Annotated in this window: 62 protein-coding genes (2 of these 62 running past the window's edge); 34 read left to right on the top strand and 28 right to left on the bottom strand. The window is 73.3% G+C overall.

Features of this window, described 5'->3' with window-relative positions:
- Both ABTY40_RS16280 and ABTY40_RS16275 read left to right on the top strand, forming a co-directional pair.
- Window positions 1-61, top strand: partial view of an isoprenylcysteine carboxyl methyltransferase family protein gene (locus ABTY40_RS16280; RefSeq protein ID WP_352060089.1) — the end only. 476 nt of this gene lie to the left of the window's left edge; only the last 61 of its 537 coding nucleotides appear in the window; its start codon lies off the left edge, out of view; it ends in the stop codon at window positions 59-61.
- 71 nt (window positions 62-132) lie between these two features.
- On the top strand, window positions 133-1,689 hold the full coding sequence (locus ABTY40_RS16275) for an FAD-dependent monooxygenase (protein WP_352060088.1): 1,557 nt from the start codon (window positions 133-135) through the stop codon (window positions 1,687-1,689).
- A gap of 132 nt (window positions 1,690-1,821) precedes the next feature.
- On the opposite strand, the gene ABTY40_RS16270 is transcribed toward ABTY40_RS16275, so the two are convergent.
- Together ABTY40_RS16270 and ABTY40_RS16265 are read right to left on the bottom strand one after the other, a co-directional pair.
- A complete protein-coding gene (locus ABTY40_RS16270) occupies window positions 1,822-2,412 on the bottom strand; it encodes a DUF2165 domain-containing protein (protein ID WP_352060087.1) in 591 nt (196 codons plus the stop codon).
- A gap of 213 nt (window positions 2,413-2,625) precedes the next feature.
- Window positions 2,626-3,558 carry an NADP-dependent oxidoreductase gene (locus ABTY40_RS16265; protein ID WP_352060140.1) on the bottom strand — a complete coding sequence of 311 codons (933 nt, stop codon included), beginning with the start codon at window positions 3,556-3,558 and terminating at the stop codon, window positions 2,626-2,628.
- An 89-nt stretch (window positions 3,559-3,647) separates the two neighbouring features.
- Between ABTY40_RS16265 and ABTY40_RS16260 the strand changes: the two genes are divergently transcribed.
- The 3 genes from ABTY40_RS16260 (at window position 3,648) to ABTY40_RS16250 (ending at window position 5,849) form a co-directional block, all read left to right on the top strand.
- A complete protein-coding gene (locus ABTY40_RS16260) occupies window positions 3,648-4,601 on the top strand; it encodes a GlxA family transcriptional regulator (RefSeq protein WP_352060086.1) in 954 nt (317 codons plus the stop codon).
- Window positions 4,602-4,854: 253 nt separating this feature from the next.
- A complete protein-coding gene (locus ABTY40_RS16255; protein WP_345278131.1) occupies window positions 4,855-5,064 on the top strand; it encodes a hypothetical protein in 210 nt (69 codons plus the stop codon).
- Window positions 5,065-5,231: 167 nt separating this feature from the next.
- The gene (locus ABTY40_RS16250) at window positions 5,232-5,849 is read left to right on the top strand and encodes a restriction endonuclease (RefSeq protein WP_352060139.1); all 618 of its coding nucleotides are present in this window, start codon (window positions 5,232-5,234) and stop codon (window positions 5,847-5,849) included.
- A 72-nt stretch (window positions 5,850-5,921) separates the two neighbouring features.
- Here ABTY40_RS16250 and ABTY40_RS16245 read toward each other — a convergent pair whose 3' ends face one another.
- Window positions 5,922-6,992, bottom strand: coding sequence for an RICIN domain-containing protein (locus tag ABTY40_RS16245; protein ID WP_352060085.1), 1,071 nt, complete (start codon window positions 6,990-6,992; stop codon window positions 5,922-5,924).
- A gap of 117 nt (window positions 6,993-7,109) precedes the next feature.
- Window positions 7,110-8,081, bottom strand: coding sequence for a pyridoxal-phosphate dependent enzyme (locus ABTY40_RS16240; RefSeq protein WP_352060084.1), 972 nt, complete (start codon window positions 8,079-8,081; stop codon window positions 7,110-7,112).
- Between the two features lie 684 nt (window positions 8,082-8,765).
- Between ABTY40_RS16240 and ABTY40_RS16235 the strand changes: the two genes are divergently transcribed.
- The 3 genes from ABTY40_RS16235 to ABTY40_RS16225 all read left to right on the top strand — a co-directional run bounded on the left by ABTY40_RS16235 (window position 8,766) and on the right by ABTY40_RS16225 (window position 10,759).
- Window positions 8,766-9,617, top strand: a complete 852-nt coding sequence (locus tag ABTY40_RS16235) for an alpha/beta fold hydrolase (protein WP_352060083.1) — start codon at window positions 8,766-8,768, stop codon at window positions 9,615-9,617.
- Entirely contained in the window at window positions 9,614-10,129 is a 516-nt protein-coding gene (locus tag ABTY40_RS16230) for a hypothetical protein (protein WP_352060082.1), read from the top strand. Before ABTY40_RS16235 ends, ABTY40_RS16230 begins: the two co-directional genes overlap by 4 nt.
- 408 nt (window positions 10,130-10,537) lie before the next feature.
- Window positions 10,538-10,759, top strand: coding sequence for a hypothetical protein (locus ABTY40_RS16225; protein ID WP_352060081.1), 222 nt, complete (start codon window positions 10,538-10,540; stop codon window positions 10,757-10,759).
- Window positions 10,760-10,978: 219 nt separating this feature from the next.
- Here the strand turns inward: ABTY40_RS16225 and ABTY40_RS16220 are convergent, their stop codons facing one another.
- Window positions 10,979-11,527, bottom strand: coding sequence for a DinB family protein (locus ABTY40_RS16220; protein WP_352060080.1), 549 nt, complete (start codon window positions 11,525-11,527; stop codon window positions 10,979-10,981).
- Window positions 11,528-11,758: 231 nt separating this feature from the next.
- Here ABTY40_RS16220 and ABTY40_RS16215 point away from each other — a divergent pair, with 231 nt between their 5' ends.
- The gene (locus ABTY40_RS16215; RefSeq protein WP_352060079.1) at window positions 11,759-11,977 is read left to right on the top strand and encodes a hypothetical protein; all 219 of its coding nucleotides are present in this window, start codon (window positions 11,759-11,761) and stop codon (window positions 11,975-11,977) included.
- 280 nt (window positions 11,978-12,257) lie between these two features.
- Here ABTY40_RS16215 and ABTY40_RS16210 read toward each other — a convergent pair whose 3' ends face one another.
- On the bottom strand, window positions 12,258-12,461 hold the full coding sequence (locus ABTY40_RS16210; protein WP_309053003.1) for a cold-shock protein: 204 nt from the start codon (window positions 12,459-12,461) through the stop codon (window positions 12,258-12,260).
- Window positions 12,462-12,619: 158 nt separating this feature from the next.
- Window positions 12,620-13,162, bottom strand: a complete 543-nt coding sequence (locus tag ABTY40_RS16205; protein ID WP_352060078.1) for a DUF5994 family protein — start codon at window positions 13,160-13,162, stop codon at window positions 12,620-12,622.
- Window positions 13,163-13,412: 250 nt separating this feature from the next.
- On the opposite strand from ABTY40_RS16205, the gene ABTY40_RS16200 reads away from it, so the two are divergent.
- Together ABTY40_RS16200 and ABTY40_RS16195 are read left to right on the top strand one after the other, a co-directional pair.
- Window positions 13,413-13,679 carry a hypothetical protein gene (locus ABTY40_RS16200; protein ID WP_352060077.1) on the top strand — a complete coding sequence of 89 codons (267 nt, stop codon included), beginning with the start codon at window positions 13,413-13,415 and terminating at the stop codon, window positions 13,677-13,679.
- 287 nt (window positions 13,680-13,966) lie between these two features.
- Window positions 13,967-14,431, top strand: coding sequence for a winged helix DNA-binding protein (locus ABTY40_RS16195; RefSeq protein WP_345278103.1), 465 nt, complete (start codon window positions 13,967-13,969; stop codon window positions 14,429-14,431).
- A 72-nt stretch (window positions 14,432-14,503) separates the two neighbouring features.
- On the opposite strand, the gene ABTY40_RS16190 is transcribed toward ABTY40_RS16195, so the two are convergent.
- Both ABTY40_RS16190 and ABTY40_RS16185 read right to left on the bottom strand, forming a co-directional pair.
- A complete protein-coding gene (locus ABTY40_RS16190) occupies window positions 14,504-15,304 on the bottom strand; it encodes an inositol monophosphatase family protein (protein WP_352060076.1) in 801 nt (266 codons plus the stop codon).
- 82 nt (window positions 15,305-15,386) lie between these two features.
- A complete protein-coding gene (locus ABTY40_RS16185; RefSeq protein ID WP_352060075.1) occupies window positions 15,387-16,415 on the bottom strand; it encodes an NADP-dependent oxidoreductase in 1,029 nt (342 codons plus the stop codon).
- Between the two features lie 100 nt (window positions 16,416-16,515).
- Between ABTY40_RS16185 and ABTY40_RS16180 the strand changes: the two genes are divergently transcribed.
- A complete protein-coding gene (locus tag ABTY40_RS16180) occupies window positions 16,516-17,433 on the top strand; it encodes a LysR family transcriptional regulator (RefSeq protein ID WP_352060074.1) in 918 nt (305 codons plus the stop codon).
- A 149-nt stretch (window positions 17,434-17,582) separates the two neighbouring features.
- Window positions 17,583-17,774: a hypothetical protein gene (locus tag ABTY40_RS16175; protein ID WP_352060073.1), complete on the top strand. Its 192-nt coding sequence runs from the start codon at window positions 17,583-17,585 to the stop codon at window positions 17,772-17,774.
- A 305-nt stretch (window positions 17,775-18,079) separates the two neighbouring features.
- On the opposite strand, the gene ABTY40_RS16170 is transcribed toward ABTY40_RS16175, so the two are convergent.
- The gene (locus tag ABTY40_RS16170) at window positions 18,080-19,837 is read right to left on the bottom strand and encodes an immunity 49 family protein (protein WP_352060072.1); all 1,758 of its coding nucleotides are present in this window, start codon (window positions 19,835-19,837) and stop codon (window positions 18,080-18,082) included.
- A gap of 318 nt (window positions 19,838-20,155) precedes the next feature.
- Here ABTY40_RS16170 and ABTY40_RS16165 point away from each other — a divergent pair, with 318 nt between their 5' ends.
- Entirely contained in the window at window positions 20,156-20,281 is a 126-nt protein-coding gene (locus ABTY40_RS16165) for a hypothetical protein (RefSeq protein WP_352060071.1), read from the top strand.
- A gap of 264 nt (window positions 20,282-20,545) precedes the next feature.
- Here ABTY40_RS16165 and ABTY40_RS16160 read toward each other — a convergent pair whose 3' ends face one another.
- From ABTY40_RS16160 to ABTY40_RS16140, 5 genes are all read right to left on the bottom strand, one after another.
- The gene (locus ABTY40_RS16160) at window positions 20,546-20,773 is read right to left on the bottom strand and encodes a hypothetical protein (protein WP_352060070.1); all 228 of its coding nucleotides are present in this window, start codon (window positions 20,771-20,773) and stop codon (window positions 20,546-20,548) included.
- A 145-nt stretch (window positions 20,774-20,918) separates the two neighbouring features.
- A complete protein-coding gene (locus tag ABTY40_RS16155; protein WP_352060069.1) occupies window positions 20,919-21,257 on the bottom strand; it encodes an STAS domain-containing protein in 339 nt (112 codons plus the stop codon).
- Window positions 21,254-22,549, bottom strand: coding sequence for a PP2C family protein-serine/threonine phosphatase (locus ABTY40_RS16150; RefSeq protein WP_352060068.1), 1,296 nt, complete (start codon window positions 22,547-22,549; stop codon window positions 21,254-21,256). Before ABTY40_RS16150 ends, ABTY40_RS16155 begins: the two co-directional genes overlap by 4 nt.
- Complete coding sequence (locus ABTY40_RS16145) at window positions 22,549-23,352, bottom strand: alpha/beta fold hydrolase (RefSeq protein ID WP_352060067.1); 804 nt, start codon at window positions 23,350-23,352, stop codon at window positions 22,549-22,551. The genes ABTY40_RS16150 and ABTY40_RS16145 overlap by 1 nt, the downstream gene beginning before the upstream one ends.
- 352 nt (window positions 23,353-23,704) lie before the next feature.
- Complete coding sequence (locus ABTY40_RS16140; protein ID WP_352060066.1) at window positions 23,705-24,109, bottom strand: winged helix-turn-helix transcriptional regulator; 405 nt, start codon at window positions 24,107-24,109, stop codon at window positions 23,705-23,707.
- 91 nt (window positions 24,110-24,200) lie between these two features.
- On the opposite strand from ABTY40_RS16140, the gene ABTY40_RS16135 reads away from it, so the two are divergent.
- Entirely contained in the window at window positions 24,201-25,028 is an 828-nt protein-coding gene (locus ABTY40_RS16135) for an NAD(P)H-binding protein (protein WP_352060065.1), read from the top strand.
- A 170-nt stretch (window positions 25,029-25,198) separates the two neighbouring features.
- On the opposite strand, the gene ABTY40_RS16130 is transcribed toward ABTY40_RS16135, so the two are convergent.
- Window positions 25,199-25,495: a hypothetical protein gene (locus tag ABTY40_RS16130; RefSeq protein ID WP_352060064.1), complete on the bottom strand. Its 297-nt coding sequence runs from the start codon at window positions 25,493-25,495 to the stop codon at window positions 25,199-25,201.
- Window positions 25,496-25,986: 491 nt separating this feature from the next.
- On the opposite strand from ABTY40_RS16130, the gene ABTY40_RS16125 reads away from it, so the two are divergent.
- Complete coding sequence (locus tag ABTY40_RS16125) at window positions 25,987-26,727, top strand: class I SAM-dependent DNA methyltransferase (protein WP_352060063.1); 741 nt, start codon at window positions 25,987-25,989, stop codon at window positions 26,725-26,727.
- 245 nt (window positions 26,728-26,972) lie between these two features.
- Here ABTY40_RS16125 and ABTY40_RS16120 read toward each other — a convergent pair whose 3' ends face one another.
- The 3 genes from ABTY40_RS16120 to ABTY40_RS16105 form a co-directional block, all read right to left on the bottom strand.
- Window positions 26,973-27,398 (bottom strand): hypothetical protein, encoded by a 426-nt coding sequence (locus tag ABTY40_RS16120; RefSeq protein ID WP_502990592.1) that lies wholly within the window; start codon window positions 27,396-27,398, stop codon window positions 26,973-26,975.
- A gap of 261 nt (window positions 27,399-27,659) precedes the next feature.
- A complete protein-coding gene (locus tag ABTY40_RS16110; protein ID WP_352060062.1) occupies window positions 27,660-28,592 on the bottom strand; it encodes a PaaX family transcriptional regulator C-terminal domain-containing protein in 933 nt (310 codons plus the stop codon).
- On the bottom strand, window positions 28,589-29,200 hold the full coding sequence (locus ABTY40_RS16105) for a GNAT family N-acetyltransferase (protein ID WP_352060061.1): 612 nt from the start codon (window positions 29,198-29,200) through the stop codon (window positions 28,589-28,591). Before ABTY40_RS16105 ends, ABTY40_RS16110 begins: the two co-directional genes overlap by 4 nt.
- Before the next feature lie 173 nt (window positions 29,201-29,373).
- Here ABTY40_RS16105 and ABTY40_RS16100 point away from each other — a divergent pair, with 173 nt between their 5' ends.
- Window positions 29,374-30,435 (top strand): alpha/beta hydrolase family protein, encoded by a 1,062-nt coding sequence (locus tag ABTY40_RS16100; protein ID WP_352060060.1) that lies wholly within the window; start codon window positions 29,374-29,376, stop codon window positions 30,433-30,435.
- Window positions 30,436-30,489: 54 nt separating this feature from the next.
- On the opposite strand, the gene ABTY40_RS16095 is transcribed toward ABTY40_RS16100, so the two are convergent.
- From ABTY40_RS16095 to ABTY40_RS16080, 4 genes are all read right to left on the bottom strand, one after another.
- On the bottom strand, window positions 30,490-30,984 hold the full coding sequence (locus ABTY40_RS16095) for a MarR family winged helix-turn-helix transcriptional regulator (RefSeq protein ID WP_352060059.1): 495 nt from the start codon (window positions 30,982-30,984) through the stop codon (window positions 30,490-30,492).
- Window positions 30,985-31,172: 188 nt separating this feature from the next.
- Window positions 31,173-31,580, bottom strand: a complete 408-nt coding sequence (locus tag ABTY40_RS16090) for a DUF3662 domain-containing protein (protein ID WP_352060058.1) — start codon at window positions 31,578-31,580, stop codon at window positions 31,173-31,175.
- 30 nt (window positions 31,581-31,610) lie between these two features.
- On the bottom strand, window positions 31,611-31,757 hold the full coding sequence (locus tag ABTY40_RS16085; protein ID WP_345278067.1) for a hypothetical protein: 147 nt from the start codon (window positions 31,755-31,757) through the stop codon (window positions 31,611-31,613).
- Window positions 31,758-31,975: 218 nt separating this feature from the next.
- On the bottom strand, window positions 31,976-32,164 hold the full coding sequence (locus ABTY40_RS16080; RefSeq protein WP_352060057.1) for a hypothetical protein: 189 nt from the start codon (window positions 32,162-32,164) through the stop codon (window positions 31,976-31,978).
- 156 nt (window positions 32,165-32,320) lie between these two features.
- Here ABTY40_RS16080 and ABTY40_RS16075 point away from each other — a divergent pair, with 156 nt between their 5' ends.
- Window positions 32,321-32,854 (top strand): DUF7822 domain-containing protein, encoded by a 534-nt coding sequence (locus ABTY40_RS16075; protein WP_352060056.1) that lies wholly within the window; start codon window positions 32,321-32,323, stop codon window positions 32,852-32,854.
- 152 nt (window positions 32,855-33,006) lie between these two features.
- Here ABTY40_RS16075 and ABTY40_RS16070 read toward each other — a convergent pair whose 3' ends face one another.
- A complete protein-coding gene (locus ABTY40_RS16070) occupies window positions 33,007-33,408 on the bottom strand; it encodes a hypothetical protein (RefSeq protein ID WP_352060055.1) in 402 nt (133 codons plus the stop codon).
- A gap of 205 nt (window positions 33,409-33,613) precedes the next feature.
- Between ABTY40_RS16070 and ABTY40_RS16065 the strand changes: the two genes are divergently transcribed.
- Both ABTY40_RS16065 and ABTY40_RS16060 read left to right on the top strand, forming a co-directional pair.
- Entirely contained in the window at window positions 33,614-34,618 is a 1,005-nt protein-coding gene (locus ABTY40_RS16065; RefSeq protein WP_352060054.1) for a helix-turn-helix domain-containing protein, read from the top strand.
- Between the two features lie 120 nt (window positions 34,619-34,738).
- Entirely contained in the window at window positions 34,739-35,413 is a 675-nt protein-coding gene (locus tag ABTY40_RS16060) for an adenosylcobinamide amidohydrolase (protein WP_502990591.1), read from the top strand.
- A 123-nt stretch (window positions 35,414-35,536) separates the two neighbouring features.
- Here ABTY40_RS16060 and ABTY40_RS16055 read toward each other — a convergent pair whose 3' ends face one another.
- Window positions 35,537-36,391, bottom strand: coding sequence for an alpha/beta fold hydrolase (locus ABTY40_RS16055; RefSeq protein WP_352060052.1), 855 nt, complete (start codon window positions 36,389-36,391; stop codon window positions 35,537-35,539).
- A gap of 471 nt (window positions 36,392-36,862) precedes the next feature.
- Here ABTY40_RS16055 and ABTY40_RS16050 point away from each other — a divergent pair, with 471 nt between their 5' ends.
- The 3 genes from ABTY40_RS16050 (at window position 36,863) to ABTY40_RS16040 (ending at window position 39,766) form a co-directional block, all read left to right on the top strand.
- A complete protein-coding gene (locus ABTY40_RS16050) occupies window positions 36,863-37,105 on the top strand; it encodes a DUF3072 domain-containing protein (protein WP_352060051.1) in 243 nt (80 codons plus the stop codon).
- Window positions 37,089-38,966: a RecQ family ATP-dependent DNA helicase gene (locus tag ABTY40_RS16045; protein WP_352060050.1), complete on the top strand. Its 1,878-nt coding sequence runs from the start codon at window positions 37,089-37,091 to the stop codon at window positions 38,964-38,966. Before ABTY40_RS16050 ends, ABTY40_RS16045 begins: the two co-directional genes overlap by 17 nt.
- Before the next feature lie 101 nt (window positions 38,967-39,067).
- On the top strand, window positions 39,068-39,766 hold the full coding sequence (locus ABTY40_RS16040; RefSeq protein ID WP_352060049.1) for an ankyrin repeat domain-containing protein: 699 nt from the start codon (window positions 39,068-39,070) through the stop codon (window positions 39,764-39,766).
- Between the two features lie 70 nt (window positions 39,767-39,836).
- On the opposite strand, the gene ABTY40_RS16035 is transcribed toward ABTY40_RS16040, so the two are convergent.
- A complete protein-coding gene (locus tag ABTY40_RS16035; protein ID WP_352060048.1) occupies window positions 39,837-41,294 on the bottom strand; it encodes a serine/threonine-protein kinase in 1,458 nt (485 codons plus the stop codon).
- Window positions 41,295-41,905: 611 nt separating this feature from the next.
- Between ABTY40_RS16035 and ABTY40_RS16030 the strand changes: the two genes are divergently transcribed.
- From ABTY40_RS16030 to ABTY40_RS16020, 3 genes are read left to right on the top strand one after another with little or no spacing between them, the layout of a single operon-like run.
- Window positions 41,906-43,333 (top strand): uracil-xanthine permease family protein, encoded by a 1,428-nt coding sequence (locus ABTY40_RS16030; RefSeq protein ID WP_352060047.1) that lies wholly within the window; start codon window positions 41,906-41,908, stop codon window positions 43,331-43,333.
- On the top strand, window positions 43,330-44,784 hold the full coding sequence (locus ABTY40_RS16025; protein WP_352060046.1) for an amidohydrolase family protein: 1,455 nt from the start codon (window positions 43,330-43,332) through the stop codon (window positions 44,782-44,784). Before ABTY40_RS16030 ends, ABTY40_RS16025 begins: the two co-directional genes overlap by 4 nt.
- A complete protein-coding gene (locus ABTY40_RS16020) occupies window positions 44,781-45,491 on the top strand; it encodes a sulfite exporter TauE/SafE family protein (protein ID WP_352060045.1) in 711 nt (236 codons plus the stop codon). The genes ABTY40_RS16025 and ABTY40_RS16020 overlap by 4 nt, the downstream gene beginning before the upstream one ends.
- Here the strand turns inward: ABTY40_RS16020 and ABTY40_RS16015 are convergent.
- On the bottom strand, window positions 45,475-46,515 hold the full coding sequence (locus ABTY40_RS16015; protein WP_352060044.1) for a LacI family DNA-binding transcriptional regulator: 1,041 nt from the start codon (window positions 46,513-46,515) through the stop codon (window positions 45,475-45,477). The two genes, ABTY40_RS16020 and ABTY40_RS16015, sit on opposite strands and share 17 nt — an antisense overlap.
- Before the next feature lie 386 nt (window positions 46,516-46,901).
- On the opposite strand from ABTY40_RS16015, the gene ABTY40_RS16010 reads away from it, so the two are divergent.
- The 3 genes from ABTY40_RS16010 to ABTY40_RS16000 all read left to right on the top strand — a co-directional run bounded on the left by ABTY40_RS16010 (window position 46,902) and on the right by ABTY40_RS16000 (window position 48,218).
- Entirely contained in the window at window positions 46,902-47,312 is a 411-nt protein-coding gene (locus ABTY40_RS16010; RefSeq protein ID WP_352060043.1) for a DUF1622 domain-containing protein, read from the top strand.
- A complete protein-coding gene (locus ABTY40_RS16005) occupies window positions 47,309-47,587 on the top strand; it encodes a hypothetical protein (protein WP_352060042.1) in 279 nt (92 codons plus the stop codon). Before ABTY40_RS16010 ends, ABTY40_RS16005 begins: the two co-directional genes overlap by 4 nt.
- A 91-nt stretch (window positions 47,588-47,678) precedes the next feature.
- A complete protein-coding gene (locus ABTY40_RS16000; protein WP_352060041.1) occupies window positions 47,679-48,218 on the top strand; it encodes a 2'-5' RNA ligase family protein in 540 nt (179 codons plus the stop codon).
- Between the two features lie 80 nt (window positions 48,219-48,298).
- On the opposite strand, the gene ABTY40_RS15995 is transcribed toward ABTY40_RS16000, so the two are convergent.
- Entirely contained in the window at window positions 48,299-48,820 is a 522-nt protein-coding gene (locus tag ABTY40_RS15995) for a hypothetical protein (RefSeq protein ID WP_352060040.1), read from the bottom strand.
- A 169-nt stretch (window positions 48,821-48,989) separates the two neighbouring features.
- Here ABTY40_RS15995 and ABTY40_RS15990 point away from each other — a divergent pair, with 169 nt between their 5' ends.
- From ABTY40_RS15990 to ABTY40_RS15970, 5 genes are all read left to right on the top strand, one after another.
- Window positions 48,990-49,442: an excalibur calcium-binding protein gene (locus tag ABTY40_RS15990; RefSeq protein WP_352060039.1), complete on the top strand. Its 453-nt coding sequence runs from the start codon at window positions 48,990-48,992 to the stop codon at window positions 49,440-49,442.
- A gap of 514 nt (window positions 49,443-49,956) precedes the next feature.
- Window positions 49,957-50,697 (top strand): DUF4232 domain-containing protein, encoded by a 741-nt coding sequence (locus tag ABTY40_RS15985; protein WP_352060038.1) that lies wholly within the window; start codon window positions 49,957-49,959, stop codon window positions 50,695-50,697.
- 227 nt (window positions 50,698-50,924) lie between these two features.
- Window positions 50,925-51,209, top strand: a complete 285-nt coding sequence (locus ABTY40_RS15980) for a hypothetical protein (protein WP_345278032.1) — start codon at window positions 50,925-50,927, stop codon at window positions 51,207-51,209.
- 313 nt (window positions 51,210-51,522) lie between these two features.
- A complete protein-coding gene (locus ABTY40_RS15975; protein ID WP_352060037.1) occupies window positions 51,523-52,275 on the top strand; it encodes an ABC transporter ATP-binding protein in 753 nt (250 codons plus the stop codon).
- A gap of 5 nt (window positions 52,276-52,280) precedes the next feature.
- A protein-coding gene (locus ABTY40_RS15970; RefSeq protein ID WP_352060036.1) for an FtsX-like permease family protein crosses the window boundary here: on the top strand, window positions 52,281-53,527 show its 5' portion. The gene runs 121 nt beyond the window's last position; the window shows 1,247 of its 1,368 coding nt (coding positions 1-1,247); it begins with the start codon at window positions 52,281-52,283; its stop codon lies beyond the right edge, outside the window.

Below are 53,527 nucleotides of genomic sequence, written 5' to 3'. Positions count from 1 at the left end.
CACTCCCTTCCTTCTCTTCTGGGCCCGCGCGGAGGACCGGGTCCTGCGTCTCGCCCCTTGACGGAGAAGCACCCACTGTGGCTGTTCAGGGCGGTGAAAGAGGCTTTTTGACCCTCCGTCATAGTGGGCGCCATGGACTATGACGTAGTGGTGGCCGGAGGCGGCCCGGTCGGACTGATGCTGGCCTGCGAGCTCCGGCTCGGGGGCGCGCGGGTTGCCGTCCTGGAGCGCCTCACCGACGTGAACCCGGTGATCAAGGGCGGGGCGATCACCCTGCCGAGCGCCGAGGCTCTCTACCGCCGGGGCATGCTGCCCGCGCTGGCCGAGGCGCAGCGGCAGGCGATGGATCGCTTCCGGGCGTTCATGCGCGAGCGGAACGGCGGGGACGGAGGCGGGGCCGGGGGCCAAGGGCTCGGCTACGTCGGGCATTTCGCCGGGATCATGTTGCGCGCCGACCTGGTCGACCGTACGGCGCCGGGCCTCGGCGACGCCGGGCCGGCCGCCGGGATCGCTCTCGTGACGCAGCAGGAGATCGAGCGGCTCCTCGGCGAGCGGGCGGACGAGCTCGGCGTCGACGTGCGCCGGGGAGTGGAGCTGACCGGCTTCGACGTGGACGAGGAGGCCGTCACCGTGCGGACCGGCCACGGGACCGTACGCGCCGGCTGGCTCGTGGGCTGCGACGGCGGCCGCAGCGCGGTCCGCAAGCTCGCGGGCTTCGATTTTCCCGGCACGGACCCGGAGATCACCTGCCACCAGGCGGTCGTGGAGATGACCGGTGCCGAGGCCCTGACGGTCGGCTGGACCGCCACCGACACCGGGGTGTACGCCTACGGGCCGATGCCGGGCCGCATCGTGACCGTGGAGTTCGACGGCCCGCCGGCGGACCGGGAGGCGCCGATCACCGCCGAGGACCTCCAGGCGCGGCTGCGCCGCGTCTCCGGCGTGGACGTCACGGTCACCGCGGTGCGGACCGCGACCCGCTTCACCGACCACGCCCGCCAGGTCACCGCGTACCGCAAGGGCCGGGTGCTGCTGGCCGGAGACGCGGCGCACGTGCACTCCGCCTTCGGGAGCCAGGGGCTGAGCCTGGGGATCGGGGACGCGATGAACCTCGGCTGGAAACTCGCCGCGGTGGTCGGCGGCCGGGTGCCGGAGTCGCTGCTGGACACGTACACCTCCGAGCGGCACCCCGTCGGCGCGCGGGTCGTGGACTGGACCCGGTCGCAGGTCGCGGCCATGCGCCCGGACCCGTGGTCCCGGGCCCTGCGGGAGATCGTCAGCGATCTGGCGGGGACGGTGGCGGGCACCACGTACCTCACCGCGCAGCTCAACAGCGCCGGTGTGCGCTACGAGCTGCCGGGCGATCACCCGCTGACCGGCCGCAGCACCCCGGACCTCGTCTTCACCGGCGGCGACCGCCTCGCGGACCGCCTTCACACCGGCCGGGCGCTCCTGCTCGACCTCACCGGCGACCCGGAGCTCCGGGCCCTCGGCGCGGGGTACGCCGACCGCGTCGACACCCTGACGACCGGCTGTCCGTCCCACCCGGAACTGGCGGCGGTCCTCGTCCGCCCGGACGGCTTCACGGCCTGGGCGGCCGACGCGGGGGCGCGGACGCCGACGGCCGGGCTGGCGGAGGCGCTGGCGGAGTGGTTCGGAATACCGGGGAACGCGGTGACCCCAGGCTGATCCACCACTCCGGCCAGGGGTCTTTCTTCCGGATCGTGCCGGGCACACACGGGCCCCGGGCGCGGCGCCCGGCTCCGGCCGCCCGCCCCGGGGCCCGGGGGTCCACCGGCACCGACTCCGCGGGGGCGCGCGTCAGGTCCGGTCGGCATCCGCCCGGCGGACGGCGGGCAGGTGCACCACGAGGAGGGTGAAGGCGGCCAGCGCGACGTTGCGGGCCGCGGCGTCCAGGCCGTTCCAGTCGGAGGACTGCCACATGGCGAACCATTCGCCGCCGATCGCGATGAAGCCCATCCCGAAGAGCAGCAGCACCATCACCAGGCCCACCGTGCCGGCCGCGCGGGCGCGCTCGTACGCGCCGTTACGCAGGCCCGCGATCCAGAACCAGGTGGCGGTGAGGAGGACCGCCGCGGCCAGGGTCTCCCAGATGATGATGGCGACGTAGGCGGCGTTCTGGAGGGCGGGGGACTCGACCGCGCGCCACATCAGGTCGGGGTCCTTGAACGTGGTGTCCATGCTCAGGACGTGCTGGACGAACTGCTGGTTGGTCCCGAAGTCGGTGATGTTCCCGAAGGCGACCAGGGTCATGTAGAGCGCGACGGTCGCCGTCAGCGCGGTCGCCGCGACGGCCGGCGCGCCCAGGCGGAGGAGCCGGTTCTGCCGGGTGCCCGGGGCCGTTGCCGGGGAAGGGGTGTCGGTGCCGGTCGGCGGGTGAGCCTGTGTCATGGGTGTGTCCTCCCTCGGTCCCGCGGGTGCTTGGGGCCGCGGGTCGTACCGTCCCCTTCCCCAGTCAGGGGGCCTTCCAGCCGTCCGCGCACGCAGCCGTGTCTCCGGGCCACGCCATCACCTGGTGCACCGTCGCCCCCGGCCGGGGCTGCCGGGGGCTCGCTGTCACGCTCGGCTCGCTCCCGACCCGGGCGTGGCAGTGTCGGCGGGGGGTCAGGAGACGGTGAGGACGATCTTGCCGGTGGTGCGGTCGGTCTCGCCGAGCGCGTGGGCCTTGGCCGCTTCCGCGAGCGGGAAGACCGCCTCGACGTGGGCGCGCAGCGAGCCGGCCGCGACCAGGTCGGCGATGGCGTTCATGCCGGTGTGGTCGGCCTCGACGAGGAGGGTTTCGACGCGGACCCCTCGGGCGGCGGCCTTCGCGGTCTCGTCGGGGTCGGTGCCCGGAAGGATCGACACGAGGATGCCGCCCGGCCGCAGGACATCGAGCGAGCGGGTGCGGGTGTCCCCGGACAGGGGATCGAGCACCACGTCGACGTCGTGGACGGCGTCACGGAAGTCGGTGACGCGGTAGTCGATGACGTCGTCCGCGCCCAGGGAGCGGACGAAGTCGTGCTTGGGGGCGCTGGCGGTGCCGATGACGTACGCGCCACGGGACTTGGCGATCTGTACGGCGAGGTGGCCGACCCCGCCGGCGGCCGCGTGGATCAGGACGCGCTGTCCGGCTCGGACCCCGGCGGTGTCGACGAGCGCCTGGTACGCGGTCAGGGCGGCGAGCGGCAGGGCGCCGGCCTGGACGTGGTCGATGCCGGCCGGCTTGCGGGCGAAGGCGCGGGCGGGCCCGGTCACGTACTCGGCGTGGGAGCCGACGCCGTGCGGGTAGGGCAGCATCCCGAAGACCTCGTCGCCGGGCTTGAACAGGGTGACGCCGAAGCCGACGGCCTCGACGACGCCGGACACGTCCCAGCCGAGGACGAGCGGCAGGCGGTCGATGAAAAGGCCGGCGGCGCGGTGCTTCCAGTCGGTCGGGTTCACCCCGGCGGCGCGGACGGCGACGAGGATCTGGCTCGGACCGGGGGTGGGCCTCGGCACGAGGACCTCCTTCAGCACCTCGGGGGTGCCGTGGGTGTCCTGGCTGATGGCGCGCATGGTGGCGTGGTTCGTCATGCGTCACAGCCTCGCCCGGGACCCGGGGGTCGTACCATGGCATGAATGCCAACTTCCGACGGGATCGTGCCATGACTGTCCATCGTGTCGTCGTCCTCGCCACGGACGGGGTCTACCCCTTCGAACTCGGCATCCCCAGCCGGGTGTTCGGGGCGCTCCCGGACCGTTACGAGGTGCTGACCTGCTCCGCGGACGGTGGTCCCGTCGCCACCAACTCCGACTTCTCGGTCACGGTGGAACACGGCCCCGAGGCGCTCGCGACGGCGGACACGGTGCTGCTGCCGCCCTTCGACGTGTCCCGCCTGTCGCGCGAGCTGCCGCCGCGGGTGGGCGAGGCGCTCGCGGCCGCGCGCCCCGGGGCCCGGATCGTGTCGATCTGTACGGGTGCCTTCACGCTGGCGGCCGCGGGGCTGCTCGACGGCCGGCCCGCCACCACCCACTGGGCCCTCGCCGACACCTTCCGGTCCTGGTACCCGCAGGTGGCGCTGGACCCCGATGTGTTGTTCGTGGACGACGGGGACGTGCTGACCTCGGCCGGCGCCGCCTCCGGCGTCGACGTCTGCCTGCATCTCGTACGGCGGGACCACGGCACCGCCGTCGCCAATCACGTGGCCAGGATGTGCGTCGTGCCGCCGTGGCGGGACGGCGGCCAGGCCCAGTACATCGAGTACCCGGTGCCCCCGGTCTCGGCCAACAGCACCTCGGCGACCCGTCAGTGGGCGCTGGAGAACCTGCACGAGCCCCTGACGCTCGCGGAACTCGCCGGGCACGCCCGCATGAGCCTGCGCACCTTCGCACGCCGGTTCAACGAGGAGGTCGGCACGAGCCCCGGCCGCTGGCTGATCCATCAGCGCGTCGCCCGGGCCCGGCATCTCCTGGAGACCACCGATCTCGGCGTGGACGACATCGCCGGACAGGTCGGGTTCGCCACCGGGACCTCGCTGCGCGAGCACCTGCACGCCGCGATCGGCGTCTCGCCGGTGGTGTACCGCCGTACTTTCCGGGGCGCCGCCACGGCGGGCTGAGACCCCGGCGGGCGACGCCGCCTTCCTCCTCGCACGGCCGCCGCGGAAGTGCGGTCGGCTGCTTCCACAGCCCTCCCCACCTGGGGGAACGGGTGTCCGGTCGGTAATCGGACAGCGTCCGCCGGGGTTCTCGCCAACGTTCGGCGACCGGCTGCGGGCCGGCCGCGCCCTCGGCTGCACTGGTCGACGGCCGCTGCGGGCCGGGCGGCCGGAACAGCGTGCGGAGCACGAGGACGGGCGGGAGGGATGTCACATGATGACGATCAACGTGGGAGTGCTGCTCGCGGTCGTCGTGGTGATGCGGTTACGCCGCAGGACGCAGGCCAGGAGCCGCGCCGAGGAACGCAACACGGCCTTGTTCGTCCTGGCCCTGGGCATCGTGATCGCCCCGACCCCGCTGGGCCAGGGCATCTTCGACGTCATCGGGCAGCTGGTGAACGGCATCTCGCGGGCCGGTACGTGAGCCCGCGCCCGCGGCGGGGTACGCGCCGCTCCCCTGCCCCACGCCGGCCCCGTACGTCCCCCGCCTCCCGGCGCCTGCCCGCGCCGAGGCGTCGCGCGGCTCCCCTCCGCCGGAAACGGGCCGCCGTCCGCCGGAAGCGGGCCGCCCTCGGGGAGCGGGCCGGTCTCCTGTTCCTGGTGCTCGCCGTGGCGGGGAGCCTGGTCGTCGGCGCACTGCGATGGCTGGCCGCGCACCCCTGGGTCCCGGTCGCGCTGCTGCTGTGCGCCGCGGCGGCCGGCGGGGTGTGGCTGCGCCGGCGCCGGGAGGCAGCCCGCCGGAACCGGGTGCGGGAGCGGGGTCTGCGCTACGCGCTGCCGCAGATCGACGCCCTGCACCACCGGCAGTTCGAGGAAGCCGTACGCGATCTGATGCGCCGTGACGGCTGCCCCCGGGCGATCCGCGTCGGTGGCGCCGGCGACAACGGCGCCGATGTGAAGGCCACGGACCCCTTCGGCCGCCTGTGGGTGATCCAGTGCAAGCACCGCAAGGCCGGGCCGGCCGGCTCCGCTGTCGGGACCCCGGACCTGCACGTCCTCAACGGCACCGGCAGGCCCGTCCACAACGGCGACGTCGTCGTCCTGGTCACCAACGGCCGCTTCACGGACCGAGCCGTCGCCTTCGCCCGTTCCCAGCGGCTCCACCTGGTCGACCGCCACCTGCTCGCCCAGTGGGCCGCCGGGTCCGCTCCGCTGTGGGAACTCCTCGGCGTGGTCCCCTCACCCCGCCGTCGCGGTCCCGGATCCTGAGCCCCGCCGGTCACCACGCCGGCCGACGGCACTCCGCGCGCCCCGACGGAGGTGCCGGCCAGGACGGGACGGTCAGCGGGAGATGGTCCACCGCTGGCCTTCGGAGCCGTCGCAGGTCCACACGCCGAGTTTCTTGTAGTCCTCGTGGTAGGTCAGGCAGTCCTGGTCACTGATCCTGATCTGGTGCGCGCCGCCGCCGACGGGGATGACCTCCCACTTCTGCGTCGAGCTTCCCTTCCAGGTGTTGATCTGGGCGTAGTAGGTGCTCATGTTCGCGGTGAGGACCGGGCCGTGGCCGTTCGCGATCTCGTAGCGTCCGTCACCCGCGTCCTTGAACGTCCACGTTCCGTTGGTGGTACCCAGCTTGCCCGCGACCACGGACGAACCGGAGGAGGTGTTCGTCGCGACGGCTCCGAGGCTGTTGACGGTCCTCAACTGCACGGGGACGCCGACCGGCGGGTGCTCGGCGCCGGTGGTGGGCGCCTCGGGTCCGCTGAAGGAGCGGAAGGCCGGAGGCGTGCCGGGGTGGGCGGGCACGCCGGGGATCGGGAGGGTGTCGCCCGGGCCCGGGGTCTCGCCCTTGGGGACGCCGGGGTCCGCGGGGGGCTCCATCGTGGGGCGGAAGTCGATGGTGGAGCCGTTGCGGTCCCACAGGCCGTAGAAGCCCCAGTTGATCCAGCCGCCGTCACCGTGGTTGGTGAAGCTGCCGCCTCCGGAGAAGATCCAGATGCGGTAGGTCTGGTCCTCACGCGAGGTCTCGTCGTGGTACTCGACGTCGCCCTGGAACGCCACGTCGCGGAGGTTCTGCGTGTAGTGGTTGACGAACCACGGGTCTCCGAAGGCGTTCTTGCCCTTGATGTCGAAGATCATGATGTTGTAGTGGCCGCCGGTGTGGTTCGTCAGCATCTCGAGCAGACCCTTGACGAAGTTCTCCCGGGCGACCTTCTTGAGTTCACCGCTCTCCTTGGCCGCCAGGATGCACCACGTCAGCGTGCCGGTCCCGAACGAACCCGGAGCGACCGTGTCCGCCGCGTTGCAGTTGTCCGCGGCACCGTCCGCATGGGCGGGCTGGGCCGGTCCTCCGACCAGCAACGCGCTCACGCACGCGGTGGCCGCGACAACCGTGGCCTTGTACTTCTTCACTTGCGGACTCCTCAGGGCAGGACGCGAACGATCGGCAGCTCCCACCTTCAACCCCGCCCCTAACGTCCTGCTGATGATCCACTCACGTCCCCTACGGCCTCGCGCGCGGGCCGGTCGTCACGGGTACGTGTGCAGGACCCGGCCGATACGGTCTGCCGCTTCGGCGTGGCCGAACAGTCCCGGCAGGCCGCCGCTGTGGAGCAGGACCGTTCGCTCGCCGGGCCGGATGTCCCCGTCGCGGACCGCCGCGAGCAGTCCGGCCGCGGCGCGTCCGGTGTAGACCGGGTCCAGGACGATGCCCTCCGCGCGTGCCACGACGGTGAGGGCGTCCAGGACGGGCTCGTGCAGGATGCCGTAGGCCTCGCCCACCTGGTCGTCCCGCACGCGCAGCTGCCCGGCCGCCAGGTCGCGGCCGGTGAGTTCCGAGGCGAAGGCCGCGGCGACGGACGCGGGGTCGGGCAGCGCGCCCACGTCGACGCCGAGGACCCGATCGGCGCCCAGGGCGGCGATCAGGCCGGCCATCGTGCCGCCGGATCCCAGTGCGGTCACGACGTGCCGGACGCCGGGCTGCTGGGCGAGGATCTCCTCACCCGCCTCGCGGTATCCGCGGGCGCCCAGCACGCCGGAACCGCCGAACGGCACCAGGTACGGTACGGCGCCCTTCTCCCGCAGTGCGGCACACGTCCTCTCGGCCTGCCCGGCCAGCCCGGCGGGTGCGGCGTCACCGGCCCACACGACGCGGGCGCCGAGCACGGCGTCCAGGAGGAGGTTCCCGCCGGGCCGGTCGGGGCGGCCGGCACCGGGCATGACCAGCACCACGTCCAAACCGGCCCGGGCGCCCGCGGCGGCGGTCAGCCGCGCGTGGTTGCTCTGCGGGCCGCCCGTCGTGACCAGGGTGTCGGCACCGCACCGCAGCGCGTCCGCGACCAGCCACTCCAGCTTGCGGACCTTGTTGCCTCCGCCGCCGAGCCCGGTCAGGTCGTCCCGCTTGATCCACAGATCGTCCGGGGCCAGACCGATCGCCCGGGCCAGCCGGGGAGCCGCCTCCATCGGCGTGGGCCACGCCGACAGCGTCACCTTCTCCACCACGAACCCCTTCCTCCGCGTCACGGCGGCGCGCTGTACGACACCGGCGCGCCGGGCGCTCACCGTCTCACACCGGCCCGCGGGGCGAAGGGTGTGGTGCGAAGGCACGGGATCGGGGGTGCGCGGGGCGCGTCTCATGGTTTTCGCCAGGGGCCGCGCCGGGCGGGTCCCGGTACGTTCGCGCCGTCCATGCGTGGTGGGAGGGGAGTGCGCGTGAAAGCTCTGGCATCCGTACTGGTCGCGGCGGTCCTGTGGGTGACCGTGCCGTCGGCGCGGATCCGGGCGGGCACCGGGGCGCACCCGGTGTCGCTCGGCGCCGCCCGGATGCTGCTGGGCGGGTTCGTGCTCATGGTCCTCATCCGAGGGCCTCGACTACGTCACCACCCGCCGGATCACCGAAGATCTCGCCCTCACCCCCGTGGAGGCCGCCGGACTCCACCGGTCCCTGCGGCCGGAGGGGCCACCGCGCCACGTGCCCCCTCTGTGGCGCCTGGCGGGCACGTGAGAGACCCGTCCCGGTACGCCTCCCCGCGGGCTGACGGCGATGCCTGAGCCGAGGCGCCGCGACTGAGGTCCCGGCCCCGCGCCGCCGGCCGTCACCCGGGCGGGTGCCTCGCGCGCACCGTTTCCCAGGATTCCCCCCGGGGCAGCCGCGCCTGTGTGCCGTACAGCCGAAAGGGACCCGACGTGACCGAGCAGACACCCGACACCCCCCCGCGTGGCATCCCCCGGTACGACGGGGCGGGGCGGGGACACCAGGGGGCCCGCGCCGGTCTCTTCACCCGCTCCTTCGGCCCCCGGCCCGAGGCGGGCGGGAGGGCCGTGGTCCTGGTGCACGGGCTCGGCCTGTCGGGACGGTACTTCGTTCCCCTGGCCCGCCGGCTGGCGGCGAAGGGCGCCACCGTGCTCGTACCCGACCTGCCGGGCAACGCCTGGTCACGGGCCGCCGCACGCCGGATGCCCGACGTGGAGCAGGCCGCCGACGCCCTGGCCCGCTGGCACCGGCGCCTCGCCCCGGGGCCGAGTCTGCTGGTGGCCAACTCGGTCGGTTGCCAGGTGGCAGCGGCGCTCGCCGTCCGCCATCCCCGGCTGGTCCGGCGGCTCGTCCTGGTCGGCCCCGCACTCGAACCGGGGGTGCCCGTCCTGCGCCACGGCGGCCGGCTCCTCGCGGACGCGCCCCGGGAACCGCTCTCGCTCCTCGGGACCGCCGCGGCGGACTACCTCCTCACCGGACCGATCCGCTTCGGCGCCTCCCTGCGTCACGCCCTGCGGGACGCGGCCGGGGCATTCGAGGGGCACTTGGCCCGGATCGACGTGCCGACGCTCGTGGTCCGCGGCACCGGTGACACCATCGCCTCCCACGCCTGGATCCGGCGCGTGGCCCGGCTGCTCCCCGACGGGCACGCTGCCGACGTCCCGGGCGCCGCGCACGCGGCGCACTACAGCGCGCCGGAGACGGTGGCCCGGCTGATCGAGGAATTCGCCGACGAGGACGCGCGAGAAACCGACGAGGCAGGAGAGGCGGGAGACAACGCATGACGCCGTCACACACTCCACGGTCGCCCGGCCGCCCGCCCTCCACGTCCAAGCCCACGGACCACCCGTCGCCGTGGCTGCGCCTCCTGCCGGGTATCTCCTCGGAGCGCCGCGGCTTCGTCCTGGCCTGGTGGGGCTTCGCCCTCACCTTCGGCGGAATGCGCCTGCTCACCTGGCTGATCCACATCGACGTGGCCGGCATCGGCGACGTACAGGCCGGCGGCGTGCACCTCCACCACTACGTGTGGGGCATCCTGCTGCTCGCCGTGGTGGGGGCGGCGGGCCTCGTGGAACGCTCGGCACGCGCGCGTGCCTGGATGGGGCTCGCGTACGGCGTCGGCATGGCCCTGGTCCTCGACGAGGCGGCGCTGCTGATCAGCCTGGAGGACGTCTACTGGGACACCGAGGGCTGGGTGAGCATCGCCCTGGCCCTGGCGGTGATCGCCGTGCTGGGAGGGGTGCTGGCGTGGACGCGCGCACGGCGGGCCCCGGGGCGGGGCCGGGGCGGCGGCTGAGACGGTCCGGCCTCGCTCGTCCAGGGTGCGCCGTCCGCCGGCGGGGGAACGGCGTGCGGCCCGCACCCTGCCCGGTACGAGCCGCACAACCGGTCGGCGGGTCCACGGTACGGGGGATGCCGCGGACCCGCCGGCCAGAGCGGTCCCATGCGCCCTGCGTTCCGTGTGCCCCCGAACCACGGGCGCATGCGCGCCTTCTCGCCCCTGGTGTGGTGGCGCGACGACCGCCTGAGGAATGGCTCGCACGCGGGGCGGGTGCCCAGGCCTCATGCCCCGGGCGGGCCGCTCCGGACGGCTCCCCTCCCGGCGTGAGGCTCCGACCGGCGGGGCGTGAAGCGCACGAGACCGGGTACCGGCACGCGTACGAAAGAGCTCGTCGCACCAGGAAACGCGAGGAAGAAGGAACCCATGTCGCAGCACCGCGCCACCGAGGGGAACGCCGACCACCCGAGGACCGCCGCCGAGGAGGTCCTGAAGGAATTCGAGGAGGCCGAGACGGACGTACGCCCGGACGCGCGCCCCGACGAGGACGGGGAGGCCGCCGACGCCCTCACGCCCAGCCGGAGCGCACAGGAGGACGCCCAGCGGCGTGCGGGCGACCGCGGGGACGAGTCGGGCGGCGAGGTCTAGGGTCTTTCTTTCGGATCAGGCCGGATCAGGGAGCGGCGCCTGGTGCCGTGGATCGCAAGGCGTGAGGAGGGAGTCCATGCGGAGCATCGGCGACCGACGACAACGCTGGGGGCACCTCCCGTGCCCGAAGGGCTACGGGGGAGAGGCGCGGTGCTGGGGGCACCTCTCAGGCGAAGCTCTGGGGGAGGCGCGAGCCCGGCAAGATCCGGAAGACAGGCCCTAGCCCGGGTCCTCACCCGTGAGCCCGTCGATGGATTCGCGGATGAGGTCGGCGTGACCGGCGTGGCGGGCGTACTCCTCGATGAGGTCGAGAAGGATGCGACGGAGGTTGGGACGTTCTCCGCTGCGCGTGGTGTACGCGCCGAGCTGGTCCAGCCCGCCCGTCCTGAGGGCTTCGTCGACGATGGCTCGGGAGCGGGCGACCGACTCCCGCCACAGGGTGAGCAGTTGCTCGGGGGTGTCCGCGGCGGCGGACCGGTGGTCCCAGTCGGGAGTGCTCTCCCAGTCGACGGCGTCCCAGGGCGCTTTGACGGGGGAGCCGAGCCACAGCCGGGCGAAGTGGCTGTCCTCCACGTGGGCCAGATGCTTGAGGAGGCCGCCGAGCGTGAGGGTGGACGTGCCGAGCGTGGCGCGGAGGCCGGAGGCGTCCAGGCCGGAGCACTTCCAGGCCAGCGTGGCCCGCTGTCGTTCGAGGGCGCCCAGGACGGCTGCCGCCTCGGTGCCGGCAAGAGGAGGTTCCGGCCATGTCTCGGCCGCTGTCTCAGTCATGATCGCAAACCTTAGCGAACACAATTGACATTGCGGCGGGGTACGGGGCCGCCCGGGGCGGAAGCGCCGCGGTTGCCGTGGGTGCCGGGGAGCCACCCGGGTGGTTCGACGCTGTGGCGGTCACGCGCTGGAAAGACACTCCGGTATCCGCACTGTCGCATCGTGAAGGTGAGACCGCCCATGCCCTACGGCTCCTCCCCCGCCCCTCCCCCCGTCGGTAGGCCGGGCCCCATGCGGGAATTCGCCGCGTGTTCGGCCGACTTTCTGCTGTGCCGGGACATGGCGGCCGCCTGCAGTGACAGCTGGTTCGTGCGGGTGGCTGATGCCGATCACCTGGAGCGCACGGACGAAACGGCGGACCTCGCCTGCCGGTTCTTCGCCGGCCGGCCCCTGGACGATCTGCCGTACTCACGTGGTGCCGAGCGCGCGAGCTCCCCCGCCCCGCCCTGACCCGGCCGGGCTCGGGAAAGGGCGGGGCGCACGGCAGAGCTCGGCCGGCGGGGTGCGTTGAAGGCCTCGTGTCCTTCGCTCCTCCGCAGACCGTCCGCGCTCCGCGCAAGGCACGGCCGGCCCGACGCCTCTCCCCCACCGCGCCGGGCTCGCCCGGTCCCGCACGCGATCAGGGGCGCGCAGCGGGCGCGGGAACCCGCCGCCGCGCTGCACGCCGCCCTCGGGAAAGGCCTCGGCCCTCACACCGGGAAACGGAGGCCTGCCGATCCGTGGCGGAGGGTCAGGCCGGGGTGACGTTCTCGGCCTGCGGGCCCTTCGGCCCCTGGGTGATGTCGAACTGCACCTTCTGGCCCTCGTTGAGCTCCCGATAGCCGGTGCTGGCGATGGCCGAGTAGTGCACGAACACGTCCGGGCCGCCGCCGTCCTGCTCGATGAATCCGAAACCCTTCTCCGCGTTGAACCACTTCACCGTGCCGGTCGCCATGCCGTACTCCCTCATTCCATGAACAAGCCGCGCGGCACCGCGCCACGCGACCGTAGGTTGGCATCATCGCCCGCCTGCCCGGCCCGGAGAAGGAGAAACGCTCATGGGCCGGCGTGTCGCCTGCTCCCGCCCGGAGGCGCGGGTTCTCCCGGGGAGGGTCACGACGGCGCCCCGGACTCGTTCGGGCCCTTCCCCTTCTCCTCGTCGGGCGCCGTCCCCGGTGTTCCGGCGGGCCCGGGGAATGCGGCGAGGAGGATCTCGGCGGCCTGCGTGACGTTGTCGGCGTCGACGGCGCGGGCCATGGCCGCGCGGGCCGCCTCCGGCGCCGTACCGGGTGGGACGACCATGAGGGCGAAATGGTCGCTGTCGCCACGGGTGATCAGGACGGTGTCGTCGCCGACGGCGAAGGAGTCGAGGTGCACGACCCTGCCGTCGATGACGAGGCGGGGTGGGATGCCGTTCCAGGCGGAGGTGTCCAGGCCGACCCGGGTGATGGGGCCGAGGTGCGCGGCCAGGGCGGTGACCAGTGGCGGGAGCTCCCGCTCGACCTCACGCGTACGCGGCCACCACGCGCCGTCGAGGAGGCTCTGCCGGGTATGGGTCGTCACGAGCCGGAGCAGCGCGGAACCGGGCCCGACGGCCTCGTGGACCGCGTCGGGCAGGAGTCGCGGCGGCGTAGGGGGAACGCCGGGACCGGTCATGATCGATTCCACCCGTCCAGGGGACGCCCGCGCCGCCGCCCTACCGGTGACGCGGCTCGGGCCGACCCGGCAGGCGGGGTGACGGCCCCGTCCCTTCACGGTACTCCGGAAGACCGCGGCTACGCGTCGTCCCACCGCTCCGGAGCGTCCGGCACCCGGCTCGGCGGACGTACGGTGGACGTACCGGGGCGTGGCCGCCCCGCGGGCCGCCCCTGCCGGCGCGTCCCTGGTGTGAAAGGACGGTGCCGCCGTGGACCGCAACGAACCGGAAGCTCTGCCGCCACCGGGACACGCCGAAGTCCGCATCGTGGCCGCCACGCCGGACGCCGCGCGCCTGGTGGCCGACGTCCTCCGCCACTGCTTCTCCGGCGCGGAGCAGCGCAGCTACCCCACCCCGGGCGGAGGCACCCGCCTCCACCTGACCGTCGACACCGCCCACACCGCCGAACCGGCCCTGTCCTGGCTGGCCGCCAGCAGGCCCCCGAGCGGCGCCGGCCCCCACTCCGAGGAACCCTGACCGGCCCGGGACCACCCTCCAGGGCTGGGCGCCGGGGAGACGGAAGGCGGAGCCTCCGACCGGCGCCGCCCCCGCCCCGTGGCCGGAGCCCGCGTGATCACCCTGCCACGGACCGCGCGGAGGCGGAGGTGACGCCCGCGCTCCGTCCTGTCGTCCTCCGGACGGGCGCGCATCGGCCGGTCCCCGGTCCACCGCGCCGGCGCCCCCGCGAGTCGGTGAACCGCCTTGACCTCAACCGAGCTTGAGCTTCTACGGTGACCGCATTCCGCTGATCACGAGGAGGGCACGTGAGCGTGACGCTCAAGGAGTACGCGCAGGACGAAGTGGCCGCTCAGCCCATCGGGGCATGGACCGGCATGGCGTGCCGGCTGGTCGTCGGAGCCCTCCGCGAACAGTTGGCGGTGGAGAACCTCACGCAGCCGCATTGGTGGACGCTCAACCACGTCGCCGGAGCGCCGGGGAAGTGGACCCGCGCGGCGCTGATCGAGCGGTTGGCGAAGTGGGACGATCTCGGGACCGACTTCCACGGTGTCTTCGACGACCTTGCCGACCGTGGCTGGCTGGTGGAGGAGTCAGGGCTCATGACGTTGACCGAGGCGGGAGAGAACGGGCGCGTCCGGGCCAAGGAGCGCAACCTGCGCGTGCATCAGCGGGTGCACGACGGCATCGACACGGCCGACTTCGTGACCACGATCAACGTCCTGCGTCGCGTGGTCGCCAATCTGGGCGGTGACGGCGACCTGCCCGGCTGACGGCGCGCCGCGGGCCGGCCGAGCCTTCCCGTCGCAGCCCGGCCGGCCCGCGAAGACCCCTCGGTCACAGCACTAGCTTCGGCCGGACATCATCGACATCAGGAGCCCGTGCGTCTCGGCGTCGGCGGCGACCACCAGTCCGCGGCCCGACGCGCCGATCGGGGCACCGTCGATCCCCGTGACGGTGCAGCCGGCCGCCCGGCACAAGGCGATTCCGGCCGCGAAGTGCACGCTCCCGGAGAGGTCGCCGCCGTCGGTGACGTACGCGGCGCGCCTGCCGGCGGCCACCCAGGCCAAGGCCAGGGTCGTGGACACGACACGCGGCCGGAAATGCTCCACGAAGTCGGGGCGCGCCAGCAGATCGACGGCGCGGAACCCTGGCGCGCCGGGGAACGGCGGGTCCAGGTTGACGTCCACGAGGCGGGTGGCGGCCGTGGGGGTCAGGAGGATGTCGCCGCCCCCGTCACTCCGTACCCGGGCCGTATCTCCGTCGGTGAAGAACACCTCCCCGCTGAACGGGTCGGCCACGGCCGCGGCCCCGTCCCGCAGTGCCACGTTGACGGCCACCAGCATGGTGCCGACGGCGTAGTTCAGCGTGCCGCACAGGGGGTCCACCAGCCACTGGCGCGCCGTTTCGGCGGCACCCTGCTGCCCGCCCTCCTCTCCGAGCACCGCGTCATCGGGCCGCGCGGCGCGCAGGACGCGGAGGATCGCCTTCTCGGCCTCCACATCGGCGGTGGTGGCGAAGTCACCGGCGCCCTTGTCGATGCGGTCGAGGCGACGGCCGTACATGCTGCGGACCACGTCCGCGCCGGCCCGCACGCCGGCTATCGCGACCGCGGCGTCGTCAGAACGCGCGTATGAGTTGATCATGCGCGCAGCCTACCGAGGCGCCGGCCACCGCCCCGGTGGACCTGAAGGGCCTCGGATGGCCTGGTGATGACTTTCCGTCAGGTCAGGCCGCGAGCGCCGCCGGGGTCCGGGTGTGGTCGCGCACGATGATCTTGCCGGTGTTCCGGCCGCGCAGCATCCCCAGGAAGGCGTCCACAATGCGCTCGAACCCGTCGACCACCGTCTCGTCGAGGGAGAGCCGGCCGCTCCGCAGATGCGGGACGGCGAACTCGTACAGTTCTTCCTGCAGGTCGCGGTAGTTGCTGACGAGGAATCCCTCCATCCGGATGCTCTTCTCCACGATGTCGGCGTAGTTGAAGCGCGGGGGCGGTGCGTCGGGGGTGTTGTACTGGCTGATCGTGCCGATGCGGACGACGCGCCCGAACTCGCGGAGTGCGTTCACCGCCGCGGCGAGCTGTTCGCCGCCGACGTTGTCGACGAACACGTCGATGCCGTCGGGTGCGGCCTCGCGGAGCAGGGTGCCGGCGGACCCGTCGTGGTAGTTGAAGGCGGCGTCGTAGCCGACCTCCCGCACGAGGTGGTCGACCTTGGCCGCCGAGCCCGCGCTGCCCACGAGTCGCCCGGCGCCGAGCAGCCGGGCGAACCGCCCGGTGGCCGTGCCGACCCCGCCCGCCGCGGCCGACACGAAGAGGTCCTCGCCCTCCTGGAGCCTGGCGACGCGGGTCAGCCCCACGTACGCGGTCAGGCCCGTACCCCCCAGAACGCTCAGGTAGGCGGTGAGGGGCACTCCGTCGAAGTGGGGAAGGCGCCGGGTCTCCTCGGGCGTGACGACCGAGTGGGTGCGCCAGCCCCGGCGGTGGAAAACGATCTCGCCCTCGGTCAGCCGGGGCGTCCGGGAGGCGATGACCCGCCCGAGGGTACGGCCCTCCAGCGGTGTGTGCAGCGCGAAGCCGCCGGGCACGTCGTCCATCATCTCGCGGTGGTAGGGGTCGACGGACCAGTACAGGTTCTCCACCAGCGCGCTGCCGGCCGCCGGGGTGGGGAGGGCCGACTCGACGAAGGTGAACTGCTCGGCAGTGGGGAAGCCGTCGGGGCGGGAGGTCTGGTGCACGGTGAGCGCGGTCTCGTTCATGACCGGACCGTAGGACGGGAATGGGCCGGGTCGGCAGCCGGTTGGGGTCATGCGACGTCCCGATCCATGAGCAGTTCTCATATGCAGAGGTGAGCGCCCTGTGGCCCGCACGACCGATTCCGATCTCGCCCCGCAGGAACTCCGTGTCCTGGTGGCGGTGGCGGACACCGGGGGTTTCTCCGCTGCGGCCCAGGCACTGGGACTGACCCAGTCCGCGGTCTCCCACTCGGTTCGGGGCAGCGAGCGCAAGATCGGCGCCGTCCTCTTCGACCGGGGGCGCCGCGGGGCCCGCCCGACCGGCGCCGGGGAGAAGGCCGTGGCGCATGCCCGCCGCATCCTGCGTCTGCTGGAGCTCCTGACCGCAGAGGCGCGTGCCGGGTCCCGGTCCGCGGACGCGGAGGGGCCGCTGCGGATCGCGGCCTTCCGCAGTGCGGCTCTCCACCTGCTGCCGCCCGTCCTCGACCGGTTGCGGGCCCGGCATCCCGGGATCGAGCCGCGGGTGCGGATCGTCCGCGAGGTGGGGCGCGGCACCGCGGGGGAAGTGGCCGACGGGCGGGCCGACATCGCCCTCGCGACGCTGGGCGGCTCGGCGCCGCTTCCGCCGGGGCTGGTCGCGAGTGAACTGTTCGAGGAGCCGTACGCCCTGGTCCACGCGCGGGGGCACGCCGCCCCGCGTTCGCTTCCGCTGGTCGACTGGGCCGAGAACTGCGGTTCGTACACCCGCGACTGGTGGGCCGCGCAGGACTGGATCCCGGCGGCGTCCGTGGAGGCCGAGGACGACGGGGCCGTGCTGTCCCTGGTGAGCGGAGGTCACGGGATGGCGATCATGCCAGCCCTCTCCCTGGTCGGAGCACCGGAGTCGGTCGGGGTCGCCGATCTCGGTCCACGTCGCCCGACGCGCCAGGTCGGTTACGTCACCACCTCCGAACTGGCCGGTTCGGCCGTCGTGCGCGCCATGGTGAGGGAACTGCGGGCCTCGGTCCCCCGGGTGATGAGCCGTCTGGAACCCGGCGCGTGACCGCGTCACGTCCGGGGCGCGGTGAGACCGGTCGGGTTCGGACAGCGGCCCGTCGACAACGCGTGACTGCCCCGCGAGGCCTTGACCTCGGCACCGTCGTAGCGGCAGTACGAGCCCGGCTGGAATCCACTCATCCAGCGCGTGAGGCCTTGCGGTCCACGGCCGGGGCCATCGAGAACGCTGAGCCGGAACTGGCCTTGGACGACTTGTGCCATATCATCCGATTCTTCGGCGTACGTATTACCCAGGAGGAATACAGCACCTTGCAGGCCGTGGCCCGCGAATTCTCGATGACCGAACTCCTGGAGGAGGCACACCTCGACCCGTTCGTCGGCATGTGAGAGGGCGTAGGGCGTGAAGGCACGGCACAGCGGTACGGACGGAGCCGCCGGCGAGCGTATCGCCGCACCCGCCGCGCGGCCGGCCTGGACGCCGTCAAGGACGCCGCGCACAACACGAGCGTGTCCGTGGAGTCGCGCCTGGCCCGCGACTCCCCCAGAGCTTCGCCTGGGAGGTGCCCCTATGCGCACGCACCCTCGCCGCGTCGTCGGGATGACCCACGTACGCCCCGTACGAGGGCGACCCTCCGCCTTGCGAGGGCACGCACCGGACGCCGCTCCCTGATCCGGCCTGATCCGAAAGAACCCTAGAAGGGTTCGGCGGCGCGCAGAAGACTCTGCGGGAGGTAGGGAGACTCGACGCGGATGTTCCAGCCGCGGCGGCGGGCGTGGCAGGCCAGAGCGAGGATGTCGAGGTTCACGGAGGCGTCCGGATCGTCGGCGCGGTCGGCGATCCGGTAGTAGTCGCGGTGGGCTTCGAGCGCGTCGGCCAGAGCGAGGTTGAAGCTCTCCTCGTCGCCGTCCACGAGCTGCGAGAGCAGTACGGCCGGCGGCATGGCGAAGCCCCAGTCCTTGGCCTTCTCCGCCTGCTGCAGGGCGCGCTGCGCGGACTGTTCGGGGTCGGTTCCCTCGAGATAGGCGTGGAGGGCTTCGCGGTACGCGGCGAAGGCGGAGCCGTCGGGGCGGGCGAAGGCGGGGCCGGTGAGGACCAGCGGGGCGAGGTCCTCCGGTGCACCGGTGATCAGGGCGAAGGCAGTGGCCTTCTGCCAGTTGTGGGCGTCGGCCTCTTCACCCCGCTCGGCCCGGCAGCGCAGCGTGCGACCGTCGATGGTCACCTCGACCTCGGTGCCCGGCTCGGCCAGGGCGGTGCGGAACAGCGCCGCCCCCATCTGGGACGCGAGCCGCAGAGGCGTGAGCCGAGCCTCCGTGATGCCACCCGGGTCACCCGCGCGCCACTTGAAGAGGCGCTCCTGATCGTCCATGACCCAGCTGAGCCGCGAGACGGCGAGGGGCTTTCCGTCGACCGGCGTGAGCACCTCACGGAGGTCCTCCTCGTACATGGCCTCCGTCTCCGGGTGCACGTTCCGCTCGCAGGCCGGCCGCTCCACCACCAGTGGGCCCGCGGCGAGCGCGGCGACCGCGTCCGGCCGCCGGTTGCGGCCGAACCCCTCGACCCGCGGGCCTCGGGTCTCGAAGCCGGTGACCAGGGCGTGCGGGAGGTAGTCGGTGTGCACGGCAGGCGCCCAGCCCAGGGTCCGGTACGCGAACGCGGCGAGGGCGAGGGGGACGAGCGGGAGGAGGCTCCTCGGAGCGGCCGTGGGGCCGTGCAGGGCGGCGTGCCCGGCCAGGAGGTCGGCCAGCGCGGCATCGAAGGCCTCCCGGTCCTCGTCGGCCAGGGCGCGCAGTGTGCGCAGCGCCCCGCTGTACGGCCGGTCCAGGAGCGGCTCGCCGGTCTCCTCGGCGCGGACGCGGACGCGGTCCAGGGCGGCGTCGACGGCGGTGAGCCTGGCCCGGGCGCTCGGCGGGTACTCGTCGTCGTCGCCCGTGTCGTTCAGGAACACGGCCGTGAGTCCTGTGGCGAGTTCGCCGGCGGGCGTGCCCCTGGTCTTCTCGGCGAACTTCTGCCGGGCGAAGTGGAAGGCCTCGCCGTGCCACGTCGCCTTGTCCCTGAGGACCGCCAGGCAGAGCGCGTCGATCCATTCCCCGGGCGTGACGCTCTCCGCGGGGGCGTCTTCGCCGGGGTCGTAGCTCATGCCGAAGTTCACGTAGTCCAGGAAGACGTGGAAGCTGCAGTGCGGGTGGTAGGCGGCGTAGGCGACCGCGCCGGCGGCGGCCTCGGAGGCGTCCTTGAGAACGGCCTTGGCCTCCGCGGTGTCGAGGTCGGGTGATTCGACGGAGAGGGCACCCAGGTGATCGAGGAACTCCTCGGTGATCGCCCACCACTCGTAGGTGGCCATCCGGCCGGCCCTCGACATGGACCGCACCTGGCCTCCGATCCGGTTCGTGAAGTCCTCGCGCGCCGCGCGCACGACTCCCTCGCCCAGCTGGTGACGCTCTCTTCGCACTGCTCTGCTCCTTGATCGAATCGCTGGACAGCCTAGGGGGTGTCTTGTCGATCAGGCCGGGTCAGGGAGCGGCGCCTGGTGCCGTGGATCGCAAGGCGGAGGAGGGAGTCCATGCGGTGGGGGTACCTCCCGTGCCCGGAGGGCTACGGGGGAATCGGCGACCGACGACAACGCGGCGCGGCGCGGTGCCAGACGCCGCGAGCCCGGCAAGATCGGCAAGACACCCCCTCGGGGGTGGGTCCGACAGGCAGACGGCTGCTGCGTGCTTCGGGGCTCGGCGCTACGCGGGCCTCCGGCGAGGGGTGATCGCGTCACCGGATGGGGAACACCGGTGCGGAGACGATCAGTGCCATGACGGCGGCGGCGATCCAGGGCCGCGCCTGCCGGCCCGGGAGCAGGCACGAGACGGCACTGAAGCAGGCGCCCGAGGCCGGCGCCGCGTGACGGCCGGCGGCCCTATCGGTGAGGGGGATCACGCCGACGTGGGCGACGACGAATTCGGCGGACAGGGCGACCGTGAACCACCCTCAGCCGTCAGGGAGGGCGTGGCCCTGACCGGTGCGCTCCGGTCCCGGGGCGACGGCGCCGGCGACCGCCCGGAAGTACCCGCTGGAAGCGCCACGCCTGGGGCGACGCGCCATGCCGGTCGTCCTGCCGGGATCGTACGAGCGGGCGGTGGGGCCCGGCCGTGGCGTCGCCCGCCGGCGGTCAGGCGTCCTTCCGGCGCTCGGCGGCTTTCCGTGTCCTCATGCCGGTGATGACGAGCGCCGCGCCCAGGGCGACGAGGGCGAGGTAGGCGGTGGACGGGAGGTCGACGACCTTGTGCGTCCAGCCCCATTCCGCGCCGAAGAATGTCTGCGAGGCGAAGCTGATCAGCCCCTGGGCTCCTACGACGTAGCCGATGCTTTCGAGGGTGTATCCGATGGTGATGCGCACGGATCAACCCTCCCTCGGCGGTGCCGCGGGATCGTCCTCCGCAGGTTCGAAAGCGCCCTAGGCCGAAGGATGCAGTCGCCCTCGCCGACGCCCGACGCGCCCGGGGCTCCGTAGACGGTCGAACCGGTCCTCCCTCCGGGGACGGTCATACCGAAGCGGCGGTGTCGCTGTCCGGGTAGAGGGTGAAGACCTGATCGAGGCCGACGATGCGCAGGACCCGCAGGGTGGCGTCGGGGACCGAGGCCAGTGCGATGTCCGCCTGGGCCGCGTGGGCCTGGGCGCGGGCCGCGATCAGGGCGGTCAGGCCGCTGGAGTCGCAGAAGGTCATGCCGGCCAGGTCGAGGATCAGCCGTTGGCCGGGGCGGAGGGTGAGGGTGGTGAGTCGCTCGCGCAGCCGGGGTGCGAGGGCGTAGTCGAGGTCGCCGGTGATTTCCAGGACGGGGCCGGCCATGGCGTCTCGGGTGGTGATCTTCAGCGGGCTCATGGGGTTCTCGTCGGGGTTCGGTCGGAGGACGGGTCGGGGGATCCCAGGGCGAGGAGGGCGGTGTCGTCGTCGAGACCGTCGCCGAAGCTGTCCAGGAGGCCGGACAGCGCCTGGATCACGGCGTGGGGCGATTTTCCGGCGTGCTGCGCGGCGAACGCAAGGAGGGCGTCGTCCCCGAACAGACTGGAGCGGTCCGCTCCCGTACGTGCCTCGGTGAGACCGTCGGTGTAGAGGAGGAGGGTTTCACCGGGGGCGAGGGTGGTCGTGGCGGTGGCGAACTGGGCCGACGGCAGGACACCGACGAGGAGGCCGCCCGGCGTGGGCAGGTAGTCGGCGGTGCCGTCCGCGCGCAGGACGAGGGCCGGCGGGTGCCCGCCCGAGGCGATCCGCACGGCGACCTCTCCGGTGTCGGGGTCCGGGTCGAGGGTGCCGAAGATGGTGGTGCAGTAGCGGGGGTCGCCGCCGGCGGCGTAACGCTCGTGGAGGACCTTGTTGAGCGTGGTCAGGGCGGAGACGGGGTCCGGGTCGTGCAGGGCCGCGGCGCGCAGGGTGTAGCGGGTCAGCGAGGTGAGCGCCGCGGCCTCGGGACCCTTGCCGCACACGTCGCCGAGGAAGAAGGCGAAGCGCTTGCCGTCGACGGGGAAGACGTCGTAGAAGTCGCCGCCGAGGCGGTCGGGGGAGGCGGTGTGGTAGTAGGCCGCCGCCTCCATGCCCGGGACGGGTGGCAGGCTGTCGGGGACCAGCGACCGCTGGAGCACCGCGAGAGCGTCCTGCAGGCGGGCCCGGTCGGCCTCCGCCTGTCTGCGCGCCTCCTCGGCCGCCTTCCTGCCGCGCAGCAGTTCTTCCTCGTAGGCGCGGCGGTCGCGGGCGTCGAAGACCGTGGTGCGGATGAGCAGCGGGTCACCGGAGCCGCCGTACTTGAGCACCGCGGAGACGAGGACCGGTATCCGCTCCCCGTCGGCCCGCTTGATCTCCAGCGCGATGCCGTTGATCTCCCCCTGCATGCGCAGCAGCGGGGCGAAGTGCGTTTCGTGGTAGAGCTTGCCGCCGACGGTGAGCAGATCGGTGAACCGCATGCGGCCGACGACCGCCTCGCGGTCCAGGCCGAGCCAGTTCAGGAGCGTGGTGTTGATCTTCGCGATGGTGCCGTCCATGAGCGTGGACAGGTACCCGCACGGCGCGGCCTCGTACAGATCCTCGGCGCTGTCCTCCAGGAGCGCGGCGAACGCCGCGTCGGCCGCGGTCACGTCGTCGGAGTCGCTCGGGTCGTGGCCCTGCCCGGCGCGGCACATCACCGCAGGCTCGCGAGGAAGTCCAGGACGGCCTCGTTGGTCGCCTCGGGCGCGGACAGCTGCGGGCAGTGGCCGGTGGCGTTCAGGGTGATCAGGCGGGAGCCGGGAATCGCCTGGTGGACGAAGGCGCCGACCTCGCGGGGAGCGATCACGTCCTGGGCGCACTCGAGCACCAGCGTCGGCACCCGCACGGTGCGCAGATCGTCCCGCGAATCGGACAGGAAGGTGGTCCGGGCGAAGACGCGTGCGATGTCGGGGTCGGTCGCGCAGAAACTGTTCGTGAGCTCCGCACCGAGTTCGGGCCGTTCCGGGTTCCCCATGATGAGCGGGGCCATGGCCGACGACCATCCCAGGTAGTTCGCCTCCAGCGACGCCAGGAGCTCGTCGATGTCCTCGGCGCTGAAGCCGCCGCGATAGCCCTCGTCGTCCATGTACCGCGGCGACGGGGCGACCATCACCAGCGCGCCGATCCGTTCCGGTGCGGCGTCGGCGGCCAGGACGCCGACCATCGCGCTGACCGAATGCCCGACGAGGACGGCGTCCCGGAGATCGAGCTCGGCGCAGACTTCCACGACATCGCGCGCGTAGCCGTCGAGGGAGGCGTAACGATCCTCCGAGAAGGCGGAGAGTTCCGAGCGGCCGGAGCCGACGTAGTCGAACAGGACGACCCGGTGGTCCCGGGCCAGGGCTGGCACCGTGAGGCGCCACATGTTCTGGTCGCAGCCGAACCCGTGCGCCAGGACCACCGTCCGACCTCGAGGGTTGCCGGTGACCGTGACGTTGTTCCTGCGAGCGATGTCCATCAGGACAGTCTCGCAGGTCACCGGCGGAACCCGAGCGGGCGGGGAGCAGCGGGCCCACGGCCGCGACCGGGACACCCGGGGCGTCGCGCGTCGCGTTCACCACGACGCGCGGCCGCCGGAAGGCCTCCTGGACCGGACTCCCCCGGCTCCGGGCCGCCGGGCCGCGCCTTTCCGGTAGGGCCGCGGCATCGGGTGCGCCGGGGGGCGGACCGAGGGAGGAGACTCCTGGGCATCGGCCGAGAAGATCAAGAGGCTCGCTCCCGCAGGGCACCACGGGCGACGGCCCTGCCGTCCCCCGCCTCCGCCGCGCCGATTCCTCGCCGGCCGGCCTCCTCGACGGGGGCCGCGCCGCTCATGCCGGGTGCCTCGCGTCCCAGTCCTCGCGGGAGCGGGCGATCGTGGAACGGTGGTCGAGGGACCAGTCGATCAGCTGTTTGATCAGGTGCGTCATGCTGTGCCCGGTCTCCGTGAGGGAGTACGCGACCTGGGGCGGAGTCGTCGGGAACACCTGCCGCGACACCAGCCCGTCCCGCTCCAGGCGGCGCAGCGTGAAGGTCAGCATGCGCTGCGAGACACCGTCGACCAGACGCTGGAGCTCCTTGAACCGCCGTGGGCCCGCGGCCAGTTCGACGACCACGTGCACGGTCCACCTGTCGCCGAGCCGGTCCTGGACGTCCCGTACACCGCACTCCTCGGCGCAGCTGACGACCGGCTCGGCAGGCGCGGGGGTGGTTACGTCCGTGTGCCCTTCCGACATCAATGTGCCTCCTTCCAAGATCACGCCCGTGGCGCAAGGATGGTCCCGGGCACCTCGCCCGCACCGCCATTCTCGGCTCCCAGGGGGAAACATGTTGCTCGTCACCGGTGTCTCCGGCGCCCTCGGCTCGCTCGTCGCGGAGCGGGTCGCCGGCCGCGGGGACGTCGTCCTCGGCACCCGCGCCGGCCTTCCCGGCACCCGGCTCGTCGACTTCGACGACCCGTCGACCCTCCCGGACGCCTTCGCCGGGATCGACACGCTGCTGCTGATATCGGCGGGGTACGGGGAGGACGACGTCGTCGTCGCCCGCCACGAGGCCGCCCTCTCCGCCGCCGAACGCGCCGGGGTCGGCCACGTGGTGTACACCAGCCTCTCCGGTGACGGCGACCACCTGACGTACGCCCTCGCCCACCGCTGGACCGAGCGCCGGCTCCAGCGGTCCAGCCTGGACTGGACGATTCTGCGCAACGGCCTCTACGCCGAGTTCCTGACCTGGATCGCCACTCCCGACGCCGACAACCGCATCACCGGTCCGCTCGGTGACGGCGGGCTCGCGGCCGTCGCCCGGGCCGACCTGGCCGACATCGCGGTCGCCGTGGCCACCGACCCGGCGCCGCACGCGGGCCGCGTCTACGAGCTCGTCGGCGACCGCCCGCTGGGCGGCGTCGAGCTGGCGGAGGCGCTGGGTGCCACGTATGCGCCGGTGACGCTGGCTGAGGCCCGTACCGCCGTCGCCGCCTCCGGGGCGCAGGCCTTCCAGGTGCCGATGCTGGTCGGCACGTACTCGGCGATCGCCCACGGCTTCCTGGACGGTTCGGGCGTCAAGAGCGACCTGCGCGCGTTGCTCGGCGGGCGGGAGCCGCTGGACGCCCTGGAGGTGTTCGTGGCGGCCGTACGCGACGGTGCCGCGGGCGCCTGAGCCCGGCCGACCGGGGACGGCCGCTGACGGTCGTCGCCGGGTCCGGCGGAGCGAAGCGCCGCCACGGATCTCCTGCGGTACGGGGCGTCGAGGCCGGTCGGACCGGGAGGAGCGCTCGGTGCGGGGAAGGCACCCGCGCCCCTCCGGTCAGGACCGGTCAGGGACATCGGTCAGGGGGTGTCCCCGGCGTAGTGGAAGCGGCAGCTGACGCCGGGGCCCCGTCCGCGCGGCTCGCCCGGGTGCGGCTCGTACAGGGCGCGTCCGCCCGGCCACCGGCCGAGTTCGGTGGTCAGGGCGGCTCCGTCGTCGATCTCCTGGGTGCGCCAGCCGTGGATGTCCAGCAGGAGGCCGTCCAGCGGGCCGCCGACGAGTTCGGCGTAGGTCCGTCCGGGTTTCGGGCCCGGGTCGGGGTCGTCGTGGTCGCGGCCGTAGACCCGGCCGCGCAGCAGCTGCTCGTCACCGTTCATCCGACCAGCCTCGCAGCCACCACCGACAACCGGGCCGTCACCGGCGGGGCCGGGGCCGCCGGGGGCTGAGGCCCTGACCTCAGGGCCGCCCTTCCCGGTCGGGGAAGATCCGGCCAGGTGAACGGATCGAGCGGTGGAGGACGCGGGTGCTGCGGCTGCCTTATGACGCGGGTGCTCTTGGGCGCCTGGGGCTGGATGACGAGGCGGTGTCCGGGCCGGGAGAGCGGGGGTTGCCGGTGGACTGCCGTCGCGTGTTCGCCGGGGCCCCCGGCCGGCGGGCCGGACGACCGTGTCCTCGGACGGTCCCGCGGTGGACGACCACCAGGACCCGTCTCGCAGCCGGGAGACTCCGGGACCGATGATCCGGGGTGCGGGGCGGTTCGGCTCGAGGCTCGGGCAGGGCGACAACGAGTCGTGCGCGGTGCGCGCCGAGCCGCGGAGAGCTCAAATATGTCGACAGCGCCCTCCGGCACCCGGCACAGTGGCCACCCGTGACGAGCAGTGAACTGTGGACCCGCGCGACCGCCGACCGCTACGACGCCGAGGAGGCCGAAGCGTCCTCGGCCGCCGTTCTCGGACCGACCCTCGCCTTCCTCGCCGAGCTCGCCGGGGACGGCCGGGCGCTGGAGTTCGCCATCGGAACCGGACGCGTGGGCGTCCCGCTGCGGGAACGCGGCGTGCCGGTCGTGGGCATCGAACTCTCCGAGCACATGGCCGCGGTGCTGCGGCGCAAGATCGACGAGGACAGCCTCCCGGTGGTCATCGGGGACATGGCCACCACCGTCGTCCCCGGCCGGTTCACCCTGGTCTACCTCGTCTACAACACCATCACGAACCTGCTCACGCAGGACGAGCAGGTCGAGTGCTTCCGCAACGCCGCACGGCATCTGGAGCCCGGCGGCCGGTTCGTCATCGAGCTGGGTGTGCCGCCGCTGCGGCTCCTGCCGCCCGGCCAGGTCGCGGTGCCGTTCGACGTCTCTCAGCAGCATCTCGGCTTCGACACCTTCGACCTCGTCGAGCAGATGCTCGTCTCGCACCACTTCACCCGCGACGGCGACGACGGCCGCTACCGCCGCGAGAACTCCCGGCACCGGTACGCCTGGCCGGCGGAACTCGACCTGATGGCGAGGATCGCCGGACTCGAGCGGGAACGACGCGTCGCGGACTGGGACGGGTCCGCGTTCACCCAGGACTCCGCGAAGCACATCTCCGTGTGGCGCAAGCCGGCCTGAGTCCTGCCACCAGGCTGTCGGCTTCGGCCCCGCCTGCCGTCAGCCGCGTTTCTCGGCGAGGGCGCGGTGGTCATGGCCCGAACCGCAGTCGGCTCGCCGCGACCGTGACCGCGGCGCCGCCTGGCCGTAAGCTTCCGCGTCGGTCTCCACCGACCGGGGACGATCCGTGCGCAAAGCGCGTGGAGTCCGAAGTCATGGGGTGTTCGGCGCGTGTTCGGCCCCCGCCGCCGCTCCCTCCTCACGGGCTACTCGAACGCCGCCGCTTCCTTCAGCGCGGCGGCCACCACCGACGGGGCGTCGGGGCCGGGCGGGCCCGGCCGGTAGGTGACGGAGCGGATGCCGCCGGTGTGGCGGAAGGAGCGCCGGCGCTCGTACAGCGGCCGGGAGACCGGGGACTTGCGGTCGACGCCGACGCTGAGGCCCTGGAACGGGGCCATCCCGATGAGCTGGCGCACGCTGCGGGGAGCGGCCTCGCCGTCCACCGTGCCGGTGAAGCGCCGGCGCAGTCCCTCCTCGGCGGTCGCGGCGAGGGTGATCGCGTGCGGGCCCGGTGCCAGGGGGCCTGCGTCGGTCTCGTGGAGGCGTCCGTACTCGTTGTAGGCGAAGGTCGGCCGGCCGTCCTCGACGTACAGGCTGTAGCCGCCGCCCTGGTCGCCGTGGGAGACGAGCACGCCCTCACCGGGTTCGTCGAGCTGGACGTCGACGGTGAAGGAGCGCGGGAAGACAAGCCGCGACGAGCGGTTGCGCTCCAGTCGGTGACCTCCCGATCGGCGTGGACGGCGAGTCGTCCACGCTGCTGTCCCCCGAAGCCGTGCCCGAGCCCGCCTTCGGCATCGCCTCCGGAGCCTCGGCGGACGGGACAGGCGTCTGAGCGGTGGGCCCGGGGTGCCGCTGACCGCGGTCACCCCGGGCCGGCCGGGCCGGTCGTGTCTTCAGGTGCGGCGTTCGGGGGTCGAGGCGAGGAGGTCGTCGTACTGGGCGAACAGGCGGGGGACGGGGGTGCCGGCAGGGGCATGTGCGTCGGCCTCGGCGAGCGCGGTCCAGCAGGCGGCGGTGATCCGGCGGGCACGGGTCCCCGGCCACGGGCGCGGGAGGAGTTCGGGGGGCAGGAGGGGATCCGGCTCCATGGCGTCGGTGAAGGCGGCGGCGAGCCGGACGGCCATGGTCAACCGCTCGGGCCCGGTGAGGCCGCCCGGCCGGGCGAGCCGTTCCAGGCAGGTCCGAGCGAAGCCGGCGAGGCGTTCGTGGCGGGCGGCGATGTCGTTCAGGGGCCACAGGGCGGCGGCCAGGGCGGGTGGGTCACCGATGCCCCCGACGCACAGGTCGGTGGTGGTGAAGGTCGTGATCGCGTGGGTGACGCCGAGGTGGCGGGCCCGGGCTTCGACGAGGTCTTCGACGGGGTTGGCACTGACGTAGAGCCCGCTCTGGACGGGAGCGGCACCGAGATGGCGCAAGGTGTCGCGCAGCGCGTCGCGGGAGGTCCTGTTCGCCTCCGGGATGGCGAAGGCGAACAAGTGCCACGTCCCGTCCCAGGCGGCGAGCCCCTGGTCCTGGCGGTAGGCGTGGCGGACGTACGCGACATCAGGGGTGATCGAGCCGGTGACGTCGGCGACCGCCCTCAGCACGGCCTTGCGTCCGCGGCCTTCGTGGGTGAAGCGGCCCTCTGCGACGAGGCGTTTGACGCAGAGGCGGACCTGCTGGTCGGTCATGCCGAGGAGACCGGCCACGGCGTAGAGTTCACCGGCGTCGACGGTGCCGTCCTCCCGGACGAGGGCGTGGACGAGCAGCCGGGTGGGGACGGTCACGGGGGTGGCGTCGAGCGCGTCGGACCGCTCGCCGGTGAGGAGGTCGTGGGGGGTGCTCATCGCGCCTCCGGGTGGTGTGCGGAATCGACCGGTGCGACGGGCCGGCGCATGGTCGTGACAGCGCCGAATCCCATCAGCTCGCGCAGGTAGGGCGTCTTCTCGGTGCGTACGGCGGCGAAGCCGTGGCGTTCGTACAGGGCGCGGGCGCGGGGGTTGGCGTCGATGACGTCGAGGCGGACACGCCGACAGGAGTGGTCGGCGGCCACGCCGGCGATCCCGCGCAGCAGGAGACTGCCGATGCCGGCCCCCCGGTGCTCGGGGGCGACGGCGATGCCGTCCATCACGAGTTCGCCTTCTGCGGGCCGCCGTTCCAGCAGGGCGAGCAGGGCCAGGCGGGGCAGTCCGCGCAGGATGCCGTACGAGGTCAGGAAGTCGCCCGCGCCGCCGCCCGTCAGGCCGCGCCCTTCGAGCTGGTAGCCGGCCACCCCCGCCACCTCACCGTCGACGAGGGCGACCACGCCGCGGTCGTGGTGGAGATGAGCGGCGAGGAAGGCGCGGGCCTTGTCCGGTGGGTTCAGAGCGGCGCCCAGCATCCGGCCGAACGCCTCCCAGTACAGCGCGGCCACCCGCGACTCACTCCCCTCGGGCACGCCCCTGCGGATCGTCACGGCATTCGTGCCCTCCGGTCGCCGTCCCCCCGCGGGGGTGTCACTCGGCTGCCTCGGCGTCCCTCGGTGCGGGGGGCCGGGCCACCCTCCGCTTGCGCTATCACTTCCCATACGTTCATTCTAAGCACGAACGTTTCAATAGCGATAGGTTTTCGGGATTTCCGGGGGGAAGTATGAGCCGACGGTCGGCGGCGCCCGCGCGGCGCCGGTGGCGCGTCCTCGTGTGGTCGCTGGTCACCGTGCTGTTGGCGGGCCTGGGCCTCGGTGGGGTCGTGGTGCTGCAGAACACGTACGCGTTGCGCGAGGAGCACGTCGCCGTACGGCACGACGGGCGAGTGCTGGACGGGGTCCTGGCCCGGCCGCGGAGCGGCGAAGGCCCCTTCGGACTCGTCGTGTTCGTCCACGGCGACGGGCCCGTCGACGCCACGCACGACACCTTCTACCGCCCTCTCTGGGAGTCCTTCGCCCGGGCCGGTTACGCCTCCCTCTCCCTGAGCAAACCCGGAGTCGGCGCCTCCGAGGGGAACTGGCTGGACCAGAGCATGGACGACCGCGCGGACGAGACCCTCGCCGCGATCGACTGGGCCCGGTCCCGTCCCGACATCGACGGCCGACGGATCGGCCTGTGGGGCGCCAGCCAGGCCGGATGGGTGCTGCCCAAGGTCGCGGCTCGCGATCGCGCTCTACGGTTCGTCATCGCCGTCTCCCCCGCTGTCGACTGGCAACAGCAGGGGCGTTACAACCTTCTCGCCGAACTGCGCGAGGACGGTGCCACTCAGGACGAGACCCAGGCCGCGCTGCGACGGAGGGAGACGACCCTGCGTCTGCTGCGGCAGGGCGCCACCTTCGAGGAGTACCGCGGCGCCGTCGGCCACACCGACGGCATGACGGCCGCGCGCTGGCGGTTCATCGCCAAAAACTTCCGCTCCCACGCGAGCGGGGACCTTCGGGCCATGCGCGGCACACCCACGCTCCTGGTGCTGGCCGGACACGACCTCAACGTCGACGTCGCCGACACGGAGGCGACGTACCGCCGCATCCTCCCGCCCTCCAGCCTGACGGTGCGGCACTACCCGCAGGCCACTCACTCCCTGCTCGACCACGGCGTCGAGACCTCCGAGCCCCGCCTGACCCTGACCGCCCTCCTCGCCCCACGGCAGCTGTACGCCGACGGATTCCTCGCCGACCAGGGCGCGTTCCTGCGGCGGGTCACCGCCGGCGGGAAGCTGGAGTGAGCACCGCCGGGGAGGAGGCGACCGCGCCTCCTCCCGGGACGCCTCGGGCCGGGCTCAGGAACTCCCGCCTGCCCCGGCGTTGGCGATCATCGTGCGCAGCACCTTGAGCGCGGCCACGTACTCCTCGTCGCTGACGCCCCGGTGGATCTCCGCGCGGAGCTGCGTGGCCAGCTCGCGCAGCCGGAGCCTGGCGGCCTCCCCCGCGTCGGTGAGTAGCAGGGCCTGTCCGGCGTCGTCGAGCCGTAGCCAGCCCCGGTGGAGCAACTGGTCGATCACCCGGGGGACCTCGTGCTGCCCGTCCGCCAGCGGGGTCAGCTGCTCGACCACCTCCTCCCGGCTGGGGGGCGTGGGTCCCGCGGACACCCGGTTGAGCACCCAGTACTGCGGCTGGGTGACATCGATGCGGGCCATGGCATCCCGCAGGCGGCGGGTGACGGCCTCGTGGACGAGCCCGCTCCAGTAGCCGATGGGCTGGCTCGCCAGCATGTCGTCCGTGGCGGCCGGATCGGCCGGCGCCTGGTCGGTGATGCTGCTGCTCGACGGTTTCATGATCAGGACGCTACACGGGCGTGTCCGGTACGGGGAGAGGGGCGAGACCGGCGGCCGACCGGGCGGGGGCGTCGTGCCGACCGCGTCCCCCGGATCAGGCGACCGGAGCTCCGCCGACGGGCGAGCGCCGTCGTCCCGAGCCCGTCCGGGTTCCGGTCGGGCCGGGAGGACGTTCCGAGGGCGCCGTGTCAGCCCTCGCCCGGGAACGCGTCCGCGCGTACGTGGGGCATGGGGCCGCTGGACACCCGATACGGTTCACCGGCGGGCAGGTCCGTGGGGGTGATCCGGACGGTCAGCGGCCCCGCCCATTCGTAGTCCTTCTGCCGGCCGTGGCGGGCCAGGGCGTCCGTCAGCATCTCGCCCACGTCGCCGCAGCCCGACCGCACGAGCTCGGCGTGCACGTCCGCCGCCAGCTCCACTTCGTAGGCGTTCGGCACGACCACGCGGTTCTCGCTGCACACCACGGCCTCCCGGTCGCACGCGTGCCGCAGCGCGTCGATCAACTCCACGGATCGACCGTCATGGCCCCCGGAGAAAAGAGCACGCTGCCACCGCTCCAAGGTCTGTTCCCAACGGGTCAGCTCCGTCCAGGTCATACGTGTGCCCGCCTCCGCTCGGCCGCGCCGTTACCGGCGTCCCCGCAGCCGGCCCAGGAGCCTGCGGGCCTGGGCACGCGTGCGCGGGTCGGCAGCGGCACGGCGGGCCGACGCGACGGCCCGCTGCCCCTGCGGAGTGCGGGTGAACTGCTTGAGACGCCTGATCAGTCCGGACACGTCGTCCTCCCTCGGGTCGTGTGTACGGACCGCGTACCCGGTCCCGCCGCAACGATGCGCGCGGCACGCGGACGCACGGCGGCGGAATTTCGAGGAGACGCCGGTACGGGGCCGCCGAGCCGGGCGGTGAGCGTGAGGCGGTGGGAGCGGCCCGGCAGGGGCGGAACCCTCACCTCCGAAGGGAGGCGGTGGACAGGCCGTCCTGCTCACCGTTCGGTTCAGTCGATCACGCCGACCGCCATGACGGCGAACAGCAGCACCCCCGCGAGGACGGCGAGGACCGCCCCGACCCCCAGAGCCACGACGACGGCGATGGCCGCCCAGCCCACGCGCTCGGCCCGTCGGCTCCGGTCGATCGCCTCGCGAAGCCCTTCGATCTCGTCGCCGTCGGCGACGTTCCCGGACATGCCCCTCCCCCCGGCCACACCGGCAGGCGCCCCGATGGGCGCCCCGTCCCCAGTGAACCGTGAACAGTGAACCAGAAGCCCACCACCGGGAACTGCGCCCCTGTCGGTCCCAGGACGGCGACGGCGTTGTCGGACCCCGGTGCTAGCTTCGCCACCATGGCAAACCGTTCGTATCTTTACTCCGCGGACTCGATTCCGACCGAGACCGAGAACCCCGGGCGGATCCGTTGCATATCCGAGCACAACTGGGACATCCCCCTCGCGCACAAGCTCATGGCAGGGCGCGGAACGACGGTCGTCCCGTCCATGATCTGGAACCCTCCGATCGGCATCGCCGCGGATTACGCGGGCGGGGCGGCCCTGCTGCGCGACCTCCTGGGCGCGGTCGGCAAGGGCCTGGAGGACGACGCCGAGTTCGCCGCGTGCGTGGCCAGGACCACGGCCCACCTCAAGCAGCAGCAGGCGCGGTACTTCGTGCTCGAGACCGGGGAGATCGTCTCGATGACGGACGACGACCCGGCAGCGAGCGTGCGGCGCCTGGCGTCCGAGGACGTCCCCGAGGCCGTCGCCGAGGCCGAGGCGGCGATCGCCGGGCGGAACGACGCCTGGCTGGCCTCGGTCCGGGCCGACTGGCAGAGACACTTCGCGTCCTTCTACAGCGAGGCGCTCTACTTCTCCTTCCCGGCCTGACGGCGCGGTGGACGCGGTGCGGCGGACGCCGTGCAGGGCGGTCCCGGTCTCATCCGTACCGTCCGCGACACCCGCCCGCTCGCGGGTGAGGCCGGGAGCCGGCCTCACCCGCGGCGGCGCCGTTCAGGACCGTCGGGGCGCGGCCGTGAGGTTCAGCAGGCGCGGATGTAGCGGATGTTGGTCCAGTCACCGTTCGGGTCGCCGTAGGGGGCACCGGGGGTCGTGTACACGAGCTGCTTGCCGGCGTTGTACATCTTGGCCTTCGTGCCGGTGGACTGGTTGTTGTACCAGGAACCGCCGGTCCTGGCGGCGATCTGCTGCAGATAGCAGTCCTTGAACTTGAAGGCCAGGTGCGTGTAGTTCCTGCCCGCGTAGCCGCAGAAGTAGTACTTAGGGCAGTCGCCGGGCGCTGCCATGACGCGCGCGCCCGAGCCCTGCTGCCCGGTCGCCGTCCCGGTGGCCTGGACGGTGCCGACGGACGCGGTCATGGCGAGCAGGGCTCCCGTCAGAACGGCGGTGCGACGGAACCGGGCACGGTGGGTGGTACGCCTCATCATCTTCTCCCTCAGTCCACGAGACCCCTGCGGTGCGGCCCCTTCGCCGCACCGGGAACGCCACCCAGGCTTCCCGATTCCCCGGGGGACGTCCTTACCCCTGGGCGCCACGTTGTTGGCTCACAGCGCCCTTTCGACCACGGGACGGTCAACGGAATGATCGGGGAGGGGAGTTCGGTGCATCCGACACGAGGCTGGTACGCACATGGACACGGTGTTCGACAGCGACGCGCACCCGCACGGCGAGCGGGCCCAGGCCTGGGTCGAGGCCACGGCGGCATCGGTGATTCCGACCCGGCTCACCTTTCCCGACGAAAGCACGTTCGGGGCGCGCCTACAGACCATGGATCTGGGATCGGCCCGGCTCACCGCGCTGTCCTACGCGGCTCTGCGCGCTCGCCGTACCCCCGCACTGATCAGGCGGTCCGATCCCGAGTACTACCAGGTGACCCTCATCGAGGCGGGGCGGCACGGCTTCGACCAAGCCGGTCGGCGCAGCCTCGTCACGGCCGGGAACCTCGTGCTGCACGACACCTCCCACCCCTTCGAGGGGATGGTGCCCGCGTCGTCGCCGCGGAGCGAATCCCTGATGCTGCAGTTTCCCCGGAAGCTGCTGCCCCTGCCCGAGCGGCAGGCCACACGGCTGCTCGCCGTGCCGCTCGAAGGCGGGCACGGCACGGGGCGCCTGCTCGCCCAGTTCCTGCGGACGATGGCCGAGGAGGAGGTGCCGTACAGCGCCCCCGACCTGGTGCGGCTGGCGGGCACCGCGATCGACCTGGTGGCGGCGGCGCTGGCGCACCACCTCGAAGGCGACCGTGACCTGCCGCCGGACTCCCGACGCCGCGTCCTGTTCCTGCAGATGAGCGCGTACGTCCAACAGCGTCTGGCCGAACCGGACCTCGGGCCGGCCCGCCTGGCGGCGGCCCACCACATCTCCACCCGGCACCTGCACCGCGTCTTCCAGCAGCACGGCACCACCGTCGCCGCGTTCATCCGGCGGCATCGGCTGGACCGCTGCCGCCGGGACCTCGCCGATCCCGCCCTGCGGGCCGTGCCCGTCCACGGCATCGCCGCCCGGTGGGGCTTCCCCCGGCCCGGCGCCTTCACCCGCCTCTTCCGCGACGTCACCGGCCTCACCCCCACCGAGTACCGCGCCGCCCGACTCCCCCGCGCCACCACCGACCAGGTGCGCCCGGACGCGACGAGGTGAGCGCCCGAGCAGGCCCTGCACCAAAGGTGCGTCACCCCCGGGAGGCACGCCCTCGTCACCACCCCGATGACCAGCACGAATCGTCCGGAGGGAACCGCAGGGAGCACGTACGATCAGCCGGTGAGCATCGTTCCGCCGCCCCGTTCCCCCGCCGCCCTTCTGCCCGTGCGGCACCTCGCCCGCGTCGAGGACGGTGAACGGCTGCACAGCCTGCTGTGGCAAGCCGGTGAAGGGTGGCGGATGATCAGCAGCGCCGTGCTCGGCGGAGGGATCGGGGAACGCTCCTGGGTCCTCAACGCGCAGGTGGCGCACGGTTATCGGCGTACCGACCCGCACCGGCATCTCGCCGATCTGGCAGGGGAGTACGGCGTCGGTGGTCCGGGGGTCGGGCTGATGACGGCCGCCGATGTGCGGGCGTACGGTCACGCGTGCGACGGCGGCGTGGAGGCCGTGGCCACGGCGGGACTCGGGGTACGGGGCTGGGCCGCTGCCCCACAGGAGGGCGGTGTTCCGGCGGTGGCACCCGGGACGGTCAACATCGTGGTGGCGCTGCCGGTGGCACTGACCGACTCCGCCCTGGTCAACGCCGTGGCCACCGCCACCGAAGCGAAGGTGCAGGCCCTGCTCGACGAGGGGTACGACTGCTCCGGTACTCCCACGGACGCGGTGTGCGTCGCCGCCCGCACCGCGGAAGGGGGCGACGAGGTCCACGCGTTCGCCGGTCCCCGCTCCCTGTGGGGCGCGCGTGTGGCTCGCGCCGTCCACCAGGCCGTGCGCGCCGCGGCCCGAGCCTGACGCGACCGCACCGCGCGGGAGCGCCCGGGCCGGATCGTACCGTCGCCCCTCGCCGTGTGCCGCCGCGCGTCCCCTGGGCGGCCCCCTCCGGGGTGGGCCGAGCCGCCCGTACGGCCGGACGCGTCAGGAGGAGAGCCGCGCGGCGATCGGTCCGGCGGCCGTCCAGGGCATCGCGTGGTGCGAGACCCCGTCCCCGTCGAGGACCTCGATCGTCGCGTCCGGGAGGAGACGGGCGGCGGCGGCCGCCGCGCGGTACGGGTCGTGGCAGCGGGCACGCCCGGCGAACAGCACGAGGACGTCGAGGTTCCGCAGCCGGGCCGGATCGGGACGCGGTCCCGTGACGGGACGCCGGGAGGGAAAACGGGCGGTCTCGTCCTGGAGTCGCAGCCAGTCCGGATCGACGCCCGGGGCTCCGCGCGTCTCCCACTCCAGGAAGCGGCGGATCCGGGTGGGGGTCGGCCGCAGCAGCATCGGCAGGGCGCGTACCACGTAGCCGGGGCGGAGGCCGGTGAAGACGGCGGTGGGGTCGAGGAGCACCAGGCGGCCGAGGCGGTGCGGGGCGTGCGCGGCGTAGTGGGCGGCGATCCAGGCGCCGTAGGAGTGGCCGAGCAGGTCGACACGCGCGTCTCCCCCGGTCGCTCCCAGCCCGTCGAGGAGGGCGTCCAGCCAGTTCACCAGGTCTGCGGTCGTACGCAGGGCCCGGTCCGGGTCGGGCACGCTGAGTCCGGGGTCGCCGACGAGGTCGACGGCGTGCACCCGCCGGCCCGCGGCCAGTCCCGAGGTGACGGCCGCACCCCACACGGTGGAGGTCGCTCCCCCGCCGGGCAGCAGCACGAGAGGGGGGCGGGCGGTGTCGAGGGGGCCGACGCTGTTGACCCGGGTGACGCCGTAGGCGGTGGCGACTTCACGGGTGTCCACGGGCACCGGCCAGCCGGCGAGGACGGCGTCGTACGCCGCCAGGAACGATGGGGACAGCATTGACCGGCTCCTTGTCTCGCCCGGAGATCTTCTCGCTCGGCGAGCGATTCTCCGGCACGAAGGGTCGCGGGAACAACGCTGCGGAACCGGGAGGCGGGCCGGTTGCCCTCAGCCGGCGGCGGGTGCGGGCGTGAGCCGCCTCAGCACCGACGGGCGTCACGCCGACCCCGGTCCCGGTCCGAGGAGGTGCCGGCGGGTCGCGCTTTCGGTTGCTGGGGTCCGCGCTCGGCCGGTCCCGGAGCGGGTGGCTTTGCCACGGCGACGCCGCGTCTCCCACGAGCGCTCGCCGTGGTCCGTACCGTCACGTCGGACGGAGCGGAGCCCCGCCGCACAGGCTAGGAGGGCCGCCACCTGCGGCGACGGTTGCCCCCGTGTCGTACGGCCTCCTCATGCGGCGTCCGGGACGGCGGTGCTTCCCCCCTCCGGCCGGGCGGATGAATTTTCCGTCGCGAACCGGGTAGCCCGCCCATCATGAGCGACGCACAAGATCCGAGCAAGGATGTCGAGGACTGGGTGACGGGCGACGAGCCCGCGACCGGTCCCCAGCTGAGTTATCTGCGGACGCTGGCCCGTGAGGCGGGCGAGGAGGTGCCGCCCGAACTCACGAAGGCGGAGGCGTCACGGATGATCGACCGCCTGCAAGGAGCCTCCCCCCGTACGGCCGGGGACGGCGACACGCCGGAGGGCGGAGCGGGTCGTGACACCGGCCCGTGAGGACGGCTCCCGGCACCGGCGGCGCGGGCACGGCGCGGAAGGCCGGACGGCAGCCGACACCGACGACAGCACGGGCACGGGCACCGACAACGGCACCGACAGCGGGGGGCCGACCGGCACCGACGAGCGGCTCCGTGACGCGGCGAGGGAGGCCTTCGGCTGGCGGGAGCTGCGCCCGGAACAGCTGGCGGCGATGCGGGAGGTCATGGCCGGGCGCGACACGCTGGTCGTGATGCCGACCGGCGCGGGGAAGTCGGCTGTCTATCAGGTGCCCGCGCTGCTGCTCGACGGTCCCACCGTCGTCGTCTCCCCGTTGCTCGCCCTTCAGCGGGATCAGATCGCCGGACTGCTGGAGCACCGGGCCCCGTCCGCCGTCGCCGTGAATTCGGCCCAGTCGGCGCGGCAGACGGACGCGGCCTGGGAGGCGGTGCGTGCCGGGGAGGCCGAGTATCTCTTCCTCTCCCCCGAGCAGCTCGCCAAGGACGAGGTGCTGGAGCGGCTCGCGGCGGTGGCGCCGTCGTTGTTCGTCGTCGACGAGGCGCAGTGCGTCTCCGGCTGGGGGCACGACTTCCGGCCCGACTACCTCCGCCTGGCCCAGGCCGCCGAGCGCCTGGGCCGCCCGCCGCTGCTGGCACTGACGGCCACGGCCGCTCCCCCGGTACGGCAGGAGATCGTCGACCGGCTCGGTATGAAGGAGCCCGCCCTGGTCGTCGCCGGGTTCGACCGGCCGAACATCACCCTGCACGTCGTCCGTTTCCAGGACGAGGACGACAAGCGCCGCGCCGTGGTGGAACGCGCGGCGGCCGAGCCGAAGCCCGGGATCGTCTACGCCGCCACGCGCAAGGACACCGAGTGGTACGCCGGAGAGCTGGCGGGCCTCGGCCTGACGACGGCCGCCTATCACGCCGGCCTGCGCAGCGGCGAGCGGTCGCGGGTGCACGACGCCTTCCTCGACGGGCAGCTCGATGTCGTCGTCGCGACCTCGGCCTTCGGCATGGGCATCGACAAGGAGAACGTGCGTTTCGTCCTGCACGCCTCCATACCGGGCTCCCTGGACGCGTACTACCAGGAGATCGGGCGCGCGGGCCGGGACGGCGAACCGGCGGACGCCGTGCTGCACTACCGGCCCGAGGACACCGGCATGCAGAACTTCTTCGCCGCCCGCACCCCCGGCCGCGGCGTACTCGGCAAGGTCGCCCGGCAGCTCCACGAGCAGCAGGGGCCCCAGGATCTGGAGGAACTGCGGGACGGAACGGGGCTGTCCCGCAACCGCCTCACCGCCGCCGCCAACCTGCTGGAGGAGTCCGGAGCCGCGCGGACCGATGCCCGGGGAGCCCTGCTCCCGGCGCCCGGCGTGTCCGCCGGCGACGCGGTGGAGCAGGCCGACGAGGCCGCGCAGGCGCATCGCAGGCTGGAGCGTACGAGGGTCGAGATGGTACGCGCCTACGCCGAGACCACGGGATGCCGGCGCCGCTTCCTCCTGGGCTACTTCGGCGAGCCCTACGAGGGCGCGTGCGGCAACTGCGACGTGTGCCGGGCGCACGGGGCGGACGGAGCGGGTGGGAGCGACGGTTCCGAGGGAGCGGGACGGGCGGACCACGGCGAGGACTTCGCCGCGCCGGGACCGGTCGCGGAGGAGCCGGGAGCCGGCAAGGCAGAGGCGGCGGAGCGGGACCGGGCGCCGTCACCCTTCCCCACCGGGACGCGGGTCCGCCACCAGGAGTGGGGCGACGGCACGGTCCTCAACGAGGAGGGCGACCGGATCACCGTCCTGTTCGACACCATGGGCTACCGCACCCTGTCGCTGCCGACCGTCGACGAGCACGACCTGCTGTCGGTCCTCGAACCGCCGCCCGGGTGACGCGAACCGTCCCACGGAACGGGGCTCGGGCGCGGATGGCGCCGGGCCCCGGGCGCCCCCGGCCCGGGGTGTTGAAGGGGCCGACCCGGCATGCTGGGGCCATGGGGATGGCGGAACGGCCGGCACAGGCCGCAGGGGACGGGGACGCGGCGCCGGTGGCGGAGTCGCCGGGGGCCGACGCCGGCGTGGACGCCGTGGGTACGGGCGGGCGTACCGCGCTGGACGTCGCCGTGCGGGCGGGGCACGCCGATGCGGTGCGCGCGCTTCTGGCGGCGGGAGCGGATCCGGTGCAACGAGCGGGCGAGTACGGCGAGTCGACACCGTTGTGCCTGGCGGCGATGTACGGGCACACGGACGTGGTGGAGGCTCTGCTCGATGTCGGCGCCCCTACCGGCGCGCAGGGCAGACTCGGCCACGTCCCTCTGGTACTGGCGGTGACCGCCGTGGAGGAGGGCCGTCCGGAGACCGTGCACGCGCTCCTGAGCCGGGGCGCGGACATCGACGCGAGGATGAAAGGCAGGACCTCCCTGGAGTGGGCCGCCGCCTTCGGGCAGGTGGGCATGGTGCGCGACCTGCTCGCCCGCGGGGCGACCCCGACACCGAAGGCGCTGAGCGAGGCCCGGGCGGGCGCCGAGCGGTCCCCGAAGGCCGCGGAGAAGTACGCGCTCGTCGTCGGCACCCTGCTGGCGGCGGGTGCCGACGTGGGCCGCGACGGCCCTCGGTCCGGCCGGGTCGGGACCTCTCCCGGCCGCACCCCTGGGGAGTCGGGACCGGCGCGGCCGGCCCCCGGCACCGTATGACACCTGCGGTGGGGCCGCATGCCGGTGAGCGGTGCCCGCCGGGCCGCCGGTCACCGGCCGACGTGACGGGTTAGGTGGGAAGTTCCCACACGGTGGCCTCGAGGCGGGTGGCACCTTCCCCGAGCGGCAGGCTGACGATGCGGACGTGGGCCGTGCGGCCGTCGGTGGTCTGCAGGCAGAACCGGTCGCCGCGTTTCAGACTCGGAGACTGTTCCATGGGGGCCCGTCCCAGCGTTTCGAGGCACTGCTGCTCGGTGGGCGGCTGGTCGGAGTCCCACCGGGCCAGAGCGCTCTGCCTGCCCGGGAGCAGATGAGGCGTGGCTCCCGGGGCCGTGTTCTCGGTCCGCAGGTCGTCGGTGATGTCACGGGTGTCGATCCATCGCCGCGCCCCGGTCGGCGGGACCGTGTCGAGTTCGAAGGAGTGCGCGCTCTGCAAGGTCACCGGGCCGCTGCGCACCTTCGCGGTGTCCTTGACCGGATCCTCGCCCCGGTCGTCCTCGGGCCACAGCAGCACTCCGGCCAGCACCGCCGCGCCCACGCCCACCGCCCCGGCCGCCACCGCGGCACGCCGCCGGCCGCTCGCGCGAGCGCTGCCGGTCCGCGCCGTCGCCCGGTCCGTCGCCGACCGTGCGGCCCCGGTCGCCAGGAGGGTCGGGGACCGCCAGGACCGCTCCACCAGCTCGGTGGCCCGCTCGGCGTCGGCGCGGTCGTCACCGACTAGCATCGCCAGCAGAGCGGGGGCGGATCCGCGCCGGCCGGGATCCTTGTCCAAGGCCTGTTCCACGAGCGGGCGCAGGGTGTCGGTGAGACCGGAGAGCCGAGGCGGTTCGGTCAGGACCCGCTGGTGGACCGTGTGGATGTCCTCACCGGGGAACGGCAGGGTGCCGGAGGCCGCGTACGCCATCACGCACCCCCAGGCGAAGAGGTCCGCGGCCGGCGTCACCGGTCCGCCGCGCAGGACCTCCGGGGCGATGTAGCCGGGTGTGCCGGAGAGGTGGGTCGGCCGCACGGAGGCGTCCGGCCCGTCCAGAGCGCGGGCGATCCCGAAGTCGATCACCCGCGGTCCCATCGGGGACAGCAGGACGTTCGACGGCTTGAGGTCCCGGTGGACGACGTGGGCGGCGTGGATCGCGGTGAGTGCCGCGGCCATGCCGACCGCGAGCTGCTCCAGCGCACCACCCCGCAACGGCCCGGTCCGGGCGACCAGATCCTGCAGCGTCGGGCCTTCGACGTACTCGGTGACGACGTACAGCGGATGCTCGTCCAAGCGCGCGTCGAGCACCGGCGCCGTGCAGAAGGGGCGGACCCGGCGGGCGGCCGTCACCTCGCGCGTGAACTCGCGGGTGAACCGCTCGTCACCCGCCAGGTGAGCGTTGATCACCTTGACCGCGACCAGGTGCGACGCCGTGTCCTCGGCCGCGAAGACCGTCCCCATTCCCCCGCTGCCGAGCCGGCCGATCAGCCGGTACGGCCCCAGTCGGGCCGGATCGTTCGGCTGCAGAGCCGCGAACGCGGCACGGTCGACCATGTGTCGTCCCCCCTTGACGATGAACAGGCCCACTCTAGGAGATCCCCGGCCGCTGCGAACGGGCCCTCGGCCACCCCCCCTTGGGCTGGTCGCCACGGCCGCGCGGGCCGGCGCGCTCCGGGTGCGCCGCCCCGTGGCGCGGCGGGGCCCCCGCGCGGCTTCACCGGCTCGGGAAGGCGACCTCAGGGAAGTCCTGCCGGGGGGCCGGGACCGCGTGTGCGGTGGCTCGTCGCCGACGCATCGTACGGACGGCAGAGGAGAGCCCCTGAGCCGTGCCCCGGCCGGCGACGTGGACAAGGCGTCCGCCCCCTTGGCGCCGGTCACGGCTTCGGCGCGGTCTCCGCCCGCGACGCGCCGTGCGTGCCGCGGCCCGCACCACCGTCCCACGCGTTCCGCGCCCCGGGCCACCGTGTCCACGGCGGACGGACGTCCGGCCGACAGAGCCCCACCCTTCACGGCCGCGTGCCCCGCGTCGTAACCCTTGACGGCGTTCTCGCGGCCTCCCCATACTGACGGCCAAATCGATTTGGCCAAATCGATTTGGCCCTCCGTCCGGGGCCTGATCGCGGCTGATGTCCGAGCATGCCTCACGCCCTGAACGGAGCTCGTACGTGTCCAGTCACCGACCGCCCGCACCCCGTACGGAACACCCCCCCACGCCGGAACCGGCCCCACCCGCAGGCACCCGCGACGACACCCGGGACCCCGCCGTCCACCCGGTCGACGAGTCGCGTCCCCTGGGACGGATCATCCTCTTCGGCGTTCAGCACGTCCTCGTCATGGCGGCCACGCCCATCTCGGCGATCTTCCTGATGAGCGCCACCCTCCGCCTCGACGCGGGCCTGACCGTCAATCTGCTCTCGGCGGCGTTCGTGCTCTCCGGCGTCGGATCACTGATCCAGTCGCTGGGGCCGTGGAAGTTCGGCCCCCGGTTGCCGTTCGTGATGCTCCCCGGTGGCGCGCCGCTGATCCTCTTCATCGCCATCGCCGAGCAGCACGGCCTGCCGACCGCCACCGGCGCGGTCGTCCTCACGGCCGCCTTCTCCTTCGTGGTCCTTCCGGTCTTCTCACGGCTGCTCAGGTTCTTCCCGGCCCTGGTCATCGGCACCATGATCGTCATCGTCGGTGTCAACCTGGTGAAGGTCGGCGCGGTCCTCGTCACCGGCCGGCCCGGTGAGCCGGGCTTCGCGGACCCCACGAACCTTGCGCTCGGCATGGTGACGATCGGGTTCACCGTCGTCTTCTACCTGCTGTTCACCGGCATCCTGCGGCAGCTCGCCGTCATGCTCGGCCTGGTCGCCGGCACGGTGGTCGCCGGGCTCCTCGGCCGCTTCGACGCCGGTGGCGCCGCCGAGGGCGGTCTGGTCAGCCTGCCGCAGCTGATGCCCTTCGGCTCACCGCAGTTCAGCCTGGTCGCCGCACTGCCGCTGATGCTCTACAGCCTCGCCTCCATGGCGGAGGCCACCGGCCAGACGGTCATCAACGCCGAGGCCGTCGGAAAGAAGATCGACACGCGCACCGACGTCCCCAAGACGGTCCGCGGTGACGCGCTGACCTCGCTCTTCGGCGGATTCTTCGGCCTGCCCCTCATGGTCACCAGCGGCGAGAACATCGGCATCGTGCGCGTCACCGGCGTCCGCAGCCGCTTCGTCACGGCCGCCGCGGGCGTGGTCCTCGTCGTCATCGGCTTCCTCGCGCCGGTGACCCGCGCCATCAGCGTCGTCCCGTCCGCCGTGGTCGGCGGCACGGCCATGGTCGTCTTCGCCGTGATCACGGTGCTCGGCGTTCAGATGCTGGGCCGCTCCGACCTCGACCGGCACACCAGCACGTTCGTCTGCGCCGTCGCCCTGGCGCTGGGCCTGCTGCCGATCCTCATCCCCGGCGTGTACGCGGGTTTCCCGCCGAACGTCCGCATCCTCCTGGAGAGCGGTGTCGCCGTCGGCGCGTTCGTCGCCGCCGTACTCAACGTCCTGTTCCACCACGTCAGGCCGCGCGTCGCCGCCCGGCTGACCACCTCGCGCACGGAGAGCGACCGATGAACCAGCTCACCCGAGACCTCCTGGACTCCCCCGGCCCGCTCCTCCTCGTCCCCGACGCCGTCCTCCTTCCCGAGGGACCCGTCGGCGGGTACGCGGTCATCGTCGCCGACGGATCCTTCCGCGCCGTCGGCCCCGCCGGGGAACTGGCGCGTACCCACCCGGAGCTCGACGCCGTACCGCTGCCCGGCCATCTTCTGATGCCCGGCTTCGTCGACGCCCATCACCATCTGACCCAGAGCTTCGGCTCCGCGCTGGCCTTCGGGGAACCGTCGGAGATCTTCCGCAGGGTGTGGGTTCCGCTGGAGGGCGCGCTGGACGAGGAAGCGGCCTACGTCGCGGCCAAGCTGGCGGCACTCGAGGCCCTGCGCGGCGGTTTCACCACGGTGACCGACGCCGGCACCCGTGCTCGTGTCGACATCGACGTCGTCGCGTCGGCCGCGCGCGACGCCGGGATCCGCTGCGTCCTCGGACTCGTCTGCAACGACGTCCAGGACGACGCCACCGGCGCCGCCGGGGACGCACGGGATGCCGGGGACACCGGGGACACCGAAGGCGCCGCCCGTGCCTCCGCCGTCCTCGAAGGCGCCGAGAAGCACCTGGCCCGGTACGACGGCGACCCGCTGATCCACCCCTCGCTCGCGGTCTCCATCCCCGAGGCCGCCACCCCCACGGTCCTTCAGGGCACCGCCCGGCTCGCCGCGGAAGCCGGAACGACCGTGCAGATCCACCTCAACGAACACCTGGCGGGCGTCGAACGCTCCCTCCTCCGGCACGGGCTGCGGCCCCTCGAACACCTGCACCGGATCGGCGCCCTCGGTCCGCAGCTGCTCGCCGCCCACGCCACCCTCCTCACCCCCCGCGAGCTGACCCTGCTCGCCGACACCGGAGCCGCCGTCAGCTACAACCCCGTGGCCAGCGCCTGGAAGGGCAACGCCGTCGCCCCCGCCACCACCATGGCCGAACGGGGCATCCGCTTCGGCCTCGGCACCGACGGCACCCGCGGTGACGGGTTCCGGCTCGCGGACGCCGCCGAATTCGCCCAGCGGATCGCCTACGGGCTGGCCACCGGTGACTCCTCGTGCGGCGCCGGCTGGACCTGGCTCGAACACGCCACCGCCGGCGGGGCCGACGCCGTCGGTCTCGGCGCCCGCACCGGCACCGTCGCCGCAGGGCTGGCGGCCGACTTCCTCCTCGTGGACCTCACCCACCCCGAGCTCGCCCTCTCCTGGGACGTGCCGTGGGAGCTGGTACGGCGGGGCAACCGCGACCAGATCACCGCCGTGTTCGTCGCCGGACGCCTGCGGCTGTGGCACGGCCTGCCCGTCGGCTGGGACGGCCCGGCACTCGTGCGGCGGGCGGCCGAACTGGCCCGTACCACCGTCGAGAAGGCGCCCATCACCCGCGCGCATCCCACCTCGGCGGAGGCACGGCAGCGGAGCGCCGCGCTGTGAGTACGGAAACACTCGTGGTCCTCGCCGTCACGGTGGCCGTCGCCTCGTTCGTCCAGGGCAGCAGCGGACTGGGCTTCGCCCTGATCGTCGCCCCCGTGGCCGGCCTCCTCGACCCCGGCCTGCTCCCGGTGTTCGTCCTGGCGGCCATGATCCCGCTCAACCTGTACGTCGCCTGGCGCGAGCGGACCTCGATCGACCTGCGCGGCGCGGGCTGGATCACGGGGGCGCGACTGGCCGCCACACCCGCCGGCCTCGCGCTGCTCTGGCTGATCCCTGAGCGCGGCATCGGCCTGTTCGTGGGCATCGCCACCGTACTGGCGGCGGTCGTGAGCCTCGCCGCTCCCGCCTTCGCCCCGGGGCGGCTCGCCTACCTCGGCGCGGGCGCGGTGACCGGTCTGACGGAGACCGCCACCGGTGTGGGCGGTCCCCCGCTCGCGCTCGTCTACCAGCACCGTCCGCCCGCGGAACTGCGCTCGACCGTCGCCGCCTGCTTCCTCGTCGGGGAAGTGGCCTCCCTCGCCCTGCTGTTCGCGACGGGCAGGGGCGATCCCGCCGACCTGGGGCCGGCGGTGGCACTGCTGCCGGTGATCGCCGGGGGCGCGTGGCTGAGCCGGCTGGTGCACCACCGGCTGGACGCGCGCAGGATGCGGTTGTGCGTCCTCGTCTTCGCCCTGGTCTCCGGGCTGGTGCTCATGCTCGGGCCGTGACCCGCAGCGACGACGCGCGCGGCACGAGGCGCGGCTCGGGCGCCGCCACCACCGTGGTGGCGTTCTCGCCGCGCAGCCGGCCGAGCAGCAGCTCCACCGCGTCGGCCGCCGCTCGGTCCAGGTGCAGGTCCACGGCGGTCAGCGGTGGCACGCAGGTCCGCGCGCGCAGCCCGTCGTACCGGGTGACGACCAGGACGTCGCCCGGTACGGACCGGCCGCTGTCGACGACCGCCCGTACGGCGCCCACCGCGAAGGCGTCCACCAGTGCGCAGACCGCGTCGGTGTCGGGATGCTCGGCGAGGAGGGCGGCGCAGCGTTCGTAACCGGCCTCCTCGCCGCCGGCCTCCGGCGCGCTCACCACGACGGGCGTCCAGCCGAACCGCTCGGCGACCGCCTCGTACGCCGCGAGCGCGTCGACCGACGAGTGCCGTGCGCCCGAGCCGATCAACAGCGCGGGCCGCTCGGCACCCTGCTCCCGCAGGTGCGTGAGGAGCAGCTCGGCGACCTGCCCGCCGCGCAGGTCGATGTACGGGGACGTGTCGTCCGGCGACACCGGGCGGCCGAGCGACACGTAGGGCAGACCGCGTTCCGTCAGCTGCGCGGCCGCCGCGTCGTTCACGTCCGGTTCGACGACGATGGCCCCGTCGATGTCGACGGAGTACAGCGCGGACCCCGACTGCACGGGCGGCACGAGCACCAGGGCGTAGTCGTGCAGCAGGGCGCTCTCCGCGGCGGCGGCCGCGATCTCCATGTAGAACCCGAGTCTTGACGGCCCGCCGGCCACGGCGAACGGCATCGAGGAGGTGAGCGCGATGGCCTTCGCCTCTCCCCGGCGCAGCCGCTGCGCCCGCAGATTGGGCCGGTAACCGAGCTCGGCCGCGGTCTGCTTGATGCGCTCCCTCGTCCGTGGATCGACCTTGCCGATCCCGTTGAGGGCGTGGGAGACCGTCGTGCGCGACACCCCGGCGACCCGCGCGACATCGGCGATCGTCGGTGGCCGCGAGCCGGGACCGGAGGTTCGCATGGACGGGCACTCCTTGCAAGCTGAGGACGGACTCCCCCATCTTCGCCGACCGGCCCGCGCGCCGCGCCTTCCTCCGGTGACCTGCGCTGCGCGGCCGGTCGCGGTCGCCGCCGTACGGCCGGTGGAAAGGGCACACGGCCCGCGGCCGGGCCCTGGCCGGAGCCCGGCCGTCTTCGTCACCTTCCGCCGGCCCGCGATCGGGGAGCCCGCTGAGCCCGTGTCCCTCGTCCCCCTCGTCCGCCCTCGTCAGCGGTCGTGCCACGGCTGCCTCCGCCGACGAAGGGGCGGCCGGCGTGGCCCGCCTCGCCGCCTGCGGGATCACTCCCCCGTGGTACGGGCGGGGCGAAAACGCGTCACCGACCGCGCCCGGGGGTACCAGCACCCGCATGATCCTGTCGGTGGAAGTCCTCCCCGAGTCGACCCTGCGCGAGGTGATCGGCCTGCTGGTCAGGCTGATCGAATCCGCGGGCGCGCTCATCATCTTCGTCGGTGCCGTGTGGGCGTTCGCGCAGTTCGTCGCGGCCGGCGTGCGCGGGCGCGGCAAGGTGGCGGGATTCAACCGGATCAGGCTGAGCCTGGGACGCTTCCTCGTCCTGGGCCTGGAGTTCCAGCTCGCCGGGGACGTGCTGCGCACGGCGGTCGCCCCGAGCTTCGCCGAGATCGGCCAGCTGGCGGCCATCGCGGCGATCCGGACCGCGCTGAACTACTTCCTCGGCCGGGAGATCGCCCAGGAACGGGCCGAGCTCGAACAAGGAGAGACAGCGCCTTCTCCCGGCGCCAAGGACCTCCCGACGTGAACGCCTGGCTGCAGACGGCGGCCGTGCTGACCACCGCGCTCGGCCTCCTCGCCGCCGCAGCGGCCTGGCGCCTGACGCACACCGCACGAGGAGCGCTCGCCGTACTGCTGGACTTCCTGACCGCCGCGGGCCTGCTCCGCCTGGCCGGCGAACCGTCCTGGGACAGCATCACCCTGGCAGCGGCGGTGATCGCCCTGCGCAAGCTCCTGGGCGCCTCCCTCCACGTCTCCGGCCGTCCCGTAACCGGTGCCGGCCGGGCGGGTCCGGCGAAGTGACGGGAGCCGGTGCGCGACATGCCTCCCGGCGCCCCATTCTTGAGCGAAAAGGAAGCGTGCTTTCCGCCGCGAAGTGGCACCATGCGGTGTCATGGCGGATGACGGCACCAGTGGATTTCAGGCGGGGCAGACGGGGCTCGTCGTCCGCATCCCGGAGGCGGAAGCGGCCGTACGCGGGTGGCGCGAGCGGCTCGACCCGTCAGCTCGGGCAGGGGTCCCCGCACACATCACCGTGCTGTTTCCCTTCCTCGACGCGTGCCGCGTAGAAGGCCTCGTTCCATCCGCCCTGCCGGATGTACTGGCCGGTCACCAGGCCTTCGACCTGAGGTTCGCGAGTTGTGGGCGGCTTCCGGACGTGCTGTATCTCGTGCCGGAACCCGACGCCCCGTTACGCCGGCTCACGGAGGCGATCGCCGAGCGCCGGCCCGAGGCCCCGCCGTACGGCGGCCGATTCGCCGAGATCATCCCGCACCTGACCGTCGCTCAAGGTCAGACCAACGCCGTCCTGGAAATGATCGAGGCCGACCTCAGCGGGAAGCTGCCCTTCGTGTCCCGCGTCGCCTCTGTCGAACTCATGGTTCATGACGGCGTGAAGTGGCGAGAACGGGCGTCGTTTCCCCTCGGGGATTGAACCAGGCCGAGCGTCAGGCTGCGGCGCCCGTCGCGCCTCGCCTCACGTTTTCATGGCACGGCCACTCCGGCCCCACCGCTTCAGTCGTCGGCGGCGACGAGGAGTCTGATCTGCCCTGCCGGTCGGTCGATGAGCACGAACTCGTGGAATGCGCCGTGCACACCGCCCCAGTCGTGGATCGCCTCACCGCCGAGCTCCCTCAGGTGGTAGACGCGCCCGGCCGCGGCCAGAGGGTCGAACGCCTCCCGCCGCAGATCCGTCGCGAGGTCGACGGGCACGTCCTCGAACTGGTTCGCCCACTGCCACAGGATGCGCTCACTCCTCTCCCGGCCGACGGGTCGATACGCGTCGGGGGTGACCGCTCCCACCCAGTACGGGCCGTGCCGAAGTCCGTCCGGCATCACTCCGCCGCCCGCGTAGTCGTCCCGGAACTGCTCATGTCCGATGAGTGCGGCAAGCAGCTCCGCGTCGCCGGCGGACTCCGCCGGAAACCGCAGACGCTTGACGTCGACCCACCTGAACGCGGGTGACTTCGCATCGAGGAACGTGTAGTCCCGAAAGTTGATGAAGGCGCTGCCTTCATGGCTGAGCTTGTTCCGCACGCTCGTCAGCTTAGGGAGAGGCGCCCGCTTCCCACCTCGGCGGACCCCTCGGCCAGGCCCTCGGGCGTGAGTGCCGCAGCAACCCGTTCGGGCTAGCGCCGCGCGCTCCGGCCGGTGGTCGCTCCTAGCGTGGTAGCGCCCCGTCGTGGAATCCATGGGAGGTATTCCGATGAGTGGTCGCAGTGTCATCGCCGGCATAGCCCTCGCCGTCGCCTCCGTACCCGCCTTGGCAGGCGTCTCCTCCGCGCAGGACCTCGACTGCCGTCACTTCCGCTTCCAGGAGGACGCCCAGGCGGAGTTCAACCGGGACCCCAGCGATCCGCACCGGCTCGACGAGGACCAGGGGCCCGACGACGGGCTCGCCTGCGAGGTGCTGCCCAGCCGCACCGGTGGCGTGCAACCGGCGGTCCCTTCCCCCACCGACGTGCCGTCGGTCAGCCCGAGTGCCCCCGCCCAGCAGCCGGCCAACCCCTTGATGCCCACCCGAGGCACCCGGGGCGGAATCGGCGGGACCTCCGGCCCTGGTGATCTCGCCACCGGAATCGGCTTCGCCCTGGCCACCGGTGCCGCAGCCGCGAGCTGCTTCCTCGTCGGTCGGCGGCTGCGCCGCCGGGCCGACTGAAGCACCGAGCCCGGTCCGCCGTACCCCTTCCGCCGAGGTGGGAGCGGGCCGCGGGGTCGCCGCTGCTGACCGTTCCTGGAGGACACCTGCTCCGGCGCGAGGAAGTGACTTCTTCGACCCGAACGCGCCGGAGCAGGCCGTCGTGGCCTGCGTGATGCGGCTGCATCACCGTGCCCGAACCGTGCCCCCGGCTCAAGGCGATCCGCCACACCTGTGTGTCCGACCCCGTCGGGACCACGCTCGCCGCGCTCCGGGAGCGCCCGGAGAGCCTCTCGTGGACCCTCACCGCGCGGTACCACAGCGTGCACCGCACACAGACCTGCCGGACGCGGCCGGGGGTGACGCGCGACGACGTGGAGCACGGTGCGCCGGAGCTGTGTCACAGGCGCGTGACGGCGGTGTCCTGGCCGTGAGACGGCGCGAACCGGCGGGCGGGAGCGGCCGTCTTGCTGATCGTCGACGCGGTGGCCCGGTACAGGGCACGCCGTGCATCCGTGCCGTGGAAGGGACCGTCATGAACCGTCGTCTGCGTACCGCCCTCACCGTCACCGCCGCACTCGGCGCCGGGCTTCTGGCGACAGCGTGCGGGGGCGGTGACCGGTCGTCGGCCGCGGCGCCGTCCTCCGCGGCGTCTTCCCCGGCCTCGTCCGGCCGCCCCGGCCCGGGGACCGGCGGCGGCGACGCGGGTACGGCGACGAACGGGGCGCGCAGTGGTCCCGGCGCCCCGGCCTCCGCCGGCGGCACGGCGCCGGAGAGCCGCCCGTCGAAGACACCCGGTACGGAAACCCGGTCCACCCGTACCGGCACCGAAACCGACACCGGCGACGGCGACGGCGGCGACAAGAGCGGCTACGGGCAGGTCTGCGGCACCAACGACATCTCGTGGAGCGTGAGCACGGAGTCCCAGGCCGGTGGATACTTCCTGGTCAAGGCCAAGGCCAAGGCCGGCATCACCTGCGTCCTGCAGGCCGCGCTGCCGGTCGTGGCGTTCGGTTCGGACGGCACGGCCGCCAAGCCCGCGGAGCAGGCCGTGGGTCGGGCGATCACACTGAGGGACGGGGTGGCCGCCTACGCCGGTGTGAACCCGAAGACGACCGCCGGCGAAGGCGGCAAGGAGCTGGACAGCCTCATCGTCTCGGTCTCCGACAGCGACCCGAATCCGGTGTCCCTGAGGGTCGGCTCGTTCGTCGTCGACAAGCCGGTCGTCACCAACTGGCACACCGCCGCCTCCGACGCCGTTCCGTTGTCGAGCTGACCCGGTCCCAAGGAGCTGACCCGACCCCGCCCTCCGGGCCCACGGTCAGGGAAGTCACCGTGGGGCGGTCGGGAGGCGGGAATTTTTGGGCCCGCCGAACAGGTGAGGTTCGTGTTTTTCGGGGCACAAGCTGGTTTGCATCGAGGAAACGGCCGCCCCGCGAGCGGTGCCACGACAAGCGTCTGCGCGGGAGCGGGCCCCGGGCCGGAACGGAGGGCGCCACGCCCATGATCATCAGCCATCAGCAGCTCGGAACCGTACTGGGACTGACCCTTCCGCACGAGCTGGACATCAGCACGCGCGCAGCGGCCGCGGCCCAGGTCGAGCGCCTTCTCCTCACGTACCGGCCGCACATCCGGTCCGTTCTGCTGACCCCACCCTCCACGGCGCACACGCCGGCGACGCTGAGCGTGCTGGCCCGGGTGCGGCACCTGTGCGAGGCCCACGGACTGGTCCTCACCGTCGCCGAGCCGGCGGAGGCCGCTCCGCAGACGCTGTCCGTCGCCGCCTAGCGGACGCGGGCCGGCCGGCTTCGGCATGCGTCGCTCCGGTAGTGGGGCCGGGCGACCGAGCCGAACCGCTGTTCAGCCGCGCGTGTGTACGCCGTAGGGGAGGACCGGCCTCCGAGCGGGGCGGACCACCGAGCGCGGCCGCCTTCGTGACCAGGGTGCGCCTGAACCGTCCGGTCCAGGTGATCCGCCTGGACCGGCGGGCCCGCCCGCCGGGAGGTGGCTCACCGCGCGTGCTCCGGGTTCGGTTTTCCGAACCCCCGGTTCGGGGGCGGGCACGATCGATCGGCGCGGGGTGGGTGCAGAGGATGGGGGCATGGTTGAGACAGCGAGGGACATGGGGGCGGGGAGCGCCGCCCGGGCGGAAGGTCTGCACCGTGCGTACGGGCGCGGGACCGCGACCGTACGGGCGCTGCGCGGGGTGTCGGTGGCGCTGGCGCCGGGGACGTTCACGGCGGTGATGGGGCCGTCCGGCTCCGGCAAGACGACCCTGCTGCACTGCCTCGCGGGGATGGACCGGCCGACTCGGGGTGCGGTGTGGTGGGGTGACACCGAGGTGTCCCGGCTGCCGGAACGGCGGCTGGCGGTGCTGCGGCGCCGTCGGGTCGGGTTCGTCTTCCAGGCGTTCAACCTGATGCCGGCGATGACGGTCGCGCAGAACGTCGAACTCCCCGGCCGGCTGGCGGGTGAACGGCCCGAGCGGGGCCGGGTTCTGGAGGCGATCGACCGGGTCGGCCTCGCCGGGCGTGAGCGGGACCGGCCCGGGCAGTTGTCCGGGGGCCAGCAGCAGCGGGTGGCGATCGCCCGGGCGCTCGTCTCCGGCCCCCAGGTGCTGTTCGCCGACGAACCGACGGGCGCGCTCGACCGCGCCACCGGTCACGAGATCCTCGCTCTGCTGCGCGAAGGTGTGGACCGGGACGGGCGGACCTGTGTGATGGTGACCCACGACCCGGTGGCCGCCGGGTACGCGGACCGGGTGCTGCTGCTCGCCGACGGCCTGGTGGTGGACGAGCTCGACCGGCCGACCGCCGCGCGGGTCGGCGAGCGTCTGAGCCGGCTGGGCGGGTGAGGGCGATGCTGTGGGTCGCCTGGGGACAGATGCGCCGGCGTCCGGCGGCGTTCGCCGGTCTGGCGGTCGCGATGTTCCTCGCGGTCGCCACCGTGACGCTGTTCGGGTCGCTGATCGCCGCCGAGGTCACCGCTCCGGCGTCCGCCCGGCAGCCGGAGACGGGTCCGGGGCTGATGGTGATCGCCGGTGCCTTCGGGGAGATCGCCGTCCTGGTCGCGTTCTTCGTGGTGGTCAACGCGCTGGGGTTCGCTCTGCGCCAGCAGCACCGTGAACTGGCCCTGCTGCGTACGATCGCGGCGACACCCCGCCAGACGCGCCGGATGGTCCGTGCGCAGGTCGTCATGACGACCGTGCTGGTGTCCGTTCCCGGCGGGGCGGTGGGCGTGGTGGCGGCTCACCGCTTCCTCGCCGCGTTGCAGCGTCTGGGACTGGCCCCCGGCGCGCGGGTGCCGACGACACCGGTGCCGGTGCTCGCCGCGTCGGCCGTCGCGCTCGTCGTCGGCCTGGCGGCTTCGGCCGTCGCGGCCCGGCGGGTGTCACGGATCGCCCCCGCGGCGGCCCTCACCGCGAGCGCGACCGAGCACGGGCGGACCGGTGTGCCCCGTCTGCTCCTCGGCGTCGCCGTACTGGTGGGTGGCGGCCTGCTGTTGCGGCTGGCCGCCACGCGCCCAGCCGAGGAGGCGGACAAGGCGGGGCAGGCGTCCCTGCTCGCCTCGCTGGTGCTGCTGGTCGCGGTCGCCCTGCTCGGGCCGCTGGTGGTGCGTCTCCTGGTGGGTGTGATGGGGGCACCCGTACGCCGCCTGGCGCCCGGTACGGGGTGGCTGGCGGACGCCCAACTGCGCGGCTACGCACGGCGGCTGTCGTCGGCCGTGGTGCCGGTCGCGCTGCTCGTGGGGCTGTCGGGCACCATGATGATCATGACGAGAACCGCCGAGGACGCCACCGGCATGACGGGAAGCGGCGTCACCTCCGCCACGGATGTGTGGTTGCGCCAGGCGGAGTTGGCTCTCCTGGCCTCCTTCGCCGCCGTCTCCACCCTCAACACGCTGGTGGCCGCGACCGCCGAGCGGCGCCGTGAGTTCGCGCTGCTGCGGCTGGTGGGCGCGACCCGGCCGCAGCTGCTGCGCATGCTGGGGGCGGAGGCGGTGCTGACGACGGCGGTCGGTGTCCTGCTCGGTGCGCTGGTCGCGGGCGCCGCGTCGGCGGCGTTCAGCACGGCCGTGACCGGCTCGCCGGTGCCCTCCGTGCCCGT

The organism is Streptomyces sp. NPDC126503, assembly GCF_040302405.1.
Classification (GTDB): Bacteria; Actinomycetota; Actinomycetes; order Streptomycetales; family Streptomycetaceae; genus Streptomyces; species Streptomyces gulbargensis.
The sequence above is the reverse complement of the archived record's forward strand: the minus strand, read 5'-3'. Positions and strand labels throughout refer to the sequence as shown.

Coding starts and splice junctions, on each gene's coding strand:
- ABTY40_RS15980 (WP_345278032.1), top strand. CDS start 50,925: ATGATCATCAGCCATCAGCAGCTCGGAACCGTACTGGGACTGACCCTT.
- ABTY40_RS15975 (WP_352060037.1), top strand. CDS start 51,523: ATGGTTGAGACAGCGAGGGACATGGGGGCGGGGAGCGCCGCCCGGGCG.
- ABTY40_RS16260 (WP_352060086.1), top strand. CDS start 3,648: ATGACTGTCCATCGTGTCGTCGTCCTCGCCACGGACGGGGTCTACCCC.
- ABTY40_RS16100 (WP_352060060.1), top strand. CDS start 29,374: ATGAGCCGACGGTCGGCGGCGCCCGCGCGGCGCCGGTGGCGCGTCCTC.
- ABTY40_RS16185 (WP_352060075.1), bottom strand. CDS start 16,415: ATGAACGAGACCGCGCTCACCGTGCACCAGACCTCCCGCCCCGACGGC.
- ABTY40_RS16010 (WP_352060043.1), top strand. CDS start 46,902: ATGATCCTGTCGGTGGAAGTCCTCCCCGAGTCGACCCTGCGCGAGGTG.
- ABTY40_RS16110 (WP_352060062.1), bottom strand. CDS start 28,592: ATGAGCACCCCCCACGACCTCCTCACCGGCGAGCGGTCCGACGCGCTC.
- ABTY40_RS16205 (WP_352060078.1), bottom strand. CDS start 13,162: ATGACCGGTCCCGGCGTTCCCCCTACGCCGCCGCGACTCCTGCCCGAC.
- ABTY40_RS16135 (WP_352060065.1), top strand. CDS start 24,201: ATGTTGCTCGTCACCGGTGTCTCCGGCGCCCTCGGCTCGCTCGTCGCG.
- ABTY40_RS16210 (WP_309053003.1), bottom strand. CDS start 12,461: ATGGCGACCGGCACGGTGAAGTGGTTCAACGCGGAGAAGGGTTTCGGA.
- ABTY40_RS15985 (WP_352060038.1), top strand. CDS start 49,957: ATGAACCGTCGTCTGCGTACCGCCCTCACCGTCACCGCCGCACTCGGC.
- ABTY40_RS16190 (WP_352060076.1), bottom strand. CDS start 15,304: ATGATCAACTCATACGCGCGTTCTGACGACGCCGCGGTCGCGATAGCC.
- ABTY40_RS15990 (WP_352060039.1), top strand. CDS start 48,990: ATGAGTGGTCGCAGTGTCATCGCCGGCATAGCCCTCGCCGTCGCCTCC.
- ABTY40_RS16155 (WP_352060069.1), bottom strand. CDS start 21,257: ATGAGCCCGCTGAAGATCACCACCCGAGACGCCATGGCCGGCCCCGTC.
- ABTY40_RS16130 (WP_352060064.1), bottom strand. CDS start 25,495: ATGAACGGTGACGAGCAGCTGCTGCGCGGCCGGGTCTACGGCCGCGAC.
- ABTY40_RS16070 (WP_352060055.1), bottom strand. CDS start 33,408: ATGAGGCGTACCACCCACCGTGCCCGGTTCCGTCGCACCGCCGTTCTG.
- ABTY40_RS16055 (WP_352060052.1), bottom strand. CDS start 36,391: ATGCTGTCCCCATCGTTCCTGGCGGCGTACGACGCCGTCCTCGCCGGC.
- ABTY40_RS16040 (WP_352060049.1), top strand. CDS start 39,068: ATGGGGATGGCGGAACGGCCGGCACAGGCCGCAGGGGACGGGGACGCG.
- ABTY40_RS16140 (WP_352060066.1), bottom strand. CDS start 24,109: ATGTCGGAAGGGCACACGGACGTAACCACCCCCGCGCCTGCCGAGCCG.
- ABTY40_RS16025 (WP_352060046.1), top strand. CDS start 43,330: ATGAACCAGCTCACCCGAGACCTCCTGGACTCCCCCGGCCCGCTCCTC.
- ABTY40_RS16275 (WP_352060088.1), top strand. CDS start 133: ATGGACTATGACGTAGTGGTGGCCGGAGGCGGCCCGGTCGGACTGATG.
- ABTY40_RS16270 (WP_352060087.1), bottom strand. CDS start 2,412: ATGACACAGGCTCACCCGCCGACCGGCACCGACACCCCTTCCCCGGCA.
- ABTY40_RS16215 (WP_352060079.1), top strand. CDS start 11,759: ATGCGGGAATTCGCCGCGTGTTCGGCCGACTTTCTGCTGTGCCGGGAC.
- ABTY40_RS16230 (WP_352060082.1), top strand. CDS start 9,614: ATGACGCCGTCACACACTCCACGGTCGCCCGGCCGCCCGCCCTCCACG.
- ABTY40_RS16265 (WP_352060140.1), bottom strand. CDS start 3,558: ATGCGCGCCATCAGCCAGGACACCCACGGCACCCCCGAGGTGCTGAAG.
- ABTY40_RS16075 (WP_352060056.1), top strand. CDS start 32,321: ATGGCAAACCGTTCGTATCTTTACTCCGCGGACTCGATTCCGACCGAG.
- ABTY40_RS16225 (WP_352060081.1), top strand. CDS start 10,538: ATGTCGCAGCACCGCGCCACCGAGGGGAACGCCGACCACCCGAGGACC.
- ABTY40_RS16015 (WP_352060044.1), bottom strand. CDS start 46,515: ATGCGAACCTCCGGTCCCGGCTCGCGGCCACCGACGATCGCCGATGTC.
- ABTY40_RS16165 (WP_352060071.1), top strand. CDS start 20,156: ATGGGGAACACCGGTGCGGAGACGATCAGTGCCATGACGGCGGCGGCG.
- ABTY40_RS16220 (WP_352060080.1), bottom strand. CDS start 11,527: ATGACTGAGACAGCGGCCGAGACATGGCCGGAACCTCCTCTTGCCGGC.
- ABTY40_RS16035 (WP_352060048.1), bottom strand. CDS start 41,294: ATGGTCGACCGTGCCGCGTTCGCGGCTCTGCAGCCGAACGATCCGGCC.
- ABTY40_RS16255 (WP_345278131.1), top strand. CDS start 4,855: ATGATGACGATCAACGTGGGAGTGCTGCTCGCGGTCGTCGTGGTGATG.
- ABTY40_RS16080 (WP_352060057.1), bottom strand. CDS start 32,164: ATGTCCGGGAACGTCGCCGACGGCGACGAGATCGAAGGGCTTCGCGAG.
- ABTY40_RS16150 (WP_352060068.1), bottom strand. CDS start 22,549: ATGTGCCGCGCCGGGCAGGGCCACGACCCGAGCGACTCCGACGACGTG.
- ABTY40_RS16050 (WP_352060051.1), top strand. CDS start 36,863: ATGAGCGACGCACAAGATCCGAGCAAGGATGTCGAGGACTGGGTGACG.
- ABTY40_RS16000 (WP_352060041.1), top strand. CDS start 47,679: ATGGCGGATGACGGCACCAGTGGATTTCAGGCGGGGCAGACGGGGCTC.
- ABTY40_RS16065 (WP_352060054.1), top strand. CDS start 33,614: ATGGACACGGTGTTCGACAGCGACGCGCACCCGCACGGCGAGCGGGCC.
- ABTY40_RS16095 (WP_352060059.1), bottom strand. CDS start 30,984: ATGAAACCGTCGAGCAGCAGCATCACCGACCAGGCGCCGGCCGATCCG.
- ABTY40_RS16145 (WP_352060067.1), bottom strand. CDS start 23,352: ATGGACATCGCTCGCAGGAACAACGTCACGGTCACCGGCAACCCTCGA.
- ABTY40_RS16090 (WP_352060058.1), bottom strand. CDS start 31,580: ATGACCTGGACGGAGCTGACCCGTTGGGAACAGACCTTGGAGCGGTGG.